This window comes from Brevibacterium ammoniilyticum, assembly GCF_038429965.1.
Lineage (GTDB): Bacteria > Actinomycetota > Actinomycetes > Actinomycetales > Brevibacteriaceae > Brevibacterium > Brevibacterium ammoniilyticum.
Window position 1 is genome coordinate 111,936 of the sequence record NZ_BAABNP010000010.1, and the last position, 44,773, is coordinate 156,708.

Here is a 44,773-nt window from a genome sequence, read left to right on the forward strand (position 1 = left end):
TGTCCGTTCGTCCCGTCTCAGTGGCCCTTGGGCTTGGCCAGGGGGAAGGTGATCGTCGAGCGGATCGTCTGCTCGGTGAGCAGCATGACGAGCCGGTCGAGTCCCATGCCCATGCCGCCGGCCGGCGGCATGCCGTATTCGAGGGCGCGGAGGAAGTCCTCGTCGAGCTGCATCGCCTCGGGATCGCCGCCGGCCGCGGCCAGCGACTGCGCGGTGAGGCGTTCGCGCTGGAGGACGGGATCGACGAGCTCGGAGTACGCGGTGCCCAACTCGGAGCCGAAGATGATGAGGTCCCACTTCTCCGCGAGCATCGGGTCCTCCCGGTGCTGGCGGGTCAGCGGCGAGGTCTCGGCCGGGAAGTCCGTGTAGAACGTCGGGGCCACCGTCGACTCCTCGGCGACCTCCTCGTAGATCTCCTGGAGCAGCATCCCCCAGCCCCACTTCGGGTTGACGGTCATGCCCACCCGGGTCGCGATCGCGCGCAGCTCCTCGACCGAGGTGGCCGTCGTCACCTCGTCCCCGATCTTCTCCGAGACGATGTCGGTCAGGGAGACCGTGCGCCATTCGTCGGCGAGGTCGATCTCGTGTTCGACGCCGTCGACGGTGCCGCGCACGACCGTGGTGCCCAGGGCCGCCTCGGCGGCATTGATGACCATCGTGCGGGTGAGTTCGCGCATCGTGTTGTAGTCCCCGCCGGCCTGGTAGGCCTCGAGCATCGAGAACTCGGGGTTGTGGGTGGCGTCGACACCTTCGTTGCGGAAGTTCCGGCCCATCTCGAAGACCCGGTCGAAACCGCCGACGAGGAGGCGCTTGAGGTAGAGCTCGGGAGCGATGCGCAGGTAGAGGTCGAGGTTGTAGGCGTTGATGTGGGTGAGGAACGGGCGCGCGTTCGCACCCCCGTGCACGGTCTGGAGGATCGGCGTCTCGACCTCGAGGAAGCCGCGGGACTGGAGGGTCTCGCGGATCGTGCGGAACGTGTTCGAGCGGATGACCATGAGGTCGCGCTGGCCGGTGTTCATCGTGAAGTCGAGGTAGCGCTGACGCACCTTCGCCTCCGGATCGGTCAGGCCCTGATGGAGGCTCGGCCACGGCTGCAGGGACTTCGCGGACATCGTCCACGAGGTGACGAGGAACGAGGGCGTGCCGGTGCGGGAGGTGCCTTCGCGCCCGGTCACGGAGATGCGGTCGCCGCGGGAGACCCACGACCTCAGCTGCCGCATCGACTCCTCACCGAGGACCTCGCGTTCGCACACGAGCTGCGTGTCGCTGCCCTGGGAGCGCACGTCGAGGAAGACGACGCCGCCGTGGTCGCGGATGCCGAGCACCCGGCCGGCGAGCACGGTGCCCTTCGCGGCCGCGGGCGCCGCCTGCGCGGGATAGGGTTCGACCCCGGATTCGAGCATCGCCTCACGCACGCCGAGGCGGTGCCTGACCTGGTCGGAGACGCGCAGCGCCGGTTCGGCGGGCGCGGTGGTGCGGGTGATGCCGAGCAGCGGGGCCGCCTCGGCGGGGGTGTAGATCGGCTGGTCGTGGCTGCCCTTGGCGAAGATCCTCGGCGGATTGAGGAACCCTTCGGCGATGCTCACGGCCAGGCCGATGCGGGCGAGGTCGGAGCCCTCCGGGTAGCAGAGCATGCGGGGCACCCACTCGGGGTGGTACTTCTCGTTCGAGCGGTACAGGGATTCGAGCTGCCAGAACCGGGAGGCGAAGAGGAGGACGTTGCGCCACAGACGCTTCATCGGTCCCGCGCCGAGCTCCTTGCCCTGTTCGAAGGCCGAGCGGAAGACGGCGAAGTTGAGCGAGACCGCGGCGATGCCCACGTCCGGGGCCTCGCGCATGAGGCCGGCGACCATGAACTCGGTGACGCCGTTCTCCGCGAACGGGTGGCGGCGCATGAGGTCGAGGGAGGCTCCCGTCTCGCCCCAGGGCACGAAGCAGAGCAGGCCCGCGGTCTGTTCGGCCAGGGTTCCGGCGTCGGCGGGGAACAGCGCCTCGACGACGAGACCGTCGGCGTCGGCGGGATCCCCGAAGCGCCCGAGCGCCATGGAGAAGCCGCGCTCCGTGTCACCATCGCGCCATTCGTCGGCGAAGCGGCCGAGGCGTTCGAGATCCTCGGCGTCGATGTCGCCCTGCCGGCGGATGCGGATCGTGTAGCCGAGCCCGGTGAGTTTGGCGACGGCGCGCTGGACCTCGGGCAGCGCCGAGAGGGTGAAGTCCTTGGTCAGGAGCACCGCCTCGTCGCCGACGTGGAGGACCTTGAGTCCGGCGTCATGGTAGGCCTGCGCACCCTGCTTCGAGGCCGCGAGCACCGCGGGCACCCATCCGTAGGACTCGGCGAACGCGACGAACTGGCGTGCCGCGGCCGGCCACTGCGAGGGCGGGCCGATCGGGTCGGAGGCGACGAGGCAGACGCCTGCCTGGACGCGGTAGGTGAGCACGCAGTCCTCGGCGAAGAACGCCGAGCGGTCGCGCCTGGTGGAGAAGTAGCCGAGGGAGTCGGAGGCGTGGTTGGCCAGTCCGACGCGGATCTGGCGCTCCTGGTCGATGTCGATGCGCTCGGAGTCCCGGGAGGAGCGCAGCAGGGTCCAGAAGGCGAGGATGATGCTCAGACCGGAGCCGAAGCCGAAGACCGTGAGCATCCAGCTCGATTCGGTGTTCTCCTTGAACCCGAAGAGCTCGGCGAGGATATCCCTGGCCTCGATCATCGTCAGTCCGCCGATGATGTACTGCGCGGTGAGGACGATGATGACCGTGAGGACGAGGCCGGCGATGAGGACCGCGATGGCCTTGAGGAAGCCGCGGGGCTGGGTCTTCGCGATGTACCACCTGCGGTAGACGAGGAGACCGATGATGCCGGCGATCGGCAGGACGAGACTCGTGGCGAGGTCCCAGCCGAGGATATCGGGTGAGACCAGGTAGGCGACGACGATGACGAGGCCGATGAGCGCGATGATGACGACGAGGAGGGCGAGGAGGATCCACCACGCCAAGCGCTTCCGGAAGCTCAGGGCCGCCGCGAGCAGGATGAGGATGACCGAGGAGACGAAGTCGATCGGGGTGACGGGGACGACCCACATCCAGAAGAACTCGAGCGCTCGGAACAGCCACGAGCCCTCGGGCGTGATGAGCTGGAGGAGCATGAGGAGGGCGAGGATGGTCAGAACTCGGGGCAGCCAGCGGACGAAGAACGGGGATCCGCCGGAGGTCGTGTGAGCGGGGGTGGGAGGCATAGGGAGAATCCCGTCATACAGGTCTGGGCCGTGTCTCCAGGTGACACAGGCGCAGACCCCTGAGACCGGTCGCACCCTGCTCGTCCTTTGCCGTATCAACTGAAACTGCCGCGCCGGACCACCTCCCGCAGCGGGGTCGCAGAGAGCGATTTCGACGCCCCGTTTCAGGTTAGGTGAGCCTAATGAGAAGTGTGAGCCAGGTTATGCGATTCTCGTGACATGAAACTCGACCATGTGTCCTTCGCCAGCGAACCAGACGGTTACACAGCAACCGCCGAGCGCATCTCGCAGCAGCTCGGAGTGGTTCCCTACGACGGCGGGGTGCATCCGCGTTTCGGTACCAGGAATCTCATTTTCCCGCTTGCCAACGGCCAGTACCTCGAAGTCGTCGAAGCCTTGGAGCACCCGGCCGCTCTCTCCACCCCCTTCGGTCAGGCCGTGCGGACGCGTTCCGAACTCGGCGGCGGCTGGATGGGCTGGTGCGTGTCCGTCGACGACCTCTCCGAGGTCGAGACCCGTCTCGAGCGCAAGGCCGTCGACGGCAACCGCACTCCGGAGTCGGGCGAGGAGCTCAGGTGGTTGCAGATCGGAGTCAAGGGGCTCATCGCCGACCCCCAGCTGCCGTTCTTCATCAAGTGGTCAGCCGATTCGTCCCAGCACCCCTCGTCGTACAAGACCAACGACGACGTCTCCATCGACACCCTGCAGATCGCGGGCGACCGCGACCGTCTGCGCGACTGGCTCGGCACCGATGATGCCAAGCCGATCCCGGAGATCCACATCGACTGGTCCGCACCCCACGGCGCTCCCGGCATCATGTCCGTGACGTTCGCGACCGAGAAGAACGGTCTCGTCACGATCTGAGGCTCTGCCTCGGCGGGATCTCAGCGGGTGTCGACGAGGGAGAGCACACCGGGGGCGAGGAAGCCGACGACGTCGATGAGGGTGTGCGCCCACACGATCGGCATGAGCCGGCGCGTGCGCAGGTAGAACCAGCCGAAGATGATGCCCATCGCGACGTTGCCGATGAACGGCCCGATCCCCTGGTACAGGTGGTAGCTGCCGCGGAAGAGCGCGAGGGCTGCGATGATCGTCCACGGCCCGTAGCCGAGCCGGCGCAGCCGCTCGGCCCCGAACCCGAAGATGAGGACCTCCTCGAGGACCCCGTTCTTCGCCGCCGAGAGCAGGAGGACGGGGATCGTCCACCAGTAGTCGCCGAGGTTGGCCGGCTGCACCTCGGCCGTGATCCCGAGTGCCCTGCCGCCCGCATAGACGCCGAGCGTGCCGATGCCGATGATCCCGAAGAGCAGCACCCCGTAGCCGAAGTCCCGCACGGGTCTGCCGTGGACGCCGAGGCGGCGGCTCAGCGGCTCCGGGTCGGGATCGCGGCTGAGCAGGTAGAGGGCGAGGGCAACGGGCACAAGGCTGAACCCGATGTCGAGGAGCTGGTAGACCAAGTCGAAGACCGGCCTCGGGTTGAGTGAGGTGTTGAGCTTCGCCTGCGCATCGCTGATCGGACCGCGGGTGACGATGTCGAGGAGTTTGACGACGGCGTAGACCGCCGACTGACCGAGGGAGAGGGCCGCGACGAGCCCGAGCTCGAACCACAGGCGCCGGCGCTCCCGCGGCTCGAGCTCGGTGTCCATGCTCATACTGTACGGCTCGCCCCGCTGGCCGCTCAGTGCTTCGGCTCGTCGGGTGACACGGAGCGGCCCGCGCCGTCGGCGCGCACGTTACCAGTGTCCGGTGCACCCGCGGCGTCGGTTCCCTCTGCAGCACTCACGCCGGCAGCACCCGCGTTCGGCGCGCCCACGCTCGCCGTCTCACGTTCGGCGGCGCGCGCCTCGGCGGCATCGAGGACCTGCCCGCGGGCCATATTCTTCACATGCCGCTTCTCGGCCCGGCGCTCCTTGGCCCCTTCGAGGAGGAGGTAGAGGACGGGGACGAGGATGAGGGTGAGGATCGTCGAACTGACCAGGCCGCCGATGACGACGATCGCCAGCGGCTTGGAGATGAAGACTCCCCCGCCGGTGAGCCCGAGGGCCATCGGCACGAGCGCGAAGATCGTCGCGGCCGCGGTCATGAGGATCGGCCGGTAGCGGAGTCGGGCACCGCCGACGATCGCCGGGCGCAGTTCGACCCCGCGCGCCCGGAAGTGGTTGATGAGGTCGATGAGGACGATCGCGTTCGTCACGACGATGCCGATGAGCATGAGCAGGCCGATCATCGCCGTCAGCCCCATCGCGGTGTCGGTGAGCAGGAGGAGTGCGACCGAACCGGTGGCGGCGAACGGGATCGAGACGAGGAGGATGAGCGGCTGGAGGAGGGACTTGAAGGTCGCGACCATGATCACGAAGACGATGAGGATCGCCGCGAGCATCGCCAGGCCCAGCTGCGAGAACGCGTCCTGCTGCTCCTCTGTCGCCCCGCCGGTGTCGACGCTGACGACGTCGGGGATGTCGACATCGCCGAGCGCCGACTGGACTGCCGCCGACACCGAACCGAGGTCATCGCCCTCGGGCGTGACCGACACCGTCGTCGAGCGCTGACTGTTCGTGTGCCGGATGTTCGGGGCTGTCGTGATCTCCTCGACGTCCGCGACGTCGTCGAGCCTGATGTAGCGCGGTTCCGGCGTCGGCGCCGCAGCGGCCCCAGCGCCCGTACCAGCGCCGGCAGCCCCCGCGCCGGCCCCCGCTCCAGCACCCGCTGCGCCGGCCCCAGCTGCCCCGGCACCCGCCGCGGCGGACGGGCTCTCGGGCTTGCCGGGGATCTTGAGCTTGCGCAGCTCCTCGGCGGTCTTCGCCTCCCGGTCGAAGAGGAGGACGGACTGGGTGACGTCGTCGATGACGACCTGCCCGATGTTCTGTCCGCGCATCGCCCGCTGGACGTACTGGCCGATCGCCGCCTCGGTGAGGTTCTCCTCGGCCGCCTTCTCGGAATCGACCTTGACCTCGATGACGGGCTGGACGGCTTCGACGTCGCTGGTCACCGACTGCGCCCCGGGCACCGACTCGAGACGGTCGGCGACCTTCTGGGTGGTGTCCTCGAGCACCTTCGTGTTGCTCGAGGTCAGGGTGACGTCGATGGTCTGCGCACCCGGGGTCGAACTCTGGTCGCGGAGTTCGACCTGGCCGACTCCGGTGAGCGCGTCGAACTTCTTCTGCAGCTCCGTGCTGATCGACTGTGCGGAGACCCCGGACTTCGCGTTGACGATGAACGTGCCGTTGAGCCCCGCATCCGTGGCGAAGCCGAAGTCCGAACCGCCGATCGAGACCTGGTAGGACTCGATGCGATCGTCGGCGGCGAGGATGTCCTCGACCTGCTTCGACTGCTCGGAGGCCTCGTCGAGGTCGGTGCCCGGGTCGAAGGTCTGCGAGACCTCGAGCTGCTCCTGACCGGTGTCGCCGAAGAGCTCCGTCTTCAGCTGCGGGACCATCGCCCCGGTGCCGACGAGGATGATGAGCGCTGCGAGGATCATGAGCACCGGGTGCTTCGTGGAGAACGCGATGACCGGGAGGTACGTCTTCTGCAGCCGGGTCACCGGAGAGTGCAGGGCCGCGAGTTCGTCGACCTCGGCGGCCTCTGCAGTCCGTGCCCCACCCCCGGTGGTCCGCGCCGCGCGGCCGGCGGGGACGATGCCCTCGTCGGTCTCGACGTCGCCGCCGGCATCGTGGCGGGCGGCTGCGACGATGCTCTGCCTCTTCGCGGCCTTCTTCGCCGCCTTCTTCTCCGTGCGCCACTCGGTGAGCATCTGCCGGCGGCTGCGGCGGATCTCCGCCTTCTCCTCGGCGGTGAGCTTGACCTTCGCCTCACGTTGGCGGAGGAACCAGTACGCGAGGACGGGCACGATCGTCAGCGCGACGAAGAGGCTCGAGAGCAGTGCGATCGTCGCGGTGAGCGCGAAGGGTCGGAACATCTCCCCGGTCTGGCCGGTGACGAAGGCGAGCGGGAGGAACACGGCCACCGTCGTCAGGGTCGAGGCGGTGATGGCTCCGGCCACCTCGGCGACGGCGGAGAGGATGTTCGCGAACTTGTCGCCCCCTGCCGCATGCCGTCGTCTGATCGCCTCGATGACGACGATCGAGTCGTCGACGACGCGACCCACGGAGATCGTCAGGGCGCCGAGGGTGAGCATGTTGAGCGTCTCCCCACCCATCCACAGGCCGATGAGGGCGATGAGGAGGGAGAGCGGGATGGAGATCGCGGTGATGATCGTCGCCCGCACCGACAGGAGGAAGACGAGGATGACGAGGACGGCGAAGACGAGGCCGAGCATGCCCTCCTTGAGGAGGTCGTCGATGGACTGCTCGATGAACGGGGCCTGATCGAAGGCGGAGACGAACTCGGTGTTCTCCCCCATCGTCTTCGCCAGACCCGGCAGCTTCGCAGAGACCGCATGGGAGACGTCGACGGTGTTCGCGTCCGATTCCTTCATCACCGACAGCGACAGGGAGGGTTTGCCGTTGGTGCGGGAGATCGACTGGACTGGGGCGTCGGCGATCGACACGTCGGCGACGTCGGAGAGCTTCACCGGCCCGTCGGTGCCGCCCAGCGCCAGGGCCTTGATCGCGTCGACCGAGCGCAGGCGGGCGCCGACTTCGACCGGTGCCGATCCGCTGCCGGATTCGAGGTCGCCCGCCGAGGTGGGGATCCCGTTGGACTGGAGCAGACCGGCCACCTCGTCGAGGCTCACGCCTTCGTCCTCGAGGTCGTTCTGCCGGATGCGGATCTCCACCTGCTTCGTCTTCGCCCCGGCGATCTGGACCTGGGAGACGCCGTCGACCTTCTTCAGTTCGGGTTCGACGATGTCGGTCAGCTGGGCGGCGAGCTTGTCCTCGTTCGCGTCGGAGGTCACCGAGAGGGCGAGGACGGGGATGTCGTCGGTGCTCAGGGTGAGCACGTTCGGTTCGACGCCGTCGGGCAGCTGGGACTGCACCTGGGAGACCGCGCGCTGCAGCGAGCGGACGATGTCGTCGGAGTTGACCCCGTACTTCGTGCTCACGGTGATCGTCGAACTGCCCGCCGAGGACACTGAGGTCATGTCCTCGACCTCGGACAGGGGTGCCAGTGCGCCTTCGAGCGGGTCGGTGACCTCGCTCTCGACGGCCTGCGGGGTCGCACCCTCGTAGGTCGCGGTGACCGTGGCCTGCGGGTTGTCGAGTGAGGGGAAGAGCTCCTGCTTGAGCGCCCCGGCGCCGATGACGCCGAAGATCACCGCGACGACGGAAATGAGCGCGATGAGCGCTCGGTTCTTCAGACTCAGACGGGTCAGAAAACTCACAGGGGCTCTTTCTGCTCGGGTGGCCGGTGTGTCGGTGGCTGGTGCGCCGGCACGCGGTGTGTCGGCAGGCGGCCGCGGCCATGAGGCGACACCACGCTCATCTTAGTGACCCCGCGGCGCGCATTCTTCTCAGTGCACCCTGTGCAGGTTCTGCGAAACGGCAGGCCGCGCTTGGGCACTGCGGCGGCGTCCCGCCCACGCGGCGAAATCGCACCAGCACGGTCCTCCGACACCAGCACGGTCTGCGAACCGTGCCCGTGTCGGACCACCGTGCTGGTGTCGGATCACCGTGCCGGAGTCCGCCAAGCGCCCGGAGTCCGCACCCGGGACCGGCGCCTCTACGCATCGTCGCGCAGCGCCGGCGGCCGGGTCTCGCGGCCGGTGAGCCAGTACGCGGCGGCGAGGATGGCCAGCGCCCCGGTGAGCGCGAACGCCCACGCATAGCTGAAGTGGTCGACGATGACGCCGGCGAGGATGGGCCCGAGGATCGCACCGCCGTCGAGGGCCATCTGGTACTTCGCGAGCACCCGCCCGCCCTTGCGGTCACGGCCGACGACATCGGCGACCGTGGCCTGCTGGGCGGGATTGGCCAGACCGGATCCGATGCCCGCGAGGACCGAGAGGACGAAGAAGAGCCAGAGGGCGTCGGTGAACGCCAGGGCCGCGGTCGAGAGTCCGAGGGTGAGCAGGCCCCAGATGATGAACGGCTTGCGTCCCAGCGTGTCGGCGAAGCGGCCGACGAGGGCGACCGCGGAGGCGTTGCCGAGCGCGAACATCGTCAGCGCCAGACCGGCTGCGGCGGCGTCGGCGTGCAGGGCCTGGAGGGCGAAGAGCGGGTAGATGGCCACCCGGATGCCCATCGCCGACCAGCCCTGGACGAACGCGGAGACCAGCGCCGCCCGGTAGGCTGAGTCCTTCCAGGCCTGCCGGAAGGTCATCACCTCCTGCGCGGGCTCGGCGGCCGCCTCGGCGAGACGGGCACGGCCGAGCTTCGTCTTCGATCCCGCCGAGGCGGTCGACCCGAGGAACACCCGGACGACGGCTGCGGCGATGACGAGTCCGACGGCGTAGATGAGGAACGGGATGCGCATCCCCCACCCGGCCATGAGACCGCCGAGGACGGGGCCGGCGATGTTGCCGACGAGGAACGCCGTGGCGTACGTGCTCGAGGCCTTGGCTCTGGCGTCGACGGGGGCGAGGCGGATGATGAGCGCCATCGCGGAGACGGTGAACATCGTCGACCCGATGCCCCCGAGTCCGCGGAAGATCAGCAGCTGCCAGTAGTCCTGGGCGAAGGCCACGGCGGCGGTGGAGGCGGCGACGATGAGGAGGCCTGTGATGTAGATGCGGCGTTCACCGAAGGCGTCGACGAGCCGGCCCGAGGTCGGTGAGAAGACGAAGCGGAAGAACGCGAAGGAGGAGACGACGATCGTCGCAGCCGTCACCCCGAAGTCGAAGCTCGCCGCGAACTGCGGGAGGACCGGGGCGATGATGCCGTAGCCGAGGGCGACGATGAACGCCGCGGCGACGAGGACGTAGATCTCCTTGGGCAGTCGACGCGAGGTTCTCATCGCGGCCGCCGTCTCCTCGCCCTGCGCCGGGCCCTCGCCCTTCACAGGGTGTCGAGGAACTGGTCGGGGTTCGGCAGCGGACGAGTGCCGGTGGCCAGACGGCTGCGGTAGCGCTCGGGGACCGAGCCGATGTAGAGCCAGCCCATGAGGAGTTCGGTGTCGTCCAGGCCGTGGAGACGACGCACGGCGGGCGCGTTCGTCAGGGTGCCCGTGCGCCACATGACGCCCCACCCGGCCTGCCAGAGGGCCAGTTCGAGGAGGTGCCCGGCCCCGGCGGCGGTGGCATGCTGCTCCCAGTCGGGGACCTTCGGATGCGGCGTCGGGGAGGCGACGAGGGCGAGGAGGAGCTCGGCCCGCAACGGCTTCGTGTTGACCTCCCCGGGCCGACGGGTCTCCCCTGCCGCTTCGTCGAGGGCTGCGCCGAGGCGGAGCCGGTCGTCTCCGCGGATGATGAGGAAGCGCCAGGGCCGCAGCGCTTTGTGGTCGGCGACGGAGGAGACGACGCGGATGAGTTCGCGCAGATCGGCGTCGCTCGGTGTCTCCGGGCCGACCTTCGAGATCGAGCGCCGGGTGGCCAGGGCATGGAGGACGGGGTCGGTGAGCGGGTCGATCGAGCTCGGCTGCGAATAGTCGGGGCCCCGGTGCTGCCGGTCGCCGGCACCGGTGCTGGTCGCGACCGTCTCAGGGCCCGCCGCAACCGCCTCGGTGCCGGTGCCTGTCCGCACTCCTTCAGCGCCGGCTTCGAGGACATCGACGGAATCGGCGCCGAGGCGGGCGAGAGATTCCTTGGCCGCGAGCTTCATCGCCCACGGACCGGTCTCACCGTCGAGGAAGTACGCGCGCGTGAGCTCCCGTTCGTGGTCGGGCCTGCGTCGCTTCTTCCGGTGCTTGTCCTTCTCACATCCGGACTTCTTCTTCCCCATTCAGCTCACCCAGTTCGCATAGGCCTTCCGTGCCTGCGAGAGCTTGGGGTCGATGATGACGCGGCAGTAGCCGTTGTCGGGGTTGTTCGAGTAGAAGTCCTGGTGGACGGTCTCGGCGGGGTAGAAGATCCCGAGCGGTTCGAGGGTCGTGACGATCGGCTTGTCGAAGTACTCCTGAGCCTGCTCGATCGCCTCGGCGAACCGGGCCTTCTCCTCCTCGTCGCGGTAGAACATCGCCGAGCGGTACTGGGTGCCGACGTCGTAGCCCTGCCGGTTGAGGCTCGTCGGGTCGTGCCCGGTGAAGAAGAGGCCGAGGATGATGCTCTCGGGGACGATGTCGGCGTCGAAGGTGACCTGGAGGGCTTCGGCGTGACCGGTCGTGCCCGAGCACACCTCACGGTAGTGCGGGTCCGTGGTGTGACCGCCGGTGTAGCCGGAGATCACCGAGGTCACGCCCGTGGTGCGCTGGTAGACGGCGTCGAGGCACCAGAAGCAGCCGGCGCCGAGGGTGAGAGTGCGGAGATCGCTCATGACAAGTACAACGGCGTGCGTCCGTCCTTATTCCCGCTCTCCTCACGCACCGTCGGTGCGGAAGGTGAGGTCGGCAGGCGCCGGCCAGTCGGCGAGGGTGAGCGGCGGATCGGCGGGCTCCTCAGCGAGATCGACCTCGTCCTCGTCGATGTGCTCGGTCTCGAGCCAGCCTGCGACGCCTTCGGGGTGGAAGGTGCCCGGTGCGGAGGCGCCGAGGTGGTCGGCCGTCATCGCGGCGACCTCAGCGTCGAGGTCGGCATCGACGCTGTAGAGGTTGATGCTGCCCAGCAGTCCGTCGCGGATGTCGAGACTGAGTTCGTACACTCCAGGCTCACCCGAACGCTCAGCATCGTCATCGGTGCTCGGTGCGAAGAGTCCGCTCACCGGGTACGTCTGGTTCGCCGGGATCGTCCGCGGTGCCTCGGAGTCGAGATGGACGTCGATCGTCGACACCTCCTCCTCGGCCAGCATGGTCGCGAGGTCGGCGTCGGAGAGCTCGATCGGCTCGCTGCCGGGGAACTGCTTGCGGGAGTAGGTCACGCTGACGAAGAAGCGCGCGTGATCGAGTTGGGCGCGGACCACCTCGGCGACGTCCTGCGACTGCGGGTGCGGCTGGTCGAGGAGCGCATCGAGGGAGGCGCGGATGCGGGCGGGCAGGTCGATCTCGACGTCGCCGAAGTCGATGTGGCCGTCGATCGCCTCGCCGGCGATGAACTCCTCGGCTTTGTCGAGGGCGAACGCGGTGCCGGCCATGACCGAGGAGTTGAGCGCGGCGTTGAGGCCGCGCCCGACACCGTCGGGTAGCCGCGCATCGACGGTGTCCTTGAGGTTCTGGATCGGGGTCCAGAGGAACCAGCCGGCGGCTCCGGCCCCGAGGGAGGCGACGAGGTTGAGGAAGGCCTGCGACTTCCAGGTCGCATCCTCGACCCACCACGCGTCGGGATCCTCGCCGACGAAGGCGAACGCCTCATCCTCGGCATAACGTGCGGGTTCTCCGGCCTCGCCGCCGCCGAAGTCGAAGAGGTCCGTGTCGGTATTCGCGAACGCCTTCGTCCCGCCCAGCCAGGTCAGAGCCGCGGTGGCCACGGCGTAGGCGGCGCGGGCCGCGGTCCGGTGTTCGGGTGCGAAGTCGCGGCGGCGGACGATGCTCAGGGCACCGGAACCGATGGTCGAGACGGTGCGGACGAGGAGACGGTGACGTCGGGGAATGTCGGGAAGGCGCATGCCCTCATCGAATCATGCGCACCTGAAGCGCGCGTGTGAGTCGCCCGCCGCTCTTGCGTGCCCGAACCGCTCCGGCCGGCCCGAACCGGGCAGGCGTGCCCGCCGCGGTCAGAGCAGCGGCCCGCTGGGCAGGGTGAACCCGAGTTCGGCCGCCGCCCGCTGGGTCGAAGGCTCGTTCCACAGTCTCGCGACGGAGGCATGCGTCGACAGTGAGCGCATCTCCGCCTTGTCGAGGAAGAGGATGCCGCCGAGGTGGTCGGTCTCGTGGGCGACGATGCGCGCCGACCAGCCGGTGACCTCCTCGGCGATGGGCGTGCCGTCGAGGGCGGCCCCGCGCAGTTCGATCGTCCGGGGGCGGGCGACGACGGCCTGGTAGCCGGGGATCGACAGGCACCCTTCGAAGAAGGCGACGTGCTCGCCGGTCGCCGGGGTGTACTCGGCATTGAGCACGGTGCGCAGCGGCAGGGGCTCACGTTCGCGGACGGTCGCGATCTCGGATCTCACGGCCGCGGGGTCCTCGGCGACGAAGATCGAGAGACCGACACCCACCTGGGGGCCGGCGAGACCCACTCCGGGTGCTGCGCGCATCGTCCGGGCCATCACCTCGGCGAGGCGGGTCAGGGTTGCGTCGTCGACCTGACCGGAGAATGGCAGCACCGGGGTGCGGAGGATCGGATCTCCGGCCGAGACGATCGGGGCGACGCCGTCATGGGCATCGGCCCTGGTGAGGACGTCGTCGATCTGGGCGGCGACGACTGCGTCGGTGAGGTGCACGTCGAACTCCTCGTGGTGGGGTCTCCTGGTGGGGTCGGTCAGCGGGCGCGGGCGACGATGAGTTCGGCGTGCTTGAGCAGCGGTGCGTCGATCATCTTCCCCTCAAAGGCGAACGCGCCCTTCTCGGTGGCGGCGAGGTCGAGGACGGCGCGCGCCCACGCCAGCTGGTCGTCGCTGGGGCGGAAGGCCTCGCGGACGACGGGCACGTGGTTGGGGTGGATGGAGACCTTGCCGCTGAACCCGGATTCGACGGCGTCCTCGGCTTCCTCGCGCAGGCCGTCGAGGTCGGGGATGTCGGCCCAGATCGAGTCGAGGGCATGCTTGCCGTGGGCGCGGGCGGCGAGCAGCGTCGAGCTGCGGACGTGGGAGACGACATCCCTCCACGACCCGTCGGCGCGGCGGGAGGAACCCCCGCCGAGGTCGGCGATGAGATCCTCCGATCCCCACATGAGCCCGTACACGTTGGTCGCTGCGGCGATCTCGGCGGCGCCGAGCGCCCCCCGCGCGGTCTCGATGAGCGCGATGACGTCGAAGCCGGAGAGGATCGTGAGGTCGGAGGCGGATTCGGACTTCGACAGCATGACCGTCGTGTAGTCGGTCCGCGCGAGCATCCGCAGATCCTCGCCGAGGTGGTCGGAGTCGCGGGCGTTGACCCGGACGACGGTGCGGGTGGGGTCGAGCGGGTAGTCGATGATCGCTTCGCGGGCATCGGCTTTGTCGGCGTCGTTGACGGCGTCCTCGAGGTCGAGGATGACGATGTCGGAGCGTTCGGCTGCCTTCTGGAACCGATCGGGACGGTCACCGGGGACGAAGAGCCACGCGGGGGCGAAGTCGAGGGCCATGGGTCGCCTCACTCTCCCGTCTCGGACGGCGCGGTCTCGGACGGCACGGTCGGGGCGGTTTCGGGGGTCGCCTCGGCGGGGGTCGGCTTCGCATGGCTGGAGTCGAACATCATCGTCTGCCGCACGGCCTTGGCCACGAGCTGACCGTTCTGGTTGTATCCGCGGTGCTCGAGGGTGACGATGCCCTGCCCGGGACGCGACTTCGAGGCGCGCTTGTCGAGGATCGTCGTCTCCGCGTAGAGGGTGTCGCCGTGGAAGAGCGGGGCCGGGAAGCTGACCTCGGAGAAGCCGAGGTTGCCGACGATCGTGCCCTGCGTGAGCTGGGAGACGGAGAGGCCGATGAGGGTGGCGAGGGTGAACATCGAGTTGACGAGGCGCTGGCCGAAGGGCTCGGTCTCGGCGAAGGCGGCGTCGAGGTGGAGGGCCTGGGTGTTCATCGTCACCGCCGTGAACCACGTGTTGTCCGCCTCGGTGATGGTCCGGCCCGGCGCATGCTTGTACACGGTGCCGACTTCCATCTCATCGAGCCACAGTCCGCGCTGCTCGACGACCTTGCTCTCTGCCATTCCTCGCTCCTTCGCTGTGATGGTGTTCACCTTACCGTTCGCCCATGACACGGCCGACGCCCGGTGGGAGATCCGGGCCGACGACTCAGAGTCGTCAGGCTCGGCATAGTCAGGCTCGGGACCGCCGCGGGAGGACGAACGCGCCGAGAACGGCGCAGCCGGCGGCGACGGAGAACGCCGGGACCGGTCCGGCCTGCGTGATGAGGGCACCGACGAGCGGGGCACCGAGAGCCTGACCGAGAGCGAGGACGAGGAATCCGAGTCCGACCCCGGCGGCGGGTGCGTCGGCCCAGATCTGTGCGCCCCAGAGGAGCAGGAGGCCGGTGAGCACGATGTAGACGGCGCCGAAGACGGCGGCCGCCGTCCATGCCACGACGACGCTGCCGGGCATGAGAGCGAGGACGAGGGTGGCGGCCGCGAGGCCGATCATGGACACGGCCCATGCCCGAGCCAGCCCCGCCCGGCTCACAGCGTCTCCGGTGACCGCGCCGAGGAGGCCGCAGGCTCCCAGGAGGATCCAGGCGATCGCCGAGGCGGTCGGACCGATTCCGCCCGTCCCGCCGAGGAGGTCGCGACCGAACGTCCACACCGCTGAGCTGCCGAGCCCCATGAGTGTGGCGGCCGCGATGAGTCGGGCACTGCCAGGTCGCAGCACCGGCTGTGGGAGGACGGTCCGCTGCCGGGTCGGCTCATGGTCAGCGGACGGCTCTCCTGATCCTTCGCGCGGCACCGCACGCGAGGCCCAGACAGTGACTGCCGAAGCGATGATCGCGAACGCGAGCCAGGCCAGTCGCCATTGATCGACGGTGAGCAGCGCAACCGGTCCGGCAAGGGCGACGCCGGCGCCGGTGCCTGCGTTGATGATCGTCTGCGTGCGGCCGCGAACGGGGGCTCTCACGGCACGGGCGACAGCATGGGCGAGCGGCGGGGAGGCGACCCCGGTGCTCGAGCCGGCGATGAGGACACCTGCCGCGAGGACGATCGCATTCGGCGCCAGGGCGACGATCACAATGCCGAGCGTGGCGATGACACCGGCACTGGCGGCGACGCGGCGAGCGCCGAGGCGGGGCGTGAGGATCGTGGAGACGACGATCGCCGCACAGTAGGCGACGTACGAGCCGGAGGCGATGGCTCCGGCGAGCTGGGCATCGAGACCGAACTCGGCGCGGAAGGAGGGCAGGAACATGCCGTACGCGAATCGGGCCAGTCCGTAGCAGACGGCGATGAGGCTGAGGCCCGCCGCGGTCAGCGACAGGGTGCGTCGGCGGCTGAGGAATGTCGTGCTGTTCGCGGTCATCGCTCATCCCCTCCCTGACGGCACAGCCGGTGGCGGACTGCCCCGCCCGCCCGGCCTCGGACGGGCCGTCACTCAACTTCACAGATCTGTGAATCAGTGTGCAACGAGGTACACTGATCTGTAAAGTGTGTTGCCGAGGCCACAGGACGGCCATCGGCATAGAGCGAGAGGAGCGGGCGATGACGACAGCGAGTCTTCTCACTCCCCCGCCGCTCACGGACGGCGCCAGGCGCATCCTCGACACGGCGGCCCGACTCTTCTACTCCCACGGCATCCATGCCGTCGGCGTCGACACGATCGCCGAGGAGTCGGGTCTGACGAAGCGGACCCTCTACGACCGCTTCGGGTCGAAGGATGCCCTGGCCGCGGCCTACCTCCAGGTCAGGCACGGCGAATGGTGGGAGCGCCTCGAGGCGAGGCTGGCCGACCTTCCCACCGGTGCGAGCGCTCAGGAGAGGGTGCTTGCGGTCTTCGACTCCTACACTCTCGACTCCGCGTCGACCGAGCGCGGCTGCGCCTTCGTCAACGCCGCCGCGGAACTTCCGGCCGAGCATCCGGGACGCGCCGTCGTCCGCGCTCACAAGCAGGCCGTCGTCGACCTCCTCGGCGAGCTCCTGTCCGAGGACGCTGCACCCACCACCGACCATGCGGCCCTGGCCGAGCACGTCTTCCTCCTCCTCGAGGGCGCCGTCGTCCACCGTGGCATCGACGACGACGATCACCGCCTGGTCGCAGCCCGCGCCATGGTCGAGGACCTCCTCGGCGAGGACCGGGCGTCCGACTGAGTCCGGCACCGTCTCTCGTGTGTCCCCTCGTGTGTCATCCCGTGACACCCCCTTCCCCGTAACCGTCCAGACGGTATAGAGTCGCGCCAGCGCCTCGTTCCCCGACCCTCGCGGTCGCCGGACCGACAGCGCGGCCACCGAACCCGGTCAAAGGAGACCATGCCGATGATGGACAGCGACTTCCGCTCCGAACTCGACCGCCGCCTCGACCTCTACGAGGATCCCGCCAGCGAGGAGGGGGTGCTCGACCCGCTGCCGTGGCGCGACCTCGGCATCACCCTCGCCGTGCTCGCCGTCCTCTCGCTCGCCCTCCTGGCCTGGTGCTTCCTGTGAGCCGCCGCTTCCAGCGCACCGCCCTGACCGATGCCGGTTCGACGAGCGACCTGCCGCTGCTGAAGAAGGATCGGATCTGGAGCTTCTGGGACTTCTCGGCCGCGAACATCGGCCTCGCGATCGCGACGTGGGCGTTCCTCCAGGGCGGCGCCGTCGCCTACTACGTCGGGGCGAAGGAGGCCGTGGCGAGCATCGTCATCGGATACGGGATCTCGATCGTCCTCGTCGCCCTGGCCCCGTGCATTCCCGCCGTCCGCTACGGCATCGAACAGTTCGTCTCCCTCCGCGCCGCGTTCGGCACCGCGGGCGGGTGATCATGCTCGTCCTCTCAGCTCTGCTCGCCGCGGCCTGGGCGGCTGTGCTCGCGATCATGTGCGGGCACGCCTTCGCCAATGTGTGGAATGCGCTCTTCGGCACGAATTTCGCCACCGACAGCCTCACCGTCAAGCTCATGGGGCTCACTGCCGTCGTCGTCTCGTGGATCATCCTCATGCGCGGCCCGACATCGATCGAGACGGTCAACAAGATCGTCGCCCCCGGCCTCGTCGTCGTCACCCTCGTCATGCTCGTGCTCATCTTCACCCAGGTCGGCTGGACCGAACTGCTGACCCTGCCGCCCCTGGCCGCGGACGTCGACAAGCAGATGGCGTTCATGCTCGCGATCGAGCTCAACATCGCCGGCGGCCTCGCCTGGTGGCCCAATGTCGGCAACCTCGCCCGACTGACGAGGAGCTCCCGTGCCGCCTACTGGCCGAACATGATCGGCCTCTTCCTCGCCTCCGTCATCGCCGCGGTCGTCGGAGCGTTCTCCGCCCTCGCACTCGGCTCCGACGATCCGACGCAGTGGATGATCCCCCTCGGCGGCTTCGTCCTCGGCGGCCTCGCCCTGGTCTTCGTCGGCTTCGCCAACATCACCTCGATCGTCGCGCAGGGCTATGCGGCCCTCGTCGCCGTGCGCGGCGGCACCGGCAACCTCGGACGCCGACTGCCGTGGCCGGTCCTCGGTGCGCTGATCCTCATCCCCTCCGTCGTCCTCGTCTTCTTCCCCGACGTCACGTACAACAACTACGGCCGATTCGTCTCCTGGGGTGCGATCGTCCTCGGCCCGCTGTGCGCGATCCAGCTCGTCGACTTCTTCGTCCTCCGACGCCAGCGCTTCGACGTCCGCGCGATGTACGACAACCGACCCGGTTCCCCGTACCACTTCACCGGCGGGTTCAACCTCGTCGCCTTCGTCTCGATGGCCGCCGGGGCCCTCGTCTACGCCCTCCTGCTCAACCCTGTCGACTATGTCCCCGCCGAGGCGTTCCGCTGGCTCACCGCGTCCCTGCCGTCGATGGCCGTGGCCGGTCTCCTCTACTTCGTGCTGACGAAAGCGGTGACGATTCCCCGTGGTCAGGGAGGATTCACCTCGGTGCGCGACTGATGGGGCCATTCCCGACTAGGCTGGGAGGCAGGCGCTACCGCCCCGGACGAGCTCGAGGAGAGACATGGATCGCGAATCGATCGACTGCTGGCTGACCGACATGGACGGCGTCCTGGTCAGGGAGAACAACGCCCTGCCGGGTGCAGCGGAACTGCTGGCCCAGTGGCGGCGGGACGGCATCCCGTTCCTCGTGCTCACGAACAATTCGATCTACACCGCCCGCGACCTCTCCGCGCGGCTGCGTTCGAACGGCCTCGACGTGCCCGAGGCGAACATCTGGACCTCGGCGATGGCCACCGCGGACTTCCTCTCCCACCAGGTCGAACACGGCACGGCCTACGTCGTCGGCGAGGCGGGACTGACGACGGCCATCCACGAGGCCGGGTTCATCATGACCGAACGCGACCCCGACTTCGTCGTCGTCGGCGAGACCCACAACTACTCGTTCGAGGCGATCACGAAGGCGATCCGCCTCATCGACGCGGGCTCCCGCTTCATCGTCACCAACCCCGACGCCACCGGCCCGAGTCCCGAAGGGGTGCTGCCGGCCACCGGCGCGATCGCGGCACTGATCACGAAGGCGACGAACCGCGAACCCTACGTCGTCGGCAAACCCAATCCGATGATGTTCCGGTCGGCGCTGAACAAGATCGGTGCGCATTCGATCAGCACCGCGATGATCGGCGACCGCATGGACACCGACATCATCGCAGGCATGGAGGCGGGTATGCACACCGTGCTCGTCCTCTCGGGGATCTCCACCGCCGAGGATGTCCGCCGCTACCCGTTCCGTCCCGACGAGATCCTCGACGGGGTCTACGAACTCCTCGATGTCCCGCTCGAGACGCAGAACAGCCTCGGCGCCGACGTCACCGGCTCCGCGTGAGCCGCTGAGCGGGAGGACTGAGCCGGCACCCGCCACGCCGGCCCTCGACCGCCCCGAAGCAGCGATAGACTCGCACCACTTCAGGCTCGCGTGGTGACGAACGAAGGAGGCCTCCGATGCCGCAGGCCCGGACGAACCCGGACGGATCGACCGGCGCGCACCCGTCGAAGAGGGAGAGCGTCACGGTCCGCCGGGAATGGCGGCGAATGCTCCGCCACATCCGACCGACGACGATGTGGGGTCTGCCGTTCCGGCTCCTCATCATCGCCGTCGTCGTCGGCCTGCTCACACCGTTCGTCGACCGCGGCCTGGCGAACGTCTTCGCCCCGTACCCGGATCTCGACTCCGGCAGCGTCGCCTCCCTCCTCGGGATCATCTCCGGGGCCATGGTCACCCTCGCCGGTCTGGCCTTCACCGCACTGACCACGGCGATGAGCCTGGGCATCACGTCGATGTCGGTGCGCCTGGCACCCCTGCTGCAGAGCGACCGCGTCGTCCAATGGGCGCTCGGATCGTTCGTCGCGACCTTCGCGTACTCGCTGCTCATCGCGCTGAGCATCGCCCTCGGCGAGGACAGTTACAAACCGTGGACGGGCACCCTGGCAGCCGTGGCCGTCACCCTGGCGTGCGCGGTGATGTTCTTCGCCTTCGTCGTCCGGGTCTGCCAGCTCCTCAACTCCGGAGTCCTGCTGCGGCAGCTCACCCGTGACGGGTGGAGGGCCACCCGCTACTCGCCGAGGCGGTTCCACACCGATGCCGTCGCCGTCTCCCAGCGTTCGGTGCCCGACGGCCACCGGGTCCGCAGGCAGCGCCCCGATGCCAGCGGGGACGCCCTCCTCGCGGTCAACACGGCCCGCCTGCTCGACTTCGAGGACGCATGGGGCGTGACGATCGAACTCGTCCCGAAGGTCGGCGACCCCGTGCCCGTGGGCACTCTGCTGTTCCGGACGAGCATCGCCCTGGACCCCAAGCAGGTGGAGAAGCTGGAGAAGGCGGTGGCCTTCGGGGACATGCAGTCGGCGGCGACCGGGCCCTTCGGGGCGATCCGCACGATCTCCGACATCGCCCTCAAGGCGCTCTCCCCCGCCGTCAACGACCCCAGTCGCGCCGTGCAGGCCCTCGACCAGCTCGAGGTCATCCTCATCCGCCTCTCCCCGCTCGTCGCCGAGCAGGAGCGTGAGCTCGCCGGTCACCCCGAGGACTCCGTGCTCCGCGATTGGACGCGCAGCTGGGAGGAATACGTGGCCGCGGCCGTCGACGAGATCCGACAGTTCGGGACCACCTCGGTGCAGATCCAACGGCGGCTGCGAGCGTTCCTCACCGCTCTCTCCGAGGTCTGCCCGCCCTCCCAGCAGACGGCGCTGAGCGAGCGCATGGCCGTCCTCGACCGCGGCACCGACCGCTGGTGGACCGACCCGTTCGACCGGCGCCTCGCCGTCGTCGCCGACCCCGAGGGCATCGGCGGCGCCGAACTCAACTGAGAGGACCGGCCTCCAGCCTGCGCCGCTCCCGGGCGGCAGCGGCCTCTACGCGAGCGCCGACATCAGACGCATCGCCGACTCCATGTACTTGCGCGTCCACGGCCGCTTCTCCCATTCCTCGATGGTGAGTTCGTGGCTCTTCTCCCGGTAGTCGTCGATGACGGCCGAGATGTCGTCGACGAGGTCCCCGCCGGTGGTGAGCAGGCTGATCTCGTAGTTGAGTCCGAACGAGCGCATGTCCATGTTCGACGAGCCCATGACCCCGTACTCGCCGTCGACGACGAAGCACTTCGTGTGGAGCACCGCGGGCTTCGGATAGAGGTAGATGCGCACCCCCGCTTCGAGCAGCGCCTGATAGTACGAGGCCTGAGCGCGGCCGACGACGTACTGGTCAGCCTCTTCGCTGACGAAGAGTTCGACGTCGACGCCCCGGTAGGAGGCGGTGTTGATGGCGGAGAGCAGCGATTCGTCGGGGATGAAGTAGGGGCTGACGATCGAGAGCTTCTTCTGCGCGAGGTAGAACAGGGAGTTGAAGACCTTGAGGTTCGGTTCGGTGGTGAACCCGGGGCCCGAGGGCACGAGCTGCATCCCGCACACGTCTCCCCTGATCTCGGGGATCGTCTTCTCCCACACGTAGTCGCGGATGCCCAGCTCCTCCCCGCATTCGGAGTACCAGTCGGTGGCGAAGACCGCTTCGATCGAGGCGACGATCTCCCCGCTGACCTCGACCATGATGTCGTGCCAGTGCCGCCCGACCTTGATGTTCTCCTTCATGTCGTACGTCGAGTCGATCATGTTCTGCGACCCCATCATCGCCCGGTTGCCGTCGACGACGAGGAGTTTGCGGTGGTTGCGCAGATCGATTCGGCGGGCCTTGCCCTGCCAGGGGATGAACGGGAGCATGAGGTGCCATTGGATTCCCGCGGCCGTCAGCCGCTTGCCCAGCGTGTGGAATCCCGGGTACTTCCTGGACCCGATGTGGTCGTAGAGGACCCTCACCGTCACCCCACGGGCGGCCGCCCGCTTGAGCGCTTCGAAGAACACATCGGTCGTGTCGTCCCAGGCCATGATGTAGATCTGCACGTGGACGTACTTCTGCGCCCCGTCGACGAGTTCGGCCATCCGCTCGATCGTCCTGTCGTAGTCCATCGTGATGCCGTGGTTGGTGCCGGTGACCATGGGCAGGGCGGTGAGGTTGCGCCCGAGTTCGGCGATGAGATCGAAGTCGTGCGGAGCCTCGAGCGTGGGCGGGACATCAGGCAGGTCGTCGGCGCCCTTGTGCATGAGCTCGTTCGCCATCGCCTGGATCCGGGCCCGCCGACGGTTGATGTACGGGGAGCCGATGAGGAGGAAGAGCGGGATGCCGACGATGGGCAGGAAGAGGATGAGCAGCAGCCATGCCGATGACGACGATGGGCGCCGGTTCTCCGGCACCACGCCGATCGCGATGATCTTGACGATGTATTCGATGACGATCCAGGTCACCGACAGCACCGTCGTCCAGTTGATGGGGTCCATCCACGGCCTCCGCTCCCTAGGTTGAGGTCAACATTAACCGCAGAAACGCCCGCCGAGGCGGTCCCGACCTCTCGTACGGAGGGTCGGGACCGCCTCGGCGGGCGGATGGGGTGGGACGGACGGCTTCGTCAGACGCTCACGTCACCTCTGGGTCACTGATTCGCTCACGGACCTCAGAGCCCGAGTTCGCGGGCGATGAGCATGAGCTGGACCTCGGTGGTGCCTTCGCCGATCTCGAGGATCTTCGAGTCGCGGTAGTGGCGGGCGACGAGGTATTCGTTCATGAAGCCGTAGCCGCCGTGGATCTGTGTGGCGTCGCGGGCGTTGTCCATCGCGGCATCGCCGGCGACCATCTTCGCGATCGCCGCTTCCTTCTTGAACGGCAGGCCCGCGAGCATGCGGGAGGCGGCGAGGTAGTACGCGGAGCGGGCGGCGACGACGCGGGCCTCCATGCGGGCGATCTTGAACGCGATGCCCTGGAAGTCGGCGATCGGGTGGCCGAACGCCTTCCGGTCCTTGGCGTACTTGACCGATTCGTCGACGCAGCCCTGGGCGGCGCCGACAGACAGTGCGGCCACCGCGATGCGTCCTTCGTCGAGGATGCGCAGGAAGTTCGCGTACCCGCGGCCGCGCTCGCCGAGCAGGTTCTCCTCGGGAACCTGCACGTTGTCGAAGGTGAGCGGGTGGGTGTCCGAGGAGTTCCAGCCGACCTTGTCATACGCCGGTTCGGCGGTGAAGCCGGGGGTGCCGGCGGGGATGATGATCGTCGAGATCTCCGGCACCTCACGGCCGGACTTCGAGGTCTTCGTCCCGGTCACGGCGGTGGCGGTGACGAGGCGGGTGATGTCGGTGCCGGAGTTCGTGATGAACGACTTCGAGCCGTTGATCGTCCATGTGCCGTCGGACAGCGTCGCCTTCGTCCGGGTGCCGCCGGCGTCGGAGCCGGCTTCGGGTTCGGTGAGTCCGAAGGCGGCGAGCCCGGAGGCGTCGGTGAGCTTCGGCAGCCACTGGCGCTTCTGCTCTTCGGTGCCGAACCGGTAGATCGGCATCGCGCCGAGGGAGACGCCGGCTTCGAGCGTGATGGCCAGGGACTGGTTGACCCGGGCGATCTCCTCGATGGCCAGGCACAGGGCGAAGTAGTCTCCGCCCATGCCGCCGTACTCCTCGTCGAAGGGCAGCCCGAAGAGGCCCATCTGGCCCATCTTGGCCACGAGGTCGTAGGGGAATTCGTGCTTCGCGTCGAGTTCGGCGCTGACGGGCGCGACCTCTTCGTCGGCGAACTTCGCGACTCCGGCGCGCAGGTCCTCGTACTCTTCGGGCAGCATGCCCGGAACGAAAGTGCTCATGGTCGTCTCCTTGGTCTCTGATGCGGGGGTCATCGGTCGGTGTTCTCGGGGGCGGCCTCGGTGTCGTCGACAGCACCGTCGGCGGTGGTGTCGTCGACGACGGTGGCGAGCACCTCGTCGAGCGCCACCTGGGCTCCGGGGACGGCGCTGATCGTGACTGTGCCGGCGGCCGGTGCGGTGAGCACGTGCTCCATCTTCATCGCCTCGACGACGACGATGGGGTCACCGGCCTCGACGTGGTCGCCGGTCTCGACGCGGATCTCGACGACGGATCCGGGCATGGGGGCGAGCACCTCGGCGCCGCCGTCTCCCGGGGTGAGCGAGGTGTCGGCCTGGGGTCGGGTGAAGACGTGGATGCCGCGCTCCCCGGTCACCCAGATCGTCCGGTCCCGGGCGTCGGAGAAGATCCGGCCGGTGTGCTGGGTGCCGTCGGTGGTGACGTGCCAGATCCCGTGGTCGTCGATGTCGACGTCGTCGACCGTGCCGGTCACCTCCACCGTCTCCCCGTCGACGGTGAGGGAGACCGTGGGCCGGAAGTCGGGACGGGAGGTGCGGAAGGCGCGGGGTTTTGCCCATGCCGAGGCGGTGCCGGAGCCGGCGAGCGCCTCCGCGGTCAGCGCCCCCGTCGTCTCGGTGCCCGCCCTGCCCTGGGTGCAGAGGACCGCGGCGGCAGCGAACTGCCGGTCGACCTCGGTTGCCGTGTGCGCGAGCTCATCCTCGCCGAGGCGGTCGATGAGCGAGGTGTCGAGGTCACCGGCGGCCACCTCGGGCAGGGTGATGAGGGTGCGGAGGAAGTCGATGTTCGTCACGATCCCCGGCACCGCGGAGGCGGCGAGTGCGGCCTCGAGCCGGTCGAGGGCGGTGGCCCGGTCGGGGCCCGTGGCGATGAGCTTGGCGATCATCGGGTCGTAGTCGGAGGCGACCTGCTGTCCGGCCTCGAGGCCGGCGTCGACGCGGATGCCCTCCCCGGTCGGGAAGACGACGTCGATCGCGCGACCACCGGTGGGCAGGAACCCGCGGGCGGGATCCTCGGCGTAGATGCGGGCCTCGATCGAGTGGCCGCTCAGGGTGATGTCGTCCTGGCTCAGCGGCAGCTCTTCGCCGGCGCCGACGCGCAGCTGGAGTTCGACGAGGTCGACCCCGGTGACCTCCTCGGTGACGGGGTGTTCGACCTGGAGGCGGGTGTTCATCTCCATGAAGAAGAACTCGTCGGGGCGGTCGGCGCCGACGATGAATTCGACGGTGCCGGCGCCCCGGTAGCCCACCGAGCGCGCGGTCTCGATCGCCGCCTGCCCGATCCGTTCCCGGGTCGCCTCGTCGAGGAGGGCCGAGGGGGCTTCCTCGATGACCTTCTGGTGGCGGCGCTGGAGGGAGCACTCGCGTTCGCCTAAGTGGATGACGTTGCCGTGCTCATCGGCCATGACCTGGACTTCGATGTGGCGCGGGGTGGCGACGAGGCGTTCGAGGAAGAGCGTGTCGTCGCCGAAGGAGTTCGCGGCCTCGCGGCGGGCGGTTGTGAGCGCTGCCGGGAGGTCGGCGGGCTCGAACACGGCGTGCATGCCTTTGCCGCCGCCGCCTGCCGAGGGTTTGATGAGGACGGGGTAGCCGATGTCCTCGGCGGCGGCGATGAGGTCCGCATCGCTCATCGCGGCGTCCTTCGTGCCGGGCACGAGCGGGACTCCGCGGGCGGAGACGGCCTGCTTCGCGGTGATCTTGTCGCCCATCGTCCGGATCGCCTCGGGGCGGGGGCCGAGGAAGACGATGCCGGCGGCTTCGCACGCGGCGGAGAAGTCGGCGTTCTCGGAGAGGAACCCGTAGCCGGGGTGGATGGCCTGCGCGCCGGTCGCCTTCGCGGCGGCGATGACCTTGTCGATGTCGAGGTAGGACTCGCTCGCCTGGGCTGGGCCGAGGCGCACGGCCGTGTCGGCGGCTTTCACGTGCGCTGCGTGGGCGTCGGCGTCGGAGTAGACGGCGACGGTGCGGATGCCCAGGCGCTTCGCGGTGCGGATGACGCGCAGGGCGATCTCGCCGCGGTTGGCGATGAGGATGGTGTCGAACAGTGCTGTCATAGTGGTCTCCGGCTCACATTCGGAAGACGCCGTAGCCGTCGGCATTGAGCGGCCGGGCCAGGGGCGAGAAGCGGCCGAGGTCAAGGGCGAGGGCGAGGATCTCTCGGGTGTCGGCGGGTTCGATGATCCCGTCGTCCCAGAGCCGGGCGGTCGAGTAGTACGGGTTGCCCTGGGCTTCGTACTGGTCGCGGATGGGCTGCTTGAACTCGTCCTCGGCCTCGGCCGACCACGTCTCGCCGTGGGCTTCGAGCTGGTCGCGTTTGACGGTCGAGAGCACGCTCGCGGCCTGTTCGCCGCCCATGACGGAGATGCGGGCGTTGGGCCACATCCACAGGAAGCGCGGTGAGTACGCGCGGCCGCACATCGAGTAGTTGCCGGCGCCGAAGGACCCGCCGATGACGACGGTGAACTTCGGCACGCGCGCGGTGGCCACGGCGTTGACCATCTTCGCCCCGTGCTTGGCGATGCCGCCGGCTTCGTAGTCGCGGCCGACCATGAAGCCGGAGATGTTCTGGAGGAAGACGAGCGGGATCGTGCGCTGGTCGCAGAGTTCGATGAAGTGTGCACCCTTCTGCGCAGATTCGCCGAAGAGGATGCCGTTGTTCGCGATGATTCCGACCGGATGGCCGTCGATGTGCGCGAACCCGGTGACGAGGCTCGTGCCGTATTCGGCCTTGAATTCGTGGAACTTCGATCCGTCGACGAGGCGGGCGATGACCTCGTGGACGTCGTAGGGGACCTTCGAGTCGACGGGCACGACCGCGGTGAGCTCGTCCGGGGAGTGCAGCGGCTCCTCCGACTCGATGACGTCCCAGTTAGGGGCCGGCTGCGGGCCGAGGGTGGTGACGATGTCGCGCATGATCTCCAGCGCGTGGGAGTCGTTGGCGGCGAGGTGGTCGGTGACGCCCGAGGTGCGGGAGTGCAGGGCACCGCCGCCGAGGTCCTCGGCGCTGACGACCTCACCGGTCGCGGCCTTGACCAGGGGTGGGCCGCCGAGGAAGATCGTGCCCTGTTCGGAGACGATGATCGTCTCATCGGCCATCGCCGGCACGTAGGCGCCGCCGGCGGTCGAGGAGCCGAGGACGGCGGCGAGCTGCGGGATGCCTGCGGCAGACAGGGTGGCCTGGTTGTAGAAGATCCGCCCGAAGTGCTCGCGGTCGGGGAAGACCTCGTCCTGGTTGGGCAGGTTCGCCCCGCCCGAGTCGACGAGGTAGATGCACGGGAGTCGGTTGTCCTTCGCGATCTCCTGCGCCCGCAGGTGCTTCTTCACCGTCATCGGATAGTAGGTGCCGCCCTTGACGGTCGCGTCGTTGGCGACGATGACGCATTCGCGGCCGGAGACCCGGCCGATGCCGGTGATGATCCCGGCGCCCGGGCTGGCGTCGCCGTACATGCCGTTCGCGGCCAGCGGGGAGAGTTCGATGAACGGGGAGCCCGGGTCGAGGAGGGCTTCGACGCGGTCGCGGGGCAGCAGCTTGCCGCGGTCGAGGTGCTTCTGCCTGGCCTTCTCCGAACCGCCCTGGGCGGTGGCGCCGATGCGCTCCCGGAGTTCGGCGATGAGTGCGGCGTGCGCCTCGGCGTTGGCCTGGCCCTTCGCCGGATCGACCGCAGTTCCCACTGCTCTCATTCCATGTCCCCTTGCTGCAGATTCAGTTAATCGTCGTTAACTGACTGCTATGATACTGCCCACAGGGCGGATGTGACAACGCCCACGCAGACTGCACCGAGGCAGACGGCAGGGAGGAGCGAGGATGGCAGTGACGACGTCGACGCGCGCCGAGGCGAAGGCCGCCCGGCGCGAGCAGCTGCTCGAGGTCGCGAAGACGCTCTTCGCTCGGCACGGCTTCCACGGTGTCCGACTCGACGACCTTGCGAAGGGGGCAGGCATCTCCGCGCCTGCGGTCTACCGGCATTTCTCCTCGAAGGAGGCGGTGCTCGAGGAGCTGCTCGTCGGGATCTCGGAGTACCTGCAGTCAGGGGGCGCGGAGATCGTCGGCGACGCGGAGGTCGGCGGCGACGCGGAGGTCGGCGGAGGCGCGTCCGTGACGCAGTCGAACGACTCCCCCGCCGAGGTGAGCCCGACCCACCTGTCTCCCGCCGACGCGGACTCAACGCTGAGCGCGCTCATCGACTTCCACATCGCGTTCGCGATGGCCGAGCCCGACCTCATCCGCATTCAGGACCGTGACTTCGCGGCCCTGCCTGAGGCCTCGCGGCGGGCTGTGCGCAGACTGCAGCGGGCGTACGTCAGCCGGTGGGCGCAGGTCGCCGTGCTCGTGCACCCGCAGTGGAGTCTCGAGGCCGCGACGGTGCGGGTGCATGCGGCGTTCGGGATGATGAATTCGACGCCGTATCAGGCGAGGGGATCCGCCGCCGAGGTGGTCCGCCGGGAGCTGCGGGCCGCCGCCGCGGCGGCGCTGGGGCTCCCGGCGGAGGTCGACGACCTCAGGGGACGATGACGAGCTTGCCCCGGGTGTGACCCTCAGCGCTCGAGCGGAAGGCGTCGGCCACCTCGGCGAGGGGGAAGATCTGGTCGACGTCGACGGTGAGCTTACCCGCGTCGACGAGCTCGGTCAGCCGCGCCGTCGTCGCCCCATCGGGGCGGACCCAGATGTAGCGGCCGCCGTGCTCGGTCACGGTGGGGTCGGCGATCGAGGCGTGGGGGCCGGTCTCGGCGAGGACGGCGAGCGTAGTTTCGAGCTGGCCCCCGACGAAGTCGGCGACGGCGTCGACGGGACCGCCGGCGAGTTCGCGGACGCGCTCGACCAGGCCGTCGCCGTACGTGATCGGTTCGGCGCCGAGGCCGCGCAGGTAGTGATGGTTGCGTTCGGAGGCGGTGCCGATGACGCGCGCACCGGCGGCCTTGGCGATCTGCACGGCCATGCTGCCGACCCCGCCGGCGGCGCCGTGGATGAGCAGGGTCTTCCCGTCGAGGTCGCCGAGGGCGTCGAGGGTGCGCAGAGCGGTATTGCCGGCCAAGGGCAGACCGCCGGCCTGCTCCCAGGTCAGTCCCGCGGGCTTCTTCGTCACGGCGTGGACGGGGACGGCGACCTTCTCGGCGAAGGTGCCGCCGCCGAGCACGTCCTTGCGGGCGTAGGCGACGACCTCGTCGCCGATCGCGAATTCAGGGGTGTCGAAGCCGAGGCCGATGACGGTGCCGGCGACGTCCCAGCCCGGGATGACGGGGAACTGGGTGGGCAGGAACTTATCGAGCCCGCCGCCGACGAGCTTCCAGTCGACGGGATTGACGCCGGCGGCCTTGACCTCGATGAGGACGGACGCCGGGGGCACCTTCGGGTCCTCGATCTCGCGGACCGTGATGTCGTCGAAGTCGTTCGTGAACCGATCGTAGACGGCTGCGCGCATGGTGTCTCCTCAGGCAGGGTGTGGAGTGAGATGTCGGGCCGCACCGTGTTGTGCGTCCACGCGACGCACAACGTCCCCGGCCCACCCGCTATTCCGATCGCGCGGCCCGCGATTGAGATCACCGATCGGCTCCTTCACACCGAGGTCGTGTCAGTGACCTGGCGTAGCCTCGTGCCATGGCCTCCCACGTCGCTCCCCCGCCCGAGTACGTCAGCGACCGCCTCATCCTCCGTCGCTTCGACGACGATGATGTCGAGTTCGTCCTCGGACTCCACGCGCATCCCGGCATCGCCCGCTTCATTCCCTCAGCCGTGATGTCGGGAACCGAGGATGCCCAGGTCTGGATCGCCGCGGCGCAGAAGATGAGCGGCCACGCTCGTGGACGGTGGTGCGTGACCCTCCACGACGGCACACCCATCGGTGCGGTCATCGCCAAACCGATTCCCTACAGCGCCGGCGAGTCGGGCGAGGAGGTCGAGATCGGCTGGCGCTTCCATCTCGACTTCGGCGGTCGCGGCTATGCCACCGAGGCAGGGGAACTCATCCTCGCCGCCTGTCTGGCGAGCGGCCTCGACCGGGTCATCGCCGTCGTCGACGCGGAGAACGTCGCCTCGCAGGCGGTGTGCCGACGCATCGGCATGACCGCGCTCGGGGAGACGACGAAGTACTACGACCAGCCGCTGCTCGCGTTCGAGGCGGGTGCCGCTGATGCCCGTTCACGCCAGGTCTCCTGGGCGGGTGTCGACGACCCGACCCGTCGTGACTCGGCTGATGTCCGCCTCGATGACGGACTGCGCGCCTTCGGTCGTCAGATCACCGACGACTACGCGGCTGCGTGGACGGTCGATGCACGCGACGGGTGGATCACGAGGACGGTCGCGGTCGCCGTCCAGGGCCGCGGCTGGGCGCGCACGCTCATCCTCAACCGCGACTCCGACACCGGTCGGTGGACCAGTGCGACGCACGAGCGCGGAGCGCCGCCGACCTCGTTGCCCCGACCCGGAATCGTTGACGCCGACGCTCTCGACGAGGCACTCGACTGCGATCTCGGGATGTGTCCGCTGACGAACACGATGCCGATCAGGCGCCTCGGCGTGCAGACGGACACTGCCGCCGAGCACTCGCTGACCATGGCGTGGATCGACATGCCCTCGCTCGAGGTCATCGCCGGCCCGCAGATCTATACGGGCATCGACGCCGACTACGTCCGGTACACAAGCGGGACCAGGGACTTCACCGCCGAGCTCACCGTCGACGAGGACGGCCTCGTCATCGACTACCCGCAACTGGCCGAACGCACTGCGGTCGACCGGCCGGTCTGACCCTGGATCGAGCATGCCGGAGGCCCGAAAGATTCGCGTCGTCCGGGCATCCGGTCTATGGGCGCTGTCTAAAGCTAACCGAATCGCTGACGTCAGCTCACCCGCACGTCGCCCCCGACGTCGCGCCAGGTCAGCGACTCCTGGGGAGCTTGCAGAGCCGTGCCTCGACGACTGCGGCTTGCGCGACGGAAGCTCAGCTAAAGTCCACTGCGTTTGACTTGCATGCAATCCTTCAGCTTGCTGAAGCGTGTTTTGCGACCTTCCTCAGCCACACCGCAAGGGCCTCGAACGAGGGAATCAATTTCTCAATTGAATTCTCACGTTTGAAATGCATCACCGAGTTCCTGGCCAGGCGAGCATCGTTCAGACTCCTAATACACGACTCCTTCGAAGCTCCCATCAATTGAGGACTAGTAAAGAATTTCTCCCAAATTTCACGGTCACCAATGCACTTCATATAATCAGCAAACATCATGGAGTCCACTAAACGCTGAACGACGTCAGGCTCCCCGCTTGAAGACAAGTCGCTATCAGCAAGAAACTTCTTCCCTTCCTGATCCAGAGGGATTGACTTCAAATTTTTTGCATTCGATCGCGCCCGCTTCAACTCTGGATCTGGAACCCGTGAAAGAATCTGTCTAAGCAATTCCTCTATTTCGTTTGCGCGGAGGAACATGGCTGCGATCGTATTCAGATGGGTTGCAACGTCGTAGATGGTGTAAATCTGCACGATCTCGCCGGATTGATTCTTCCCATAGATGAATCCATGGCTCAGTATGGACGGGATCCAGTCAAAGAGCTTCTCGTCTGTTCCCACAACCGGAACCCGAACCGTAGCTTTTTCCACCAGTTTCGAAGTAGCATCGGTTTGCTCGAAGGTAAGCGACGAGAGAGTGACAGTCCCTATGAGCGTCGACCTATCGTTCTCGGAAAAGAAGAGCGGGAGTTTGGTCCGATTCTTCTCCTTCATCAACGTGACAGCATCCTCGACGGTGGCCCCATGCTGCAGGAAATCGAGTTCTTCCGCATCGTCTTTGAGCGATGAGAGCACCCATCCGTCGTCTCCTGGAAGCGAAGCTTCTGCGCGCTGGGTTCGCTGCTCCTTATCACCTTCGTCCGCAGCATCGCTCTCGTCGGACAACTTGCGAACCAGCACTTCTCCGTAATAATCGGCGTCCGCGATTGAAGGAAACATTTCGAGCGAGTGGGTGACCAGCCACTCGTTGATGTGCCTATTGACCGCAGCTCCTCGCCGCTCCCTACCAAAGCACTCGAGTACATAGGTCGTCAAGAACTTGCGACTTCTATCGTCTGAATCGAGAAACTCATCCAGTTCATCTCCTGGCTCGTCACTCAGATACTCGTCACCCGGAATTTCGTCCCCACCGGTTCCGGCTTGCTCGTGCTCTTGCTGACGGTCGGAGCTCATACTGTTCTCTTTTCACGACTAGAAGAGTAGCTTCTGTAGCCTTGATGTTAACAGCAAGAGTCATAGAAATCTCGGGTCAAATGGGCCGCTACTGGTCGTCAGGCACGCGGCCCCGCTTTGAACGTCAATTGGTACGAGTGAGGACAAGGATCACAGTCCCACAGAGGGGCCCGGACGTCGAACCGTCTGAGCACTCGCAGGTCGGCGGGCGACCGTCCGGCCTGACCCCGGGCCAGTGCACGGCGGAGGCCCGGACGAATCGCTTCGTCCGAGCCTCCGTTCGAGCAGCGCGAGCGTCAGCTCACTCGTACGTCTCGCCGGTCTTCGCCCGTTCGACGAGCGAGGCAGGCGGGGTGAAGCGCTCCCCGTAGGTCGCGGCGAGCTCGTTCGCGCGCTCGACGAACCCGGCCAGGCCGCCCTCGTACTGGTTGACGTACTGGAGGACGCCACCGGTCCACGCGGGGAACCCGATGCCGTAGATCGACCCGATGTTGGCGTCCGGCACCGAGGTGAGTACCCCCTCGTCGAGGCATTTGATCGTCTCGATCGCCTCGGCGAAGAGCATCCGCTCCTGGAGGTCGGCGAACGGCTCCGACGTCGACCCGGAGTCGAAGTGCTCGCGCACTCCCGGCCACAGGTGCGTGCGCTTTCCCGCCTCGTCGTACTCGTAGAAGCCGGCACCGTCCTTGCGCCCGGTCCGCCCCTGCTCGACCATCCAGTCGATGACCGCCTCGGAGGGGTGTTCGTCCCACGTGCCGCCGGCGGCCTCTACGGCCGCCCGCGTCTCCTGGCGAATCTTCTGAGACAGGGTCAGTGTGAGTTCGTCGAGGAGCTGCAGGGCACCTGTCGGATACCCGGCCTGGAGGGCCGCCTGCTCGACGCTGGAGGGTTCGACTCCTTCACCGACGGCGGCGACCGCCTCGGCGATGAAGGTCCCGATGACTCGGGAGGTGAAGAATCCGCGTGAGTCGGTGACGACGATCGGGGTCTTCCTGATCTGCTGGACGAAGTCGAAGGTCCGGGCCAGCGTCTCGTCCGAGGTCTTCTCTCCCCGGATGATCTCGACGAGCGGCATCTTGTCCGCGGGTGAGAAGAAGTGGACGCCGATGAAGTCGGCTTGGCGGTCGACGCCGGTGGCCAGTTCCGTGATCGGCAGGGTCGAGGTGTTCGAGCCGAGCACCGCATCGGCGTCGACGACGCCCTGGATCTCGCCGAAGACCTGCTGCTTTACGGGCACGGACTCGAAGACGGCTTCGACGACGAAGTCGACGCCGGCGAAGTCCTCGACCGAGGCGCTCGGGTGGATGCGGGCGAGCACGGCCTCGGACTTCTCCTGAGTGGTCTTACCCTTGGCCAGGGCGGATTCCTCGCGCTTGCGAGCGTAGTCCTTGCCCTTCTCCGCGGCGGCGAGTTCGACGTCCTTGAGGACGACCTCGATGCCGGCTCGGGCCGCCGTGTAGGCGATCGCGGCCCCCATCATCCCGGCGCCGAGGACGCCGAGCTTCGTCACCGGCCGCGGTGCGTACCCGTCGGGCCGTGAGCCGCCGGAGTTGATGTGTCCGAGGTCGAAGAAGAACGCCTTGATCATGTTCTTCGCCACCGCCGTGTGGGTGAGGCTGACGAAGTAGCGGGTCTCGACGGTCAGGGCGGTGTCGATGTCGACGAGCGCGCCTTCGACGGCGGCAGCCATGGCCGCGCGCGGTGCCGGCATCGGCGCGCCCTTCGTCTGGCGACGCAGGGTGGACGGCAGAGCGGGCAGCATCGCAGCGATCTTCGGTGAGCTCGGGGCTCCGCCGGGGATCTTGAAGCCCTTGACGTCCCACGGCTGGACCGCCTCGGGGTTGGCCTTGATCCACGCCTTCGCCCGGTCCTCGAGTTCGGCGGCGGGGGCGAGCTCATCGATGAGGCCGATGGACTGGGCGTCGGCTGCGGTGAACTTCGTGCCCGGGAGGATGACCTTCTGCAGGGCGGCCTGGAGGCCGATTATCCGCACGACCCTGGAGACTCCGCCGCCGCCGGGCAGCAGGCCGAGGGTGACCTCGGGCAGACCGAAGCGCGCGGATTTCACGTCGTCAGCGGCGATCCGGTGGTGGGTGGCGAGCGCGATCTCGAGGCCGCCGCCGAGGGCCGCACCGTTCATCGCGGCGACGACGGGCTTGCCGAGCTTCTCCAAGCGACGCAGCAGAGCCTTGACGGCTTCGACCTGCGCGGTCTCGGCCTCGGAGTTGTTCGGGTCCGCCCGCCGCAGCTTGTCGAGGTCGCCGCCGGCGAAGAACGTCTTCTTCGCCGAGGTGATGATCACGCCGGTGATGTCGTCGACGTTGGCCTCGAGCCAGTCGACGGTCTCGGTCAGAGCCGCCTCGAAGTGCTCGTTCATCGTGTTGACCGAGGAGTCCGGATCGTCGAGGACGATCGTGACGATGCCGTCGGCATCGGTGGTGCGGGAGTAGAGCGCGTCAGTCATGTTCAGACCCTTTCGATGATCGTCGCGATGCCCATGCCTGCGCCGATGCACAGGGTGACCAGGCCGCGCTGGAGGTCGCGGCGTTCGAGTTCGTCGAGGACGGTGCCGAGGATCATCGCACCGGTCGCTCCGAGGGGGTGGCCCATGGCGATCGCTCCCCCGTTGACGTTGACCTTCTCGTGCGGAATGTCGAGATCCTTCATCCATTTGAGGACGACGGCGGCGAAGGCCTCGTTGAGTTCGAAGAGGTCGATGTCGTCGACGGTGAGTCCGGCCTTGTCGAGGACCTTCTGCGTGGCCGGAGTGGGCCCGGTGAGCATGATCGTCGGTTCGGAGCCGACGACGGCGGTGGCGACGATGCGGGCGCGCGGGGTCATGCCCATCCGCTCGCCGACCTCCTTGTCGCCGATGACGACGAGAGCGGCGCCGTCGACGATGCCCGAGGAGTTCGCCGCCGTGTGCACGTGGTCGATCTCCTCGACCCAGTGGTACTTCTGCAGGGCGACATCGTCGAAGCCGGTCTGGGCGGCGAGCTTGGCGAACGCGGGCGGCAGCTGGGCCAGCGATTCGACGGTCGAGCCGGGACGCATGTGCTCGTCGCGGTCGAGGATCGTCACGCCGTTGAGGTCCTTGACCGGGATGACGGAGTCGTCGAAGCGGCCGTCCTCCCACGCCTCGGCGGCCCTTCGCTGGGATTCGGCGGCATAGGCGTCGACATCGGCCCGGGTGAAGCCTTCGGTGGTGGCGATGAGGTCGGCGCCGATGCCCTGCGGGACGAAGTACGTGTCGAAGTTCGTCGTCGGGTCCTGCGCCCAGGCGCCGCCGTCGGAGCCGAGCGGGATGCGCGACATCGATTCGACCCCGCCGGCGAGGACGAGCGATTCGAAGCCGCTGCCGACCTTCTGCGCGGCGAGGTTGACGGCTTCGAGGCCCGAGGCGCAGAACCGGTTGACCTGGACTCCGGCGACGGATTCGTCGAGACCGGCGACCAGGGCTGCGGTGCGGGCGATGTCCGACCCCTGCTCACCGACCGGGGAGACGACGCCCAGGACGATGTCGTCGATCGCGGCATCGTCGAGGTCGGGGTTGCGTTCGCGCAGGGCGTCGATGAGGCCGACGACCAGGTCGATGGGTTTGGTGCCGTGCAGGGCACCGCCGCGGTTCTTGCCGCGCGGAGTGCGCACTGCGTCGTAGATGAACGCTTCGCTCATGTGTTCCTCACAGTCCTCAGGGACGCGTGCGATCACTCGCTGGTCCCCGCAATGATGGTCACTCGTGCCTGACGGCGACAGCCGACCGGCGTGACGACGTCGACCAAAGCTGATCGATCGTTCACTAATGCTGTCGCTCCCATTGAACACCGCTTCGCTGTGATGGTCAACACACCGCACTCGGCCACGAAATCCCGTCCCGCCCGACCGCCTCGGCGAGGCCCCGACACTCACCGAGGATGCTGTGACGAAGGTCTCGATCGATCCCCTCACCGGGGACTTTCGCGACAACAGCCGCAGTGATTAAGATGAGTCGACCTCACTTCCCGAGCCGTCACCTCACCCCTCGATCCTCCAGGAGAATCATGTCCGTGATCACCCCTGCCCGCCTGCGTCCGGGCCTCGCACTCGTCCTCGCCGCCGGCCTGCTCGCCGGTCCCGTCGTCGTCGATGCGGCCCCCGCCGAGGCGGCATCGAAGTCGTGCAAGGTGTCGATGTCGAACTCGAAGCCGAAGCAGTACTCGAACACGACGGTCAAGGTCTCGAAGGTCGGATCGAAGGCGAAGGTGACGACGACCGCGCACTACAAGACGACGAAGACGAAGAAGTCCGCAACCGCCTCGAAGAAGGGCACCGCGAATCTCAATTACCGGATCTCGGGTGCAACCCCGGGCAAGAAGGTCAAGGTCACGGTGACGGCGAAGAAGGGCAAGACGACGTGGTCATGCTCGACCTCGTTCACGCCCAAGCGCAAGTGACCGCCTGAGCGCTGCAGCACTGAACGCTCAGCTCTCGACGCCGAGCACACTCCTGCGCTGCGGCCAGAGCTCAGTGCTTCGGATGACGCGCCTCGTCGGGCGGGTCGCCCCCTTCGGGACGATCCGCCTCGGCGGGGCGTTTCGTCGTCTCCGAAACGCCTGCCGTCCCCGAAACTCCAGTCTCATCCGGGCGGACAGCCGCATCCGGAAGATCAGCCTCCCGCGGACGGGCAGCCTCATCCGGGCGGACAGTCGCCTCGGGACGGTCGACCACCTCGGCGGGTGAGGATGGAACCTGGACCGATGCGGACTGCATACTCGCGGGCTGGGAGGAGTCGGCATCGTCGCGCTCGAGCGCCTCGAGCCGGAACTTCGCGATCGCCACGGCCACCCATACGGCGAGGAGGACGGGCAGGAGGATCGCGATGAGCGCGGTCGGATTGAGGACGGTGGAGAGGTAGGAATTGAGCTCTTGGGACACCTCGATCTCGCCGATCGCCTTCCCGAAGCCTTTGAGCTGGTCGAAGACGACCTGGTAGACGGTGACGTAGATGAGCATCCATTGGATGTAGTACTCGGTGATCGTCAGCAGTTCCACCGAGATGCCGGTGCGCGTGACGATCGGCCACACGATGAGGAAGATGAGGATGCCTGCGGCCACAGCCACGGAGATGATGCCGAGGAAGAGCCCGAGCTCGAGGTTGAGCAGGGCGATCGAACCGATGTAGAGGCCGAGGATGACGATGACGAGGATCATGCCGAGCACCGTCATCCCCACGGCCAGGGCGGTCGCGCCGATGAATCCGGCCATCTTCCGCCAGCTGCGGCGGCCCGGCTGCGCGGTGAGGTAGCCCATGACGAAGAGCAGCACGCCCAAGGCGATGAGGTGGAGCAGCGTCGACATGGGATTCTCCGTTCGCCTCGACGATCCGCGTGATCTCAGAGTACACAGGCCCCCATGTCGAACCGATGCCCCACACAAGTTGTCAAGAATTTCTTGACATTCGATCGCTTGTCAACCTAACCTTGACACATGACTTCTTTCACATTCTACGGAATCACCGAAGACCGTCCCTCGACCCGCTGGAAGGCGCTCTTCGACGCCGTCTGGCCCGCCTACCGTGCCTGGTACCTCCGCGACGGCGACCTGGCCCGCCCCGATCTGGCCACCGCCGAGGCGAAACTGCGCGAGCACATGCCCGAGCTCGTGCCCACCTGGCAGCGACTCGTCGACCTTGCCGGCGGCGATGAGACGGCCGCGCGGATGCTCACCCTCTGGAATCCGCCGCGCTTCCTGCCCGGCTGCTCGCAGGTCGCCATGTCCTCTCCCGAACCCGCTCTGCTGCGCAACTACGACTACGGGCTCGAACTCTTCGAACAGGTCCACGCCTCGACCCGGTACGCCTCCCGTCGGGTGATCGGCACCTCGGACTGCCTGTGGGGACTGCTCGACGGTCTCAACGAGGACGGCCTGGCGGTGTCCCTCGCCTTCGGCGGTCGCCCCGGCGACGGGGACGGCTTCGCCGCGCCCCTGGTCGTGCGCTTCCTCCTCGAAGTCGCCGGAGACGTTCCCGAAGCACTGCGTCGGCTCGCGACGATCCCGGTGTCGATGTACTACAACCTCACCATGGTCGATGCGACCGGCAGGAGCGTCACCGCCTACGTCGGCCCCGGCATGGCTCCCGAGATCATCGAGGATCCGGTCGCGACCAACCACCGCGGCAGGAGCCCGGAGTACCCCGACCACGCCCGCCGCTTCCGCAGCGTCGAACGTCAGGACCTGCTCACCGACGCCCTGGAGGACGGCCGCGGAGTCGATGGGATGGCCGAGGCGATGCTCGGACCGGGGGTCTTCAGCAGCGACTACGACAACGCATTCGGCACCCTGTACACTGCCGTCTATCGGCCCCTGAGGGGCGAGGTCGAATACCGCTGGCACTCCCGGAGTTGGACCCGCAGCCTCAACTCTCCAGAGGAGATGATCGTTGTGACTCTCGACGACGACAGCACCGAACCTGTGGATCTCGGCGCTCCGGGAACGAACACCGGTTCCGGTTCCGGTTCGGGCACAGGAGAGGTCCCCGACCCGAGTGCCGCCGAGGCCGCCGTGACTGAACTCGTCGCCTCCGCGCGTGAGGCGATCACCGGCCTCGCCCATTCCCCCGATCCTGCCGCGTTCTCGGCGCTCATCTCCCTGTCCTCCGAGGTCGGGGAGGCATTGGGTACCAGTGCCCGCCTGCTGGCCGAGCACAACTCGTGGGCCCGAGTCGCCGAACTCGCCGACGTCAGCCGTCAGGCGGCGTGGCAGCGCTGGCGCTGAACCACTCCCGCTCCGACCCCGAGGAGAGCCATGGAATCCCCCGATGATCTCACCAGTCGCGCCGAGTCGGTCGCCACCGAGGCGCACCGCGGACAGGTCGACAAGGCCGGCCGGGACTACATCGAGCATCCGCGCAGGGTCGCGGCGAACGCTCGCTCGGCCGTGGCGGCCGACGGCCTCGAAGACGACGAGGCGGCCTGGGTGATCGCCGCAGCCTGGCTCCACGACGTCGTCGAGGACACTGCGGTCACCGAATCGGATCTGCGCCGTGACTTCCCCGCCGAGGTGGTCGACGCCGTCATCGCCGTGACGAAGCGATCCGGGGAGGATGTCGTGGACTACTTCGCCCGAGTGCGGGCGAACCGGTTCGCTGTCCTCGTCAAGACCGCCGATCTTGCTGACAACACCGACCCGGCCAGGCAGGCCCTCCTCGACGAGGAGACCCGGTCACGGCTGCGCGAGAAGTATCGGCGCGCTTACGAACTCCTCGGTGTGGAGCCGCGCTGAGAGAGTTCGGCAATCCGGCTCGCCGGGCGTGACGGCAGTGCTGGTCGAGGCACGCGGGACGGTGACCCGTGCTAGTGTTTCGCAGGCTTTCCGCTCGGCGTCATCCCCGCGGCTCGGCGACCTCGCCGATCCCGAACGACACCGACGAGTCCATCCCCGCAGAGCAGTCCCCCACAAGGCAGTCCCCACAGAACTGTCCCATCCCCAATACGCAGAGGAACAGAGATGACCGCCAGCCAGTCCCCCGCCCCGGTCCGACCCTACGGCCCCACGGTCAGCCAGCTTCGGCATCGTGCGGAGATGCCGATGCTCGTCCTCGGCATCGTCCTCACCGGGATCATCGCCCTCGCAGCTCTCGCGCTGCTCCTCTCGGGCATCCCGGTGGATTCGTGGGCGACCGCCGTGCTCGTCGGCCTCTTCCTGCCCGTCATCAGCTTCGTCTACATCCGCTACCTGTTCTGGTCGAAGATCTCCAACGGCGTCGAGATCACCCCTGAGCAGTTTCCCGAGCTCCACCGCGTCTACTACGACCTCGCCGTGCAGATGGGATTCGGCTCCGGTACCGGACCGATGTCGGAGATCCCTCAGATCTATGTCATCAACGGCAACGGCATGATGAACGCGTATGCCTCGAAGTGCCAGCTCCAGCGCGGCTACGTCGTCGTCTACAGCGACATCGTCGATCTCGCCTACGTCTACGGGGACTTCGGAGCGCTGCGCTTCATCATGGCCCACGAACTCGGCCACATCAAGTGCGGTCACGTCAATCTGTGGCGCAACGGGATCCAGCCGATCCTCACCCTGCTGCGCCTCTCACCGACACTCTCCCGCGCCCAGGAGTACACCGCCGATCGCACCGCCTCGTTCTACGCTCCGCAGGATGCGATGAAGCTCATCGCCCTCTTCGCCGGCAAGAACCTCGCCGGGAAGGTCGACACCGAGGCCTACATCCGCTCGGTCGACCGCCACAAGAACGGGTTCTGGCTGCGACTGTCGAACTTCCTCTCCGGTCACGCCGTCGGCTTCCGCCGCATGAAGGCCCTCAGCCTGGTCAGGACTCAGGGGTGGAACGTCCAGGGGAAGATGCTCTGAGGTTCATCCGCTCTGTGGCGACGGCCACAGCTGACGATGCGACAATGGGCGGGTGCGCTCACTTCTCTTCGCCGCCTCGGCCCTGAGCGGCGGTCGTCCCCGCCGGCTCCTCCTCTGGCCGCTGCTGGCCGGCCTCAGCGTCTTCGTCCTCTCCCTGGTGATCCTCGCGCCGGCACTCGCCCAGTTCGAGAAATCCCTCACCACCGTCACCGAACCCGCTGACCAGAGTGCTCCCCCACCGCCGGTCGACTCCAAGCCGAGCTACTCCGTCGCCGTCGGCATCGACGATGAGATCACGGAGATGCCGGCGATCCAGAGCGCCAAGGTCGACTTCCTCTCCTTCTCCGAGGAGTACTTCACACAGCTCAAAACCGGTGCGGTCGTCGACGAGTTCGGCACCGAGGAGCGCACGCTCTCACCCGACGGCGCCCGCGCGCAGGTCGAGGACGGCACCTCGGTGCTCGCAGTGATCCTGCCGAAGCAGCTCACGCCCACGGTGATCGACGACATCCGCGCCTACTCCGCGGGGACGCTCGACAGAGCTCCGACCTACACGATCACCATCGTCGCCGGACCTCAGGCGCTGAGCGAGGACCGATTCGTGGTCAGGAAGTACGAAGACCAAGTCATGCGGCAGGCGGGCGAGTACGTGTCGAACCAGATCCGCACCGTCGCCGGAAAGCTCACCTGCGACCCCTCCGGTGCCTCCGACTGCCCACGGTCGCCGAGTGAGACCGCGAAGGCCTTCGAACGCCCCTTCACAACGGCGGTCGAGGAAGTCTCCGGCCCCGCTCCGGTCGACACGTTCACGTCCCCGTCGGCACCGGCGGAGGGGATGGGACAACCGACAGCCCAGCCCGAGCCGACGGCCGCGCCGACAGCTGAGGCGACTGACCCTGCGGCCGCCTCGGCGGAGGAGTCCTCCCACGGCTCACCGATCTGGTTCGGGCACACGTGGGTGCCGGCCGTGCTCATCGCCCTCGGATTCGGTGCGGTGACGGTGGCGCTGACGGCCTCGTTCGTCGTCAATCGTGCCGCCGGGCTCAGCCTCGTCCTCGTCGGTCCGTGGCGGTCGATGCGCACGCAGCGGCCGTTCCCCCGACAGGCGCTGCTCTCGGTCAAACTCCTCATCGGAGTCGTCGGCGTCGCGGTGCTTGGTCTCGTCGCGACGATCGCCGTCACCGGGCTGGGATTCTTCGGCGTCGGGGCCTTTCCGCTGCTGAGGATCCTCGCGGTCCTCTGCTTCCTCACACTGCTGGCAGCAGTGCTCGTGAGCATCGTCCTCACCGTCAACGATGCGGTCGGCACCCTCTTCGGGGCTCTCGCCGCGGTCGCCGCCCTCATCTGGGTCATCGCCCAGTCAGGGGCGACCAGGGCGTTCTCCCTCTCCGGAAGCGACGCCGATCTCGGCATGGTCACCGAGCTGCTCCTCGGTCAGGGCAATCGGTGGACGGTCCTCTCCTATGCCCTGCCGACGGCCGTGGGTCTGATCTTCGCGCTTGTCCTCGCGCTCGTCGTCGGCCTCACGGCCACATACGTCTACGACCGGGCCCGGAGCACGAAGATCGACCTCGGCTGAGCGGACCTCACCTGCTCCGGCGGCGTCGGACCCCGATGACGAGCGCGGCTCCGGCGGCGATGAGGAGTGCTCCGATCCCCGCCGTCGACAGCGGCAGACCACCGGTGCGCGGCAGTCGGCCGGCTTCGTCAGCAGCGTCTGAGCTGTTCGCGCCGTCCGAGGCGGTGCTGTCCGAGGCGGAGTTCTTCGCGGTGCCGTCGGCGCCCGCTTCAGCGGAATCGCTGTTTCCGGCCGCTGTCGCATCGTTTCCGGAGTCCGCACCATCGTCGGACCCGTTCGCCGAGGCGGAGGTGTCCGCGCCGGTCGTCGGCTCTTCCGTGGGAGCGTCGGTGGGTGACTCCGTGGGCTCGTCGGTGGGTGTATCGGTCGGGGTCTCGGTGGGCTCGTCGCTGCCGACCGTTCCGTGGGCCAGGGCGCTTTCGAGCAGCGACTTCGTCTGCGCGATGATCTGCTGACGATTGCGTTCGAACTCCGGATTGCTCACCTCCGACGCGGTGTTCTGAACGCCTTCGAGCACCGGAGTGTGCACGTGGCCTCCGGGCAGGTCCTTCTCGCCCAGCGCGTCGCGCAGCAGGGTGGCCCGGTAGGCGATCTCGTTCGACAGGTAGGTGCCCCCGCCGCCGGCTCGCGCAACGGACCCTTCGCTCGGGCCGTCTTCACGCTTTGTTCCCTCATTGAGCGAGCGATCCGCGGGGCAGCCCTGGCGCGCAGCGATGCTCGGGGTACCGGCGGGGAGTTCGACCACGGAACGGCGGTCGTTGACGGCGAACGGCTGCCCGTCGACGTCGTCGACCATGGCCTGCCTGGGCAGGGTCGATTCCGTCCACTGCGGCTGCGGGCTCACCGTCGCCACCCCAGCCGGGATGGGGGTCGTCCCCTGGGAGCAGACCTGTTCGTTGTCGACCGTTCCGCCTCGCCAGGCTCCGTTGAACGCTTCGAGGTCGAATGACTTCGGGCTGCCCTGGCTGATCGTGAAGAACAGCTGCGGCCGGTTCTTCGCCGAGAACGCCGGCGTCAGCGCCTTCTCGACCATGCCGTCGCCGAAGTCGCGCCACCTCACGGGGAACAGAGCCGCCTGGATCTCGACCGGTCCGTTCGGACCCTGAACGATCTCGCCGTCGAGAGCGAGGACGATGGCACCGGAGGGGTTGGAGATCCGCGCGTCACGGTTGAGGAAGAACGGGTCGAAGCCGGTGAGCACGACGACATCACGCTCACTGGCGTCCGGATCGAGCGTGTCCTGTCCGCGGGAGAGCGCATCCAGCTTCGCCAGTTCCGCTTCGAGGGTCTTCTGCGGCACGTCGTTGGCCGCCGACCACTGGCGCAGTGCACCCGTCATCGCCAGGCGCGCCCAGTAGAGGGGCCGATCGTCCGCGTCGAGTTCGCCGTCGGCTCCCATCGCCCGGGCGGCGAGGATGCCTTTCTGCCATAGACCTCGGGCGCGTTCCTCGACGAGGGCAGACAGCCCATCCGTGCCGGTGAGTGAGCACAGCTCGGCGGCGAAATCGGTGGCGACCCGGTCGAGTCCGCTTGCACTGAGCAGTTCGCGCGGGGCCGGTTCGTAGACGAGCGCCTCTTCGACTCCGAGTGCGGTGGGATCCTCCACGCACGTTGGGGTGAACGTCTGTTCCGTCGCCGCCGCGGGGGCGCCGATGGACAGTGTCGAGGCGACGACGGCCGCGACTGCGGGCAGGGCAAGAGTTCGTTTCGTCAGGGGTTTCATGTTCAGCTTTCAACGATCGGATGCCTGAGTCCGGCACCACGCCAATGTGGTTCACAACACAAGTACGTGTTGCACTGTAGCAGGATCGTTCATCACAACATCTGTGTTTGTTCAACAACTGAGACAGCCGTGCTGACCACTTTCGCCTGCCGCGGCAAGGTGCCCGGTCGAGACTGTGCGTCGGGCAGACCACAGGCAGCGCTCGCGGCCACGGCGTGTCCGACGAAGTCAGCGACACCGCCAGCGAGGATCACTCTTCTCCGCGAAGGCTCTCGGCCCCTCCGCCGCATGTTCCGATTCGAGCATGCGGATATAGCCTGGGAGCTCACCCGATCGCAGTAGTGCGAATCCCTCCTTGATTCCGACCGTCTCGACCGCTGTGCCCACCTCCTTGATCGCTCTCAGCGCGAGTGGAGCGCCGGCGGCCATCTCGGCGGCGCTTGCGTGGGCGATTTCCGCGCGGTGCTTACCCCCTCTTGATAGTGCCTGTATAGGGGGATAAATTTCGTTATGACGAAACCGATGAAGTATCGCGAGCTGGTGAAACTCCTCCAGCGATCAGGGTTTACGATGACCCAAGGCAAGGGAGACCACGAGAAGTGAGCACCATCAACGTCACCGCCCGACAGCGGTCAGGCGGCTGGGAACTCGAGATCGACGAGGACAACATCACTCAGGTGCGGACCCTCGCCAATGCCAGCGACCAGGTCATCGACTACCTCGACACCGTCAACCCCGATGTCGATCACAGCACCTGGGAGATCCACGTCATCCCCGACCTGGGGGAGCTCACCAAAAGGATCGCCGAGAGCAAACGCGCAACCGCACACGCAGCAGATTGGGGTGTGACACTTCTCGTAGACAGTCGTTACCAGGAAGGCACGACAGGGAATCATGTCTACGAATCGCAGGACGTTCA

The 44,773-nt window shown here is 67.7% G+C and carries 33 protein-coding genes and 2 pseudogenes; 14 read left to right on the top strand and 21 right to left on the bottom strand.

Going from position 1 to position 44,773, the window contains the following annotated elements:
- Positions 1-17: 17 nt before the first annotated feature.
- Complete coding sequence (lysX, locus tag AAHA49_RS12840; RefSeq protein WP_339393324.1) at positions 18-3,230, bottom strand: bifunctional lysylphosphatidylglycerol synthetase/lysine--tRNA ligase LysX; 3,213 nt, start codon at positions 3,228-3,230, stop codon at positions 18-20.
- 219 nt (positions 3,231-3,449) lie between these two features.
- Between lysX and AAHA49_RS12845 the strand changes: the two genes are divergently transcribed.
- The gene (locus AAHA49_RS12845; protein WP_339393323.1) at positions 3,450-4,094 is read left to right on the top strand and encodes a VOC family protein; all 645 of its coding nucleotides are present in this window, start codon (positions 3,450-3,452) and stop codon (positions 4,092-4,094) included.
- Positions 4,095-4,114: 20 nt separating this feature from the next.
- Here the strand turns inward: AAHA49_RS12845 and AAHA49_RS12850 are convergent, their stop codons facing one another.
- The 10 genes from AAHA49_RS12850 to AAHA49_RS12895 all read right to left on the bottom strand — a co-directional run bounded on the left by AAHA49_RS12850 (position 4,115) and on the right by AAHA49_RS12895 (position 16,239).
- Positions 4,115-4,882 (bottom strand): CPBP family intramembrane glutamic endopeptidase, encoded by a 768-nt coding sequence (locus AAHA49_RS12850; RefSeq protein ID WP_339393322.1) that lies wholly within the window; start codon positions 4,880-4,882, stop codon positions 4,115-4,117.
- A gap of 26 nt (positions 4,883-4,908) precedes the next feature.
- Positions 4,909-8,511, bottom strand: coding sequence for an efflux RND transporter permease subunit (locus AAHA49_RS12855; protein WP_339393321.1), 3,603 nt, complete (start codon positions 8,509-8,511; stop codon positions 4,909-4,911).
- A gap of 338 nt (positions 8,512-8,849) precedes the next feature.
- A complete protein-coding gene (locus AAHA49_RS12860) occupies positions 8,850-10,082 on the bottom strand; it encodes an MFS transporter (RefSeq protein ID WP_339393320.1) in 1,233 nt (410 codons plus the stop codon).
- 41 nt (positions 10,083-10,123) lie between these two features.
- Positions 10,124-11,005 carry a nitroreductase family protein gene (locus AAHA49_RS12865; protein ID WP_339393319.1) on the bottom strand — a complete coding sequence of 294 codons (882 nt, stop codon included), beginning with the start codon at positions 11,003-11,005 and terminating at the stop codon, positions 10,124-10,126.
- Positions 11,006-11,536, bottom strand: coding sequence for a peptide-methionine (S)-S-oxide reductase MsrA (msrA, locus tag AAHA49_RS12870; protein WP_339393318.1), 531 nt, complete (start codon positions 11,534-11,536; stop codon positions 11,006-11,008).
- 42 nt (positions 11,537-11,578) lie between these two features.
- A complete protein-coding gene (locus AAHA49_RS12875) occupies positions 11,579-12,760 on the bottom strand; it encodes a hypothetical protein (RefSeq protein WP_339393317.1) in 1,182 nt (393 codons plus the stop codon).
- Between the two features lie 108 nt (positions 12,761-12,868).
- Entirely contained in the window at positions 12,869-13,534 is a 666-nt protein-coding gene (locus AAHA49_RS12880) for a peptide deformylase (RefSeq protein ID WP_339393316.1), read from the bottom strand.
- A gap of 38 nt (positions 13,535-13,572) precedes the next feature.
- Positions 13,573-14,376 (bottom strand): HpcH/HpaI aldolase/citrate lyase family protein, encoded by an 804-nt coding sequence (locus AAHA49_RS12885; protein ID WP_339393315.1) that lies wholly within the window; start codon positions 14,374-14,376, stop codon positions 13,573-13,575.
- Between the two features lie 8 nt (positions 14,377-14,384).
- Positions 14,385-14,942: a MaoC family dehydratase gene (locus AAHA49_RS12890; RefSeq protein WP_339393314.1), complete on the bottom strand. Its 558-nt coding sequence runs from the start codon at positions 14,940-14,942 to the stop codon at positions 14,385-14,387.
- Between the two features lie 109 nt (positions 14,943-15,051).
- Entirely contained in the window at positions 15,052-16,239 is a 1,188-nt protein-coding gene (locus tag AAHA49_RS12895) for an MFS transporter (RefSeq protein WP_339393313.1), read from the bottom strand.
- 179 nt (positions 16,240-16,418) lie between these two features.
- Here AAHA49_RS12895 and AAHA49_RS12900 point away from each other — a divergent pair, with 179 nt between their 5' ends.
- The 5 genes and pseudogenes from AAHA49_RS12900 (at position 16,419) to AAHA49_RS12920 (ending at position 21,150) form a co-directional block, all read left to right on the top strand.
- Positions 16,419-17,024 carry a TetR/AcrR family transcriptional regulator gene (locus AAHA49_RS12900; protein WP_339393312.1) on the top strand — a complete coding sequence of 202 codons (606 nt, stop codon included), beginning with the start codon at positions 16,419-16,421 and terminating at the stop codon, positions 17,022-17,024.
- Positions 17,025-17,183: 159 nt separating this feature from the next.
- Entirely contained in the window at positions 17,184-17,357 is a 174-nt protein-coding gene (locus AAHA49_RS12905; RefSeq protein ID WP_339393311.1) for a hypothetical protein, read from the top strand.
- A pseudogene (locus AAHA49_RS12910) lies at positions 17,354-18,783 on the top strand (purine-cytosine permease family protein). The gene AAHA49_RS12905 and the pseudogene AAHA49_RS12910 overlap by 4 nt, the downstream one beginning before the upstream one ends.
- 64 nt (positions 18,784-18,847) lie before the next feature.
- Complete coding sequence (locus AAHA49_RS12915; protein ID WP_339393308.1) at positions 18,848-19,669, top strand: HAD-IIA family hydrolase; 822 nt, start codon at positions 18,848-18,850, stop codon at positions 19,667-19,669.
- 116 nt (positions 19,670-19,785) lie between these two features.
- Positions 19,786-21,150, top strand: coding sequence for a DUF2254 family protein (locus AAHA49_RS12920; RefSeq protein ID WP_339393307.1), 1,365 nt, complete (start codon positions 19,786-19,788; stop codon positions 21,148-21,150).
- 45 nt (positions 21,151-21,195) lie between these two features.
- Here the strand turns inward: AAHA49_RS12920 and cls are convergent, their stop codons facing one another.
- The 4 genes from cls to AAHA49_RS12940 form a co-directional block, all read right to left on the bottom strand.
- Positions 21,196-22,668, bottom strand: coding sequence for a cardiolipin synthase (cls, locus tag AAHA49_RS12925; RefSeq protein WP_339393306.1), 1,473 nt, complete (start codon positions 22,666-22,668; stop codon positions 21,196-21,198).
- Between the two features lie 173 nt (positions 22,669-22,841).
- On the bottom strand, positions 22,842-24,014 hold the full coding sequence (locus AAHA49_RS12930; RefSeq protein ID WP_342038598.1) for an acyl-CoA dehydrogenase family protein: 1,173 nt from the start codon (positions 24,012-24,014) through the stop codon (positions 22,842-22,844).
- A 29-nt stretch (positions 24,015-24,043) separates the two neighbouring features.
- The gene (locus tag AAHA49_RS12935; RefSeq protein ID WP_342038599.1) at positions 24,044-26,083 is read right to left on the bottom strand and encodes an acetyl-CoA carboxylase biotin carboxylase subunit; all 2,040 of its coding nucleotides are present in this window, start codon (positions 26,081-26,083) and stop codon (positions 24,044-24,046) included.
- Between the two features lie 13 nt (positions 26,084-26,096).
- Entirely contained in the window at positions 26,097-27,710 is a 1,614-nt protein-coding gene (locus tag AAHA49_RS12940) for a carboxyl transferase domain-containing protein (protein ID WP_342038600.1), read from the bottom strand.
- Positions 27,711-27,834: 124 nt separating this feature from the next.
- Here AAHA49_RS12940 and AAHA49_RS12945 point away from each other — a divergent pair, with 124 nt between their 5' ends.
- A complete protein-coding gene (locus tag AAHA49_RS12945; protein WP_339393302.1) occupies positions 27,835-28,542 on the top strand; it encodes a TetR/AcrR family transcriptional regulator in 708 nt (235 codons plus the stop codon).
- Here AAHA49_RS12945 and AAHA49_RS12950 read toward each other — a convergent pair.
- Complete coding sequence (locus tag AAHA49_RS12950; RefSeq protein ID WP_339393301.1) at positions 28,529-29,449, bottom strand: NADP-dependent oxidoreductase; 921 nt, start codon at positions 29,447-29,449, stop codon at positions 28,529-28,531. The genes AAHA49_RS12945 and AAHA49_RS12950 overlap by 14 nt on opposite strands.
- 176 nt (positions 29,450-29,625) lie before the next feature.
- On the opposite strand from AAHA49_RS12950, the gene AAHA49_RS12955 reads away from it, so the two are divergent.
- Positions 29,626-30,771, top strand: coding sequence for a putative glycolipid-binding domain-containing protein (locus AAHA49_RS12955; protein ID WP_342038601.1), 1,146 nt, complete (start codon positions 29,626-29,628; stop codon positions 30,769-30,771).
- Positions 30,772-31,003: 232 nt separating this feature from the next.
- Here AAHA49_RS12955 and AAHA49_RS12960 read toward each other — a convergent pair whose 3' ends face one another.
- The 3 genes from AAHA49_RS12960 to AAHA49_RS12970 all read right to left on the bottom strand — a co-directional run bounded on the left by AAHA49_RS12960 (position 31,004) and on the right by AAHA49_RS12970 (position 35,875).
- Positions 31,004-32,200 carry a CBS domain-containing protein gene (locus AAHA49_RS12960; protein WP_342038602.1) on the bottom strand — a complete coding sequence of 399 codons (1,197 nt, stop codon included), beginning with the start codon at positions 32,198-32,200 and terminating at the stop codon, positions 31,004-31,006.
- Positions 32,201-32,501: 301 nt separating this feature from the next.
- On the bottom strand, positions 32,502-34,664 hold the full coding sequence (locus tag AAHA49_RS12965) for a 3-hydroxyacyl-CoA dehydrogenase NAD-binding domain-containing protein (RefSeq protein ID WP_342038603.1): 2,163 nt from the start codon (positions 34,662-34,664) through the stop codon (positions 32,502-32,504).
- Between the two features lie 2 nt (positions 34,665-34,666).
- Positions 34,667-35,875, bottom strand: coding sequence for an acetyl-CoA C-acetyltransferase (locus AAHA49_RS12970; RefSeq protein ID WP_339393297.1), 1,209 nt, complete (start codon positions 35,873-35,875; stop codon positions 34,667-34,669).
- A 365-nt stretch (positions 35,876-36,240) separates the two neighbouring features.
- Here AAHA49_RS12970 and AAHA49_RS12975 point away from each other — a divergent pair, with 365 nt between their 5' ends.
- The gene (locus AAHA49_RS12975) at positions 36,241-36,633 is read left to right on the top strand and encodes a hypothetical protein (protein WP_339393296.1); all 393 of its coding nucleotides are present in this window, start codon (positions 36,241-36,243) and stop codon (positions 36,631-36,633) included.
- 70 nt (positions 36,634-36,703) lie between these two features.
- Here the strand turns inward: AAHA49_RS12975 and AAHA49_RS12980 are convergent, their stop codons facing one another.
- Positions 36,704-37,537 carry an SA1002 family membrane protein gene (locus tag AAHA49_RS12980; RefSeq protein ID WP_339393295.1) on the bottom strand — a complete coding sequence of 278 codons (834 nt, stop codon included), beginning with the start codon at positions 37,535-37,537 and terminating at the stop codon, positions 36,704-36,706.
- Between the two features lie 129 nt (positions 37,538-37,666).
- On the opposite strand from AAHA49_RS12980, the gene AAHA49_RS12985 reads away from it, so the two are divergent.
- The 4 genes from AAHA49_RS12985 (at position 37,667) to AAHA49_RS13000 (ending at position 42,131) form a co-directional block, all read left to right on the top strand.
- Positions 37,667-38,953 carry a C45 family autoproteolytic acyltransferase/hydrolase gene (locus AAHA49_RS12985; protein ID WP_339393294.1) on the top strand — a complete coding sequence of 429 codons (1,287 nt, stop codon included), beginning with the start codon at positions 37,667-37,669 and terminating at the stop codon, positions 38,951-38,953.
- 30 nt (positions 38,954-38,983) lie between these two features.
- A complete protein-coding gene (locus AAHA49_RS12990; RefSeq protein WP_339393293.1) occupies positions 38,984-39,460 on the top strand; it encodes an HD domain-containing protein in 477 nt (158 codons plus the stop codon).
- A gap of 225 nt (positions 39,461-39,685) precedes the next feature.
- Entirely contained in the window at positions 39,686-40,552 is an 867-nt protein-coding gene (locus tag AAHA49_RS12995) for a M48 family metallopeptidase (RefSeq protein WP_339393292.1), read from the top strand.
- Positions 40,553-40,604: 52 nt separating this feature from the next.
- The gene (locus tag AAHA49_RS13000; RefSeq protein WP_339393291.1) at positions 40,605-42,131 is read left to right on the top strand and encodes a hypothetical protein; all 1,527 of its coding nucleotides are present in this window, start codon (positions 40,605-40,607) and stop codon (positions 42,129-42,131) included.
- Between the two features lie 7 nt (positions 42,132-42,138).
- On the opposite strand, the gene AAHA49_RS13005 is transcribed toward AAHA49_RS13000, so the two are convergent.
- Entirely contained in the window at positions 42,139-43,854 is a 1,716-nt protein-coding gene (locus AAHA49_RS13005) for a pyroglutamyl peptidase (protein WP_339393290.1), read from the bottom strand.
- 599 nt (positions 43,855-44,453) lie between these two features.
- Here AAHA49_RS13005 and AAHA49_RS13010 point away from each other — a divergent pair.
- Positions 44,454-44,773: pseudogene (locus tag AAHA49_RS13010) on the top strand (hypothetical protein); the annotation flags it as partial.

What these genes read in the sequence shown, in the direction of transcription:
- lysX (WP_339393324.1), bottom strand. Translation starts at nt 3,230, where the DNA reads ATGCCTCCCACCCCCGCTCACACGACCTCCGGCGGATCCCCGTTCTTC.
- AAHA49_RS12845 (WP_339393323.1), top strand. Translation starts at nt 3,450, where the DNA reads ATGAAACTCGACCATGTGTCCTTCGCCAGCGAACCAGACGGTTACACA.
- AAHA49_RS12850 (WP_339393322.1), bottom strand. Translation starts at nt 4,882, where the DNA reads ATGAGCATGGACACCGAGCTCGAGCCGCGGGAGCGCCGGCGCCTGTGG.
- AAHA49_RS12860 (WP_339393320.1), bottom strand. Translation starts at nt 10,082, where the DNA reads ATGAGAACCTCGCGTCGACTGCCCAAGGAGATCTACGTCCTCGTCGCC.
- AAHA49_RS12865 (WP_339393319.1), bottom strand. Translation starts at nt 11,005, where the DNA reads ATGGGGAAGAAGAAGTCCGGATGTGAGAAGGACAAGCACCGGAAGAAG.
- msrA (WP_339393318.1), bottom strand. Translation starts at nt 11,536, where the DNA reads ATGAGCGATCTCCGCACTCTCACCCTCGGCGCCGGCTGCTTCTGGTGC.
- AAHA49_RS12875 (WP_339393317.1), bottom strand. Translation starts at nt 12,760, where the DNA reads ATGCGCCTTCCCGACATTCCCCGACGTCACCGTCTCCTCGTCCGCACC.
- AAHA49_RS12885 (WP_339393315.1), bottom strand. Translation starts at nt 14,376, where the DNA reads ATGGCCCTCGACTTCGCCCCCGCGTGGCTCTTCGTCCCCGGTGACCGT.
- AAHA49_RS12890 (WP_339393314.1), bottom strand. Translation starts at nt 14,942, where the DNA reads ATGGCAGAGAGCAAGGTCGTCGAGCAGCGCGGACTGTGGCTCGATGAG.
- AAHA49_RS12895 (WP_339393313.1), bottom strand. Translation starts at nt 16,239, where the DNA reads ATGACCGCGAACAGCACGACATTCCTCAGCCGCCGACGCACCCTGTCG.
- AAHA49_RS12900 (WP_339393312.1), top strand. Translation starts at nt 16,419, where the DNA reads ATGACGACAGCGAGTCTTCTCACTCCCCCGCCGCTCACGGACGGCGCC.
- AAHA49_RS12905 (WP_339393311.1), top strand. Translation starts at nt 17,184, where the DNA reads ATGCCGATGATGGACAGCGACTTCCGCTCCGAACTCGACCGCCGCCTC.
- AAHA49_RS12915 (WP_339393308.1), top strand. Translation starts at nt 18,848, where the DNA reads ATGGATCGCGAATCGATCGACTGCTGGCTGACCGACATGGACGGCGTC.
- AAHA49_RS12920 (WP_339393307.1), top strand. Translation starts at nt 19,786, where the DNA reads ATGCCGCAGGCCCGGACGAACCCGGACGGATCGACCGGCGCGCACCCG.
- cls (WP_339393306.1), bottom strand. Translation starts at nt 22,668, where the DNA reads ATGGACCCCATCAACTGGACGACGGTGCTGTCGGTGACCTGGATCGTC.
- AAHA49_RS12930 (WP_342038598.1), bottom strand. Translation starts at nt 24,014, where the DNA reads ATGAGCACTTTCGTTCCGGGCATGCTGCCCGAAGAGTACGAGGACCTG.
- AAHA49_RS12935 (WP_342038599.1), bottom strand. Translation starts at nt 26,083, where the DNA reads ATGACAGCACTGTTCGACACCATCCTCATCGCCAACCGCGGCGAGATC.
- AAHA49_RS12940 (WP_342038600.1), bottom strand. Translation starts at nt 27,710, where the DNA reads ATGAGAGCAGTGGGAACTGCGGTCGATCCGGCGAAGGGCCAGGCCAAC.
- AAHA49_RS12945 (WP_339393302.1), top strand. Translation starts at nt 27,835, where the DNA reads ATGGCAGTGACGACGTCGACGCGCGCCGAGGCGAAGGCCGCCCGGCGC.
- AAHA49_RS12950 (WP_339393301.1), bottom strand. Translation starts at nt 29,449, where the DNA reads ATGCGCGCAGCCGTCTACGATCGGTTCACGAACGACTTCGACGACATC.
- AAHA49_RS12955 (WP_342038601.1), top strand. Translation starts at nt 29,626, where the DNA reads ATGGCCTCCCACGTCGCTCCCCCGCCCGAGTACGTCAGCGACCGCCTC.
- AAHA49_RS12960 (WP_342038602.1), bottom strand. Translation starts at nt 32,200, where the DNA reads ATGAGCTCCGACCGTCAGCAAGAGCACGAGCAAGCCGGAACCGGTGGG.
- AAHA49_RS12965 (WP_342038603.1), bottom strand. Translation starts at nt 34,664, where the DNA reads ATGACTGACGCGCTCTACTCCCGCACCACCGATGCCGACGGCATCGTC.
- AAHA49_RS12970 (WP_339393297.1), bottom strand. Translation starts at nt 35,875, where the DNA reads ATGAGCGAAGCGTTCATCTACGACGCAGTGCGCACTCCGCGCGGCAAG.
- AAHA49_RS12975 (WP_339393296.1), top strand. Translation starts at nt 36,241, where the DNA reads ATGTCCGTGATCACCCCTGCCCGCCTGCGTCCGGGCCTCGCACTCGTC.
- AAHA49_RS12980 (WP_339393295.1), bottom strand. Translation starts at nt 37,537, where the DNA reads ATGTCGACGCTGCTCCACCTCATCGCCTTGGGCGTGCTGCTCTTCGTC.
- AAHA49_RS12985 (WP_339393294.1), top strand. Translation starts at nt 37,667, where the DNA reads ATGACTTCTTTCACATTCTACGGAATCACCGAAGACCGTCCCTCGACC.
- AAHA49_RS12990 (WP_339393293.1), top strand. Translation starts at nt 38,984, where the DNA reads ATGGAATCCCCCGATGATCTCACCAGTCGCGCCGAGTCGGTCGCCACC.
- AAHA49_RS12995 (WP_339393292.1), top strand. Translation starts at nt 39,686, where the DNA reads ATGACCGCCAGCCAGTCCCCCGCCCCGGTCCGACCCTACGGCCCCACG.
- AAHA49_RS13005 (WP_339393290.1), bottom strand. Translation starts at nt 43,854, where the DNA reads ATGAAACCCCTGACGAAACGAACTCTTGCCCTGCCCGCAGTCGCGGCC.